The 57,671-nt window shown below is 67.8% G+C and carries 51 protein-coding genes (2 of these 51 running past the window's edge); 30 read left to right on the forward strand and 21 right to left on the reverse strand.

The window, feature by feature from the left end; genetic code table 11:
• From BKA23_RS04440 to pseH, 5 genes are all read right to left on the reverse strand, one after another.
• On the reverse strand, window positions 1–208 hold the 5' end (the start) of the coding sequence (locus BKA23_RS04440; RefSeq protein ID WP_145225851.1) for a hypothetical protein. 638 nt of this gene lie to the left of the window's left edge; only the first 208 of its 846 coding nucleotides appear in the window; the start codon lies at window positions 206–208; its stop codon lies beyond the left edge, outside the window.
• 15 nt (window positions 209–223) lie between these two features.
• Entirely contained in the window at window positions 224–2,569 is a 2,346-nt protein-coding gene (locus BKA23_RS04445) for a glycosyltransferase family 2 protein (protein ID WP_145225853.1), read from the reverse strand.
• Between the two features lie 8 nt (window positions 2,570–2,577).
• Window positions 2,578–3,627 carry a pseudaminic acid synthase gene (pseI, locus tag BKA23_RS04450; RefSeq protein ID WP_145225855.1) on the reverse strand — a complete coding sequence of 350 codons (1,050 nt, stop codon included), beginning with the start codon at window positions 3,625–3,627 and terminating at the stop codon, window positions 2,578–2,580.
• Between the two features lie 382 nt (window positions 3,628–4,009).
• Window positions 4,010–5,506 carry a hypothetical protein gene (locus BKA23_RS04455; RefSeq protein WP_145225857.1) on the reverse strand — a complete coding sequence of 499 codons (1,497 nt, stop codon included), beginning with the start codon at window positions 5,504–5,506 and terminating at the stop codon, window positions 4,010–4,012.
• Window positions 5,507–5,702: 196 nt separating this feature from the next.
• Window positions 5,703–6,203: a UDP-4-amino-4,6-dideoxy-N-acetyl-beta-L-altrosamine N-acetyltransferase gene (gene pseH, locus BKA23_RS04460; protein WP_145225859.1), complete on the reverse strand. Its 501-nt coding sequence runs from the start codon at window positions 6,201–6,203 to the stop codon at window positions 5,703–5,705.
• A gap of 286 nt (window positions 6,204–6,489) precedes the next feature.
• Here pseH and BKA23_RS04465 point away from each other — a divergent pair, with 286 nt between their 5' ends.
• The 4 genes from BKA23_RS04465 (at window position 6,490) to BKA23_RS04480 (ending at window position 9,601) form a co-directional block, all read left to right on the forward strand.
• Window positions 6,490–6,741, forward strand: coding sequence for an acyl carrier protein (locus BKA23_RS04465; protein ID WP_145225861.1), 252 nt, complete (start codon window positions 6,490–6,492; stop codon window positions 6,739–6,741).
• Entirely contained in the window at window positions 6,738–8,030 is a 1,293-nt protein-coding gene (locus BKA23_RS04470) for an AMP-binding protein (protein ID WP_246104448.1), read from the forward strand. Before BKA23_RS04465 ends, BKA23_RS04470 begins: the two co-directional genes overlap by 4 nt.
• Complete coding sequence (locus BKA23_RS04475; protein WP_145225863.1) at window positions 8,023–8,928, forward strand: SDR family NAD(P)-dependent oxidoreductase; 906 nt, start codon at window positions 8,023–8,025, stop codon at window positions 8,926–8,928. Before BKA23_RS04470 ends, BKA23_RS04475 begins: the two co-directional genes overlap by 8 nt.
• A gap of 175 nt (window positions 8,929–9,103) precedes the next feature.
• Window positions 9,104–9,601 carry a hypothetical protein gene (locus BKA23_RS04480; protein WP_145225865.1) on the forward strand — a complete coding sequence of 166 codons (498 nt, stop codon included), beginning with the start codon at window positions 9,104–9,106 and terminating at the stop codon, window positions 9,599–9,601.
• Window positions 9,602–9,875: 274 nt separating this feature from the next.
• Here the strand turns inward: BKA23_RS04480 and BKA23_RS04485 are convergent, their stop codons facing one another.
• Together BKA23_RS04485 and BKA23_RS04490 are read right to left on the reverse strand one after the other, a co-directional pair.
• Window positions 9,876–11,366 carry an HNH endonuclease signature motif containing protein gene (locus BKA23_RS04485; protein WP_170226371.1) on the reverse strand — a complete coding sequence of 497 codons (1,491 nt, stop codon included), beginning with the start codon at window positions 11,364–11,366 and terminating at the stop codon, window positions 9,876–9,878.
• Window positions 11,367–11,453: 87 nt separating this feature from the next.
• Window positions 11,454–11,651 carry a hypothetical protein gene (locus BKA23_RS04490; RefSeq protein ID WP_145225869.1) on the reverse strand — a complete coding sequence of 66 codons (198 nt, stop codon included), beginning with the start codon at window positions 11,649–11,651 and terminating at the stop codon, window positions 11,454–11,456.
• A gap of 589 nt (window positions 11,652–12,240) precedes the next feature.
• Between BKA23_RS04490 and BKA23_RS04495 the strand changes: the two genes are divergently transcribed.
• Entirely contained in the window at window positions 12,241–12,843 is a 603-nt protein-coding gene (locus tag BKA23_RS04495) for a GNAT family N-acetyltransferase (RefSeq protein ID WP_145225872.1), read from the forward strand.
• Window positions 12,844–13,244: 401 nt separating this feature from the next.
• Complete coding sequence (locus tag BKA23_RS04500) at window positions 13,245–13,754, forward strand: GNAT family N-acetyltransferase (protein WP_211841590.1); 510 nt, start codon at window positions 13,245–13,247, stop codon at window positions 13,752–13,754.
• A gap of 7 nt (window positions 13,755–13,761) precedes the next feature.
• Here the strand turns inward: BKA23_RS04500 and BKA23_RS04505 are convergent, their stop codons facing one another.
• Window positions 13,762–14,454 carry an N-acyl homoserine lactonase family protein gene (locus BKA23_RS04505; protein WP_145225876.1) on the reverse strand — a complete coding sequence of 231 codons (693 nt, stop codon included), beginning with the start codon at window positions 14,452–14,454 and terminating at the stop codon, window positions 13,762–13,764.
• Between the two features lie 127 nt (window positions 14,455–14,581).
• Between BKA23_RS04505 and BKA23_RS04510 the strand changes: the two genes are divergently transcribed.
• The 4 genes from BKA23_RS04510 (at window position 14,582) to BKA23_RS04525 (ending at window position 18,286) form a co-directional block, all read left to right on the forward strand.
• On the forward strand, window positions 14,582–15,463 hold the full coding sequence (locus BKA23_RS04510) for a glycosyltransferase family 2 protein (RefSeq protein WP_145225878.1): 882 nt from the start codon (window positions 14,582–14,584) through the stop codon (window positions 15,461–15,463).
• Window positions 15,463–16,416, forward strand: a complete 954-nt coding sequence (locus BKA23_RS04515; RefSeq protein ID WP_145225880.1) for a hypothetical protein — start codon at window positions 15,463–15,465, stop codon at window positions 16,414–16,416. Before BKA23_RS04510 ends, BKA23_RS04515 begins: the two co-directional genes overlap by 1 nt.
• Window positions 16,417–16,425: 9 nt before the next feature.
• Window positions 16,426–17,175, forward strand: coding sequence for a hypothetical protein (locus BKA23_RS04520; protein ID WP_145225882.1), 750 nt, complete (start codon window positions 16,426–16,428; stop codon window positions 17,173–17,175).
• Window positions 17,176–17,323: 148 nt separating this feature from the next.
• On the forward strand, window positions 17,324–18,286 hold the full coding sequence (locus BKA23_RS04525) for a DNA-3-methyladenine glycosylase family protein (RefSeq protein ID WP_211841591.1): 963 nt from the start codon (window positions 17,324–17,326) through the stop codon (window positions 18,284–18,286).
• Here the strand turns inward: BKA23_RS04525 and cofE are convergent.
• Window positions 18,258–19,337, reverse strand: a complete 1,080-nt coding sequence (gene cofE / locus BKA23_RS04530; protein ID WP_145225884.1) for a coenzyme F420-0:L-glutamate ligase — start codon at window positions 19,335–19,337, stop codon at window positions 18,258–18,260. The two genes, BKA23_RS04525 and cofE, sit on opposite strands and share 29 nt — an antisense overlap.
• Window positions 19,334–20,302: a 2-phospho-L-lactate transferase gene (gene cofD, locus BKA23_RS04535; RefSeq protein ID WP_145225885.1), complete on the reverse strand. Its 969-nt coding sequence runs from the start codon at window positions 20,300–20,302 to the stop codon at window positions 19,334–19,336. Before cofD ends, cofE begins: the two co-directional genes overlap by 4 nt.
• Window positions 20,303–20,437: 135 nt before the next feature.
• Between cofD and BKA23_RS04540 the strand changes: the two genes are divergently transcribed.
• The 3 genes from BKA23_RS04540 to BKA23_RS04550 are packed head-to-tail and all read left to right on the forward strand — an operon-like array spanning window position 20,438 to window position 25,376.
• On the forward strand, window positions 20,438–20,707 hold the full coding sequence (locus BKA23_RS04540) for a WhiB family transcriptional regulator (RefSeq protein ID WP_211841592.1): 270 nt from the start codon (window positions 20,438–20,440) through the stop codon (window positions 20,705–20,707).
• 56 nt (window positions 20,708–20,763) lie between these two features.
• Entirely contained in the window at window positions 20,764–23,928 is a 3,165-nt protein-coding gene (locus BKA23_RS04545; protein WP_211841593.1) for a glycosyltransferase, read from the forward strand.
• Between the two features lie 11 nt (window positions 23,929–23,939).
• Window positions 23,940–25,376 (forward strand): DUF5719 family protein, encoded by a 1,437-nt coding sequence (locus tag BKA23_RS04550; RefSeq protein WP_145225889.1) that lies wholly within the window; start codon window positions 23,940–23,942, stop codon window positions 25,374–25,376.
• Here BKA23_RS04550 and BKA23_RS04555 read toward each other — a convergent pair.
• A complete protein-coding gene (locus BKA23_RS04555; protein WP_145225891.1) occupies window positions 25,370–26,206 on the reverse strand; it encodes an SDR family oxidoreductase in 837 nt (278 codons plus the stop codon). The two genes, BKA23_RS04550 and BKA23_RS04555, sit on opposite strands and share 7 nt — an antisense overlap.
• Complete coding sequence (locus tag BKA23_RS04560; RefSeq protein ID WP_246104449.1) at window positions 26,206–26,529, reverse strand: metallopeptidase family protein; 324 nt, start codon at window positions 26,527–26,529, stop codon at window positions 26,206–26,208. Before BKA23_RS04560 ends, BKA23_RS04555 begins: the two co-directional genes overlap by 1 nt.
• A 290-nt stretch (window positions 26,530–26,819) precedes the next feature.
• Between BKA23_RS04560 and BKA23_RS04565 the strand changes: the two genes are divergently transcribed.
• From BKA23_RS04565 to BKA23_RS04590, 6 genes are all read left to right on the forward strand, one after another.
• On the forward strand, window positions 26,820–27,176 hold the full coding sequence (locus tag BKA23_RS04565; protein ID WP_145225895.1) for a DUF3499 domain-containing protein: 357 nt from the start codon (window positions 26,820–26,822) through the stop codon (window positions 27,174–27,176).
• 11 nt (window positions 27,177–27,187) lie between these two features.
• A complete protein-coding gene (locus BKA23_RS04570) occupies window positions 27,188–28,606 on the forward strand; it encodes a phosphomannomutase/phosphoglucomutase (RefSeq protein WP_145225897.1) in 1,419 nt (472 codons plus the stop codon).
• Entirely contained in the window at window positions 28,603–28,806 is a 204-nt protein-coding gene (locus BKA23_RS04575) for a Trm112 family protein (RefSeq protein WP_145225899.1), read from the forward strand. The genes BKA23_RS04570 and BKA23_RS04575 overlap by 4 nt, the downstream gene beginning before the upstream one ends.
• 6 nt (window positions 28,807–28,812) lie before the next feature.
• Window positions 28,813–29,994 carry an SIS domain-containing protein gene (locus tag BKA23_RS04580; protein ID WP_145225901.1) on the forward strand — a complete coding sequence of 394 codons (1,182 nt, stop codon included), beginning with the start codon at window positions 28,813–28,815 and terminating at the stop codon, window positions 29,992–29,994.
• Between the two features lie 78 nt (window positions 29,995–30,072).
• The gene (locus BKA23_RS04585) at window positions 30,073–30,879 is read left to right on the forward strand and encodes a tryptophan 2,3-dioxygenase (RefSeq protein WP_145228203.1); all 807 of its coding nucleotides are present in this window, start codon (window positions 30,073–30,075) and stop codon (window positions 30,877–30,879) included.
• Window positions 30,876–32,111, forward strand: coding sequence for a kynureninase (locus BKA23_RS04590; protein ID WP_145225903.1), 1,236 nt, complete (start codon window positions 30,876–30,878; stop codon window positions 32,109–32,111). The genes BKA23_RS04585 and BKA23_RS04590 overlap by 4 nt, the downstream gene beginning before the upstream one ends.
• Window positions 32,112–32,204: 93 nt before the next feature.
• On the opposite strand, the gene BKA23_RS04595 is transcribed toward BKA23_RS04590, so the two are convergent.
• Window positions 32,205–33,440 (reverse strand): MFS transporter, encoded by a 1,236-nt coding sequence (locus tag BKA23_RS04595; RefSeq protein ID WP_145225905.1) that lies wholly within the window; start codon window positions 33,438–33,440, stop codon window positions 32,205–32,207.
• Window positions 33,441–33,571: 131 nt separating this feature from the next.
• Between BKA23_RS04595 and BKA23_RS04600 the strand changes: the two genes are divergently transcribed.
• A complete protein-coding gene (locus tag BKA23_RS04600) occupies window positions 33,572–34,243 on the forward strand; it encodes a maleylpyruvate isomerase N-terminal domain-containing protein (RefSeq protein WP_246104595.1) in 672 nt (223 codons plus the stop codon).
• 24 nt (window positions 34,244–34,267) lie between these two features.
• On the forward strand, window positions 34,268–35,641 hold the full coding sequence (locus BKA23_RS04605; protein WP_145225909.1) for a mycothione reductase: 1,374 nt from the start codon (window positions 34,268–34,270) through the stop codon (window positions 35,639–35,641).
• A gap of 79 nt (window positions 35,642–35,720) precedes the next feature.
• On the opposite strand, the gene BKA23_RS04610 is transcribed toward BKA23_RS04605, so the two are convergent.
• Window positions 35,721–36,185 carry a phage tail protein gene (locus BKA23_RS04610; protein ID WP_145225911.1) on the reverse strand — a complete coding sequence of 155 codons (465 nt, stop codon included), beginning with the start codon at window positions 36,183–36,185 and terminating at the stop codon, window positions 35,721–35,723.
• Between the two features lie 109 nt (window positions 36,186–36,294).
• On the opposite strand from BKA23_RS04610, the gene BKA23_RS04615 reads away from it, so the two are divergent.
• On the forward strand, window positions 36,295–37,257 hold the full coding sequence (locus tag BKA23_RS04615) for a cation diffusion facilitator family transporter (protein ID WP_145225913.1): 963 nt from the start codon (window positions 36,295–36,297) through the stop codon (window positions 37,255–37,257).
• Window positions 37,258–37,316: 59 nt separating this feature from the next.
• Here the strand turns inward: BKA23_RS04615 and bioD are convergent, their stop codons facing one another.
• Genes bioD through bioB form a run of 4 tightly spaced genes read right to left on the reverse strand, consistent with a single transcriptional unit; the run spans window position 37,317 to window position 41,509 of the window.
• Entirely contained in the window at window positions 37,317–37,985 is a 669-nt protein-coding gene (bioD, locus tag BKA23_RS04620) for a dethiobiotin synthase (protein WP_145225915.1), read from the reverse strand.
• Window positions 37,982–39,106 (reverse strand): 8-amino-7-oxononanoate synthase, encoded by a 1,125-nt coding sequence (locus BKA23_RS04625; protein ID WP_145225917.1) that lies wholly within the window; start codon window positions 39,104–39,106, stop codon window positions 37,982–37,984. The genes bioD and BKA23_RS04625 overlap by 4 nt, the downstream gene beginning before the upstream one ends.
• Window positions 39,103–40,455, reverse strand: coding sequence for an adenosylmethionine--8-amino-7-oxononanoate transaminase (locus BKA23_RS04630; protein WP_145225919.1), 1,353 nt, complete (start codon window positions 40,453–40,455; stop codon window positions 39,103–39,105). The genes BKA23_RS04625 and BKA23_RS04630 overlap by 4 nt, the downstream gene beginning before the upstream one ends.
• Window positions 40,448–41,509 carry a biotin synthase BioB gene (gene bioB / locus BKA23_RS04635; RefSeq protein ID WP_145225921.1) on the reverse strand — a complete coding sequence of 354 codons (1,062 nt, stop codon included), beginning with the start codon at window positions 41,507–41,509 and terminating at the stop codon, window positions 40,448–40,450. Before bioB ends, BKA23_RS04630 begins: the two co-directional genes overlap by 8 nt.
• Window positions 41,510–41,653: 144 nt before the next feature.
• Here bioB and BKA23_RS04640 point away from each other — a divergent pair, with 144 nt between their 5' ends.
• The 7 genes from BKA23_RS04640 to hpf all read left to right on the forward strand — a co-directional run bounded on the left by BKA23_RS04640 (window position 41,654) and on the right by hpf (window position 50,023).
• Entirely contained in the window at window positions 41,654–42,205 is a 552-nt protein-coding gene (locus BKA23_RS04640) for a TetR/AcrR family transcriptional regulator (protein WP_170226374.1), read from the forward strand.
• A gap of 283 nt (window positions 42,206–42,488) precedes the next feature.
• Complete coding sequence (ahcY, locus tag BKA23_RS04645; RefSeq protein WP_145225925.1) at window positions 42,489–43,925, forward strand: adenosylhomocysteinase; 1,437 nt, start codon at window positions 42,489–42,491, stop codon at window positions 43,923–43,925.
• 212 nt (window positions 43,926–44,137) lie between these two features.
• On the forward strand, window positions 44,138–44,815 hold the full coding sequence (gene mtrA / locus BKA23_RS04650; protein WP_145228205.1) for an MtrAB system response regulator MtrA: 678 nt from the start codon (window positions 44,138–44,140) through the stop codon (window positions 44,813–44,815).
• Window positions 44,816–44,838: 23 nt separating this feature from the next.
• On the forward strand, window positions 44,839–46,509 hold the full coding sequence (gene mtrB, locus BKA23_RS04655) for an MtrAB system histidine kinase MtrB (protein ID WP_246104450.1): 1,671 nt from the start codon (window positions 44,839–44,841) through the stop codon (window positions 46,507–46,509).
• Entirely contained in the window at window positions 46,506–48,332 is a 1,827-nt protein-coding gene (locus BKA23_RS04660; RefSeq protein WP_145225930.1) for an LpqB family beta-propeller domain-containing protein, read from the forward strand. Before mtrB ends, BKA23_RS04660 begins: the two co-directional genes overlap by 4 nt.
• 110 nt (window positions 48,333–48,442) lie before the next feature.
• On the forward strand, window positions 48,443–49,162 hold the full coding sequence (locus BKA23_RS04665; protein WP_145225932.1) for a ComF family protein: 720 nt from the start codon (window positions 48,443–48,445) through the stop codon (window positions 49,160–49,162).
• Window positions 49,163–49,381: 219 nt separating this feature from the next.
• Window positions 49,382–50,023: a ribosome hibernation-promoting factor, HPF/YfiA family gene (hpf, locus tag BKA23_RS04670; RefSeq protein WP_145225934.1), complete on the forward strand. Its 642-nt coding sequence runs from the start codon at window positions 49,382–49,384 to the stop codon at window positions 50,021–50,023.
• 85 nt (window positions 50,024–50,108) lie between these two features.
• Here the strand turns inward: hpf and BKA23_RS04675 are convergent, their stop codons facing one another.
• Both BKA23_RS04675 and BKA23_RS04680 read right to left on the reverse strand, forming a co-directional pair.
• Window positions 50,109–52,388: a GNAT family N-acetyltransferase gene (locus tag BKA23_RS04675; RefSeq protein ID WP_145225936.1), complete on the reverse strand. Its 2,280-nt coding sequence runs from the start codon at window positions 52,386–52,388 to the stop codon at window positions 50,109–50,111.
• Window positions 52,385–54,070 (reverse strand): GNAT family N-acetyltransferase, encoded by a 1,686-nt coding sequence (locus BKA23_RS04680; protein WP_145225938.1) that lies wholly within the window; start codon window positions 54,068–54,070, stop codon window positions 52,385–52,387. The genes BKA23_RS04675 and BKA23_RS04680 overlap by 4 nt, the downstream gene beginning before the upstream one ends.
• A 494-nt stretch (window positions 54,071–54,564) precedes the next feature.
• On the opposite strand from BKA23_RS04680, the gene secA reads away from it, so the two are divergent.
• On the forward strand, window positions 54,565–57,300 hold the full coding sequence (gene secA / locus BKA23_RS04685) for a preprotein translocase subunit SecA (RefSeq protein ID WP_145225940.1): 2,736 nt from the start codon (window positions 54,565–54,567) through the stop codon (window positions 57,298–57,300).
• Between the two features lie 149 nt (window positions 57,301–57,449).
• Here the strand turns inward: secA and BKA23_RS04690 are convergent, their stop codons facing one another.
• Window positions 57,450–57,671 carry the final stretch of an Rv3235 family protein gene (locus BKA23_RS04690; RefSeq protein ID WP_145225942.1) on the reverse strand. It continues 333 nt past the right edge of the window, so the window shows 222 of its 555 coding nt (coding positions 334–555); its start codon lies off the right edge, out of view; its stop codon occupies window positions 57,450–57,452.

Genomic DNA, 57,671 nt, shown 5'->3' on the forward strand with positions numbered 1-57,671 from the left:
GGCCAAGCGCGTAGCCGCGTCTCGCGACAGCCGGGCTCCAGACGAAACGCGTTGCGCCGTCGAAGAACTCGTGGGTGGGGTTGTAGCCGTCGCCGACATTCCAGCCGTGCTGCAGGTAACCGCGGATGCGCGGTGGGTTCTCTTCGTCGAGCCCGCAGTACCGCGCCAAGATGTGCGCGTGGCCGTAGTAGTGGTTGTGGTGATGCATCAGTTCACTCTCGGGTCATCGGTCATCGCGGATCTCCAGATGGAGGGTGTCGGCTCTCTGCCGCAGCGTGCCACGGTGGGTGCCCAGATGGGCGATCACCGGCAGGGTGGCGATCAGGAACGGCTCGGGCAGAACAGCAGTGGACAGATTGCGGTCCTCGCTGGAGCAGAACAACGTCCAGTTGGCCAGGCTCGCCAGGGGGTCGATGTCGCTGACCACACCTGGCACGTCGAGCAGGTCGCGCACCGGCGTGCGGACTTCCCATGAGTCCGCGCCGGTCTGTGCAGGCGCGGTCTCCAGGAACTCCTCGGTGCCGGGCAGGTAGCGGCGCCAGGCGAGGGTCCACGAGTCGGTACCGGTCCAGTTGCGCCCGCGCGCCACCAGTTCGGTGCCTTCGCCGTCGCCTTCGAGCACGACCTCGTCGGCGGTCAGTCGCACGGCGGTCTCGCGCAGGAAGGTGAGGTTCTCCGGATCGCGCAGCAGGCGGAACTGGTGTTCACCCACCTGAGTGCCCACCGACCGTGGTGTCCCGGTCCAGGTGAGGTCCTCGTTGACTCCGGCGGCGCGAACGCGCACCGCGCGGGTGGTCATCTGCAGATACGGGTCGTCGTCGTCGGTGTGTGCTTGCACGTCGAGCAGCGGGAGGCGGCCGGTGATGCGGGTCTTGTCACCCTCGATCACGCAGGTCGCGGGATACCGCAGCTCGTCGGCGAACTGGCTGCCGTCGAGGATGAACTGGGCAACCTGCAGTGGCCGCGGAGCCAGCGCCTCGACCACCAGGTCGGTGCCCTCGACGCGCCCGTCGACCAGTTGCCAGGGGTTGGGGCGCCACGACAACTGAAGTTCGGCACCCGTAGACGACTCGGGCTGCAGCCACATCGTCGGACTCACCCAGGCACCGGGTTGCCAGGTGGCGCTGCCTGGCCGCAGACCCTTGACCAGACCCTGCTTGCGTTTGCCGTTGCTGCTGATCTGCAGGTCAAAGCGCACCGCGTCCTCACTGACCGACCAGCGCGCGAGTTGATCGCGGGGGATCCGCAGCTCGAAGCCGACGTCGCTGAGCTGGCCATGAGAGTCGATGTCCTTGAAGCGGCGCACGGGTAGTTCCTCGCGCAACGACTTGGACACGGCGAAAACCTTGATGCGGCTGTTGGCATTCGACCGCAGATGTCGCACCTCGGCGGTGCCCTGGACCCGGAGTTCGTCGTCGACGAAACGCACATCGTTGACCGCGGTGCGCAGCGACAGGTCGGCGGACGGAGAAAGGAAGGTGTCTCGCGGTATGTACGACCGGTCGCGACCGGGGTAGAGGTACTCGTAGCGGCTGAGACTGCGCGGCATCTTCACGGCTCGCGCGCCACCACGCAGGCCACCGTCTTGGCGGAAGAGCGCAAGCTCACGCAACAGATCCACGTCGCGCGCCATCATGGCGTGGTACTGCAACTGGTCGAACCGCGGACGCTGCAGCAGAGCGTCGAGCCCCAATCGCTCGACGAATCCGTGCCCGAGCTCGATGATGCGGTCGACGTCGGCGTCCGGAACGGTGGCGAACGCCTGCACGATGGCCAGGAAGTCGGACTCGGCGAGCATGACGTGCGTCCGCATCCGCACCGCCTTCTGTGCCGACGCCACCAGGTCGATGACCATTCCCGCTGAGCGCACCCGGTCGACCAGGTTGTCGTAGCGGTACACCTGCTGGGTGATGGAGTCGCCGGATTCGCGCTCGCGCCAGTAGTAGACCGGTTCGCTGATGATGTCGACCGTGACTGCGTCAAGGTGGGCCTTGATCGTGACGGGGTAGTCCTCGTAACGGATCGCCGGAAACTCGTAGGCGTACTCATCCCAGAAGCTGCGGCGGTAGACCTTGTTCCACACCATCCGGTCGCGGGCGAGAACTGCGTGTTCGGTGACGTGGGTCGCCGGCCAGTCCATCGCGAACGCGTGCAGATGCGCCCATGACGGCTTGACGCCGGTGCTGTTATTGAACCGGCGGGCGTTGCCTCCGGCGAACGACGAACCGGTCTCGTCCAGGCTGTCCACCATCTGGGCGAAGCCGTGCCGCGTGACCAGGTCGTCGCTGTCGATGAAGGTGAGGTACTCACCGGAGGAGTTGGCCGTCCCGGTGTTGCGTGCCGGACCGAGTCCGGCGTTCTTCTGCGTGACGATGTGAAACCGGCTGTCGCGGTCGGCATACTCCTGGGCCACGGCGCGACTGCCGTCGAGGGATCCGTCGTCGACCATCACGACTTCGATGTCCTGCAGTTGCTGGACCCGGATGGATTCGAGGCAGTCGCCGATGTAGTCCTGTACGCCGTAGAAAGGCACGACCACCGACAGGCGCGGTCTGGTGGAAAGCGACATCGACCGGCTCAGATCAGGTCCCAGGACAAAGCGGTGCCGCGGGGCGTGTCCTGCTGGAAGGTGCGGCCCTCGACCGTGCTGAACAGGTCGGTCGGCAGACCACCGGCGGGACGGATCGAGCGGACGTTGTCTGCGGTGACCTTGTCGCCGGCGCGCACGTCGGCCACGACATACAGCGAGCGGCGGAAGCGCAGGCCCTCGGCTTCCTGGGCGCGCGCGCCGATGCGCGGGCGGCCGAGGCACTGCCAGGCGACCTTGGACTGCGAGACCAGGATGCGCAACTCGTCGGGTTCGCTGGAGAAGGAGGAGTCCACGCCACCGCCCTCACGCGACAGCGTGACGTGCTTCTCGACGACGCAGGCGCCGAGAGCGACCGCGGCGATCGGCGCGCCGACACCGATCGTGTGGTCGGAGTAACCGACCAGGGTGCCGAAGGTGTCGGCCATCACCGGGATGCCACGAAGGTTCGAATCCGCTGGATCCGCGGGGTAGTTCGCGGTGCATGCCAGTACGACGATCTGCTCGTTGCCGGTCGATCGCGCTGCTTCGACGGCCGCGTGGATCTCGCCGACGGACGCCATACCGGTCGAGATGATGATCGGCTTGCCCTTGGACGCGGCGAGACGGATCAGCGGCAGATCGACGATCTCGGAGCTGGCGATCTTGTATGCCGGAGTGTTCAGCGACTCCAGCAGGTCGACCGCCGTCGGGTCGAACGGTGAGGAGAAGCAGACAAGTCCGAGGGATGCGGCGAGTTCGAAGATCGGCGCGTGCCATTCCCAGGGCGTGTGCGCCTCGGTGTAGAGGTCCCAGAGGGTACGGCCGCCCCACAACTCGTGGCCGTCGGACAGCCGGAAATCCGGCGCGTCGGAGTCGATGGTGATCGTCTCGGGCTTGTAGGTCTGGAGCTTCACGGCATGCGCTCCCGCATCGGCGACCATCCGGACGATGTCCAGCGCCTTGTCCAGCGAACCGTCGTGGTTGCCGGACACCTCGGCGATGATGAACGGCTCGTGGGCCGGGCCGATCCGGTGCTTGCCGATCTGGATCTCAGTCATGCGCATGCCTCCTACGGCGGATCGTTGGCGAGATCGTGGTGCGGCGACCCCGCAGGCAGTCGCGTCGGCACGGTGGTAACCGACCGGCGATACAAGAATTCGGCGAGATCTGCGGCCGATTGCGCGGGACCATCACGACCTGCTGCGTATGCAACGGCGGCTGGCGCAGCATCAAGCCTCCGTGAGCGAATCTGGTCGTTGTTGCGGCGCGGGAACTGGCCCGACAGGCGTCAACATTACAACAGCTAGTTTTCAGGTAACGATGCCGCGCCGGGGCACGGGTGCTGTGTCGGCGAGCTTGCCGACACAGTCGCCGCACGCTCGACAAGTGACTCGCCGGCATCCGCGCCGGCCGGGTGTCTGGCGCCGCGCGCATGCGGCCTCATCGGCGGAGCCGCGAACGCGCCGCCTCGACGATCCGCTGGGTCGGTGCGGTCATGAGGAACAACGCCCGCCGCGCCCTCGGGCCGTGCTCGGTGGCGATCGCGTGCTCGAGAGCCCGGACCCGTCGGGTCTGCCGATTGACGGTGTTTCGCAGATCGGTGATCTGGGTGTCACGGTCGCGCAGGGCGTCGGTCAGTTCGGTGATCCGGATCGTGGCATCGCCCTGGCTGTCAGTGCCGCCGGCGTCGCGGCCGCTGGCGGTACCGCCGATGGCGTCACGCCGGACGCGCCGGCCCGGCAGGTCGGTGCGCTCGCGCAGCGCCTCGGCGGCGTGCCACACCGCTTCCGGCAGGTCGATGAGGGCGCCGAGATCGCGCGCGAGGTCGGTGGCCGATCGTTCCGGCGGGAACTGCATGCCACCGCCTTGGTGGTCGACGGCGGCGTGTGCAAGATCAAGGAGACCGTGCGCGACGGCGACATCCGGCTCGCGGACCGGAGGCTGCGCGCCGGCCGATCGGTCGGGCGCGGGTGCGACGAGCCAGAGACCGTCAGCGCCGAGCACCGTATGGCGGGGGACCGCCGCCACCTGGTCATCGGCGGTGAGCGAGGCCACCCATGCGGCATACCTGGTGAGCAGTCGGCGCAACTCGACCTGCTGGCCGCACCGCAGTGCGCTCAGCAGCAGCGCCTCCAGAGACGATCCGGTCGCTTGGCCCGGGGTCAGTTGGTCGGTGCCGCCGATCGCGTCGCTCCGGATCGGGGCGGACGGCGCAAGTGGCGCGCCCAGCACGACCAGCCAGCCGTCGGCGAGGTGTTCCAGCACCTGCGCGTCCAACGCCGTGGTCAGCGCTGGGTAACACGACAGTGTCGTGCTGATGGCGGCACGGCCGGCCAGTGTGCGCACGGTCTCGAGCTCGGCCACGAGGGTCGGGACGCCGACCGCTTCGATGATGAAATGCGTCGGAGGCCATGGCAATTCGCTGAGCACTGGTGGGCGTGTGTCGTATCCGCTGGTGCCGGTCCACCACTTCTCGTTGCCGGCAAGTCGTCGTGAGCCGGTGTCGGCCGCCGACGGGCTCAGCGCGCTCGCGACACGTGCGAGGAGCCGGCCACCGGGTGCCACATGCTGCTGCGCCATCGTCACCACGTCGACGTGCGATGTGCCGGGTGAGTCCGGTGTGAGAACCTCGCCTGGCCCGTCGAGCAGTATGACGGTGTCGGCGACCACGGATTCCGGAAGACGGTCGAGTCCTCCGCAGCAGACGTCGGCGGTGGCCACCTCCGCCTGCACGCGGGCTGCGTCGGTGGTGCCGCGGACCACGACGGTCGCGGCAGGGCACGCCGTGGCCAAGGCAACGGCGCTGGCACCGATCAGCAGGACGGACCCGGAGGCGTCCGCCAGCGTGTCACGCAGGAACGGTTCGAGGACACCGAGTCCGCGCGGCTGGTCGGACCAGTTCGGCATCTCGCCGCCGATCAGGCGAACTTCGGGCATGTGGTCGGCACCGCTCTCTGACACGCGTGGCAGCCTAATCGCCGGTGGTGCGGGTGAGGCCGGTGTCGGCCGAGCCAGCGCGCTGTCGCGTGTCGGTGTCCCCGCTGCAGCGATGGTGCGTCTCAGTCACCCGGCCGACGAACCCGGCGAATGGTGTGCACCACCGTCGGTGTCCCCGCTGCAGCGATGGTGCGTCTCAGTCACCCGGCTGACGAACCCGGCGAATGGTGTGCACCACCGTCGGTGTCCCGTCGATGACGCGCTCCTCGGTGCCGATCTCCTCGAAGCCGTTGCGGGTGTTCATCCGGCGCACCGCCTCGTTGGCGTCGAGCACCTCGCCGTCGAGGGTGTCCAGGCCCAGTTCGCCGAACGCGAACCTCACCGCCTCGCGCTGGATCTTGATCCAGGCGGGCAGCAGTTCGCCGCGGGCTTCGAGACCTGCGTTGTCGAGGTAGTAACCCCACATGGCCGACCGCGACGACTGGTCGATGTCGAAGAACGTCACGACACCAGCGGCCACGCCGGCTCGCTCGAAGATGAATACCTTGCGCGTCGGGTTGTCGCGCAGGGATTGCCAGTACGCCTCGTGCTGCTCGGGGGAGATCTCGTCGCGGGTCAGCGACACCGCCCGGACGGTCGGGTGGTTGCGCCATACGCGCACGTTTTCTTTGTCGGCGTCGGTGGCGGCACGCAGCATGGTCGGCTCCGGTGGTCGTAGCGGTGGCGGGTGGTGGATGCGGTCGGCGAGCGGTTGGTGCGGTCGGCGAGCGGTTGGTGCGGGAAAGCGTCGTGCGGGCTGGGTTCCTGCGGGCTGAGTGCTGGCAATTCGGTGCGAGGCGACGGCCGACAGGCTCGATACAATCGGGGCGCTTCGCGATGCAGGAACGGGTGTCATTCCTCGCCGGTCACCGCGTTCCAGCTTTGCTTGATGAATGCCCTGCCCGAATAATAAGGGCCGCTCGACCAACAACGACGGAGGATTGATGTCCACGCTGAGCCGTGACCAGGTGCGCACGATGATGGGTGAGGTGCTGACTGCGCAGGGCAAGCAGTTGCCCGCCGACGACACCACCCGGTTGGACTCGATCGGATTCCGTTCCCTTGACTTCTCCGAGCTGGCGCTGCGGGTCGAGGACGAACTCGACACCGAGCTCAACTTCGATGCGCCCGAGCTTCGCTCGATCGAGACGGTCAGCGACGTCCTGGATTTCATCGATCAGCTGCAGTCGGCGTGACCTTGCCAGCTGGTGCCGGCAACCGCATCGTCACCGCGACGTATGCCGGGACCTGGGCCGGGCTGATCGTCGATCCGGCGGTGACTGGAGCGGTCGGGTCGGACACGGACGCAACGGGTGCTGCGGCAGCGTCCGATGCAGAAGTCGGCGCGTCGGCACCGAGCCCCGCGGCATACCTGGTGCAGGACAACACCGAAGCCGCGCGCGCCGTCTTGCTCCACGCGACCGCGGGCGATCGCGAGACGTTGGTCGTTGCGGCATCCCGGATCGACGACGAACGCGCCACACAGCTGCGTGCCGACGGCTTTGCCGTGGTGCGCGGTGACGAGGTCGAAGCAGCGACGACGTCGCGGCCTGCCGATCCGGGTCGCATCTGGCTGCTTACGAGCGGTTCGACGGGCCGGCCGAAACAGGTTGCGCACACATTGGATTCGCTGACGACGGTGGGCGGTTCACAACCCAGCCGGGTCTGGCTGTGCCCTTATGCGACCGGTGCGTACGCGTGGTGGCAGGTCGTCACGATGTCGCTGGCGATGCCCGGCCAGGATGTCGTCTTCGTGGAGCCCTCACAGCTGGACTCGTGGCCGGCGCTCGCGCTGAAGCACGGCGTCACGGCGGCGTCCGGCACTCCGACGTTCTGGCGGCAGGCTCTGTGGCGGGCCGGCGATGTCGTCGCGCAGCTGCCGTTGGAGCAGATCACCCTCGGCGGCGAGCCCGTCGACCAGGCGATCCTGGACCGCTTGCGGGAGGTCTTCCCGACCGCGCGCATCTCGTGGATCTACGCCTCGTCCGAGGCCGGTGCGGCCATCGTCGTGCACGACGGGCTCGCAGGATTCCCCGAGGCGTGGCTTGGCCGCGAGACGCCTGGTCGACCCGCGCTGAGCGTCGTCGACGGTGAACTCGTGATCGCCTCGCCGAAGGCCGCCGAAGGTATGGCGGAAGGCATCCGCACCGGCGACCGTGTCGACATCGTCGACGGTCGCGTGCTGATCACCGGGCGACTCGCGTCTGACGAGATCAACGTTGGGGGTTCGAAGGCGTCGGCTGCGAAGGTGCGGGCGGTGCTGCTGGATCACCCTGCCGTCGCGTGGGCGGCGGTGCGCGGGCGGCGTGCGCCGCTCGTCGGCCAGGTGGTGGCCGGTGAGGTGGTCCTTGTGCCAGGCGAGACCACCACAGATGCCGACCTCATCGCCTGGTGCGCTGAGCGGCTGCCGGACTACTCCGTGCCACGCCGGTTGCGTGTGCTGACCGAAATCCCGATCAAGGAGACGTTGAAGAGCGATGTCTGAGTCTGTGACCACACCCGCGGCGGAGGCGTCAGACGGCGCAGCGACGTCGGCGGGCGGCGCCGTCGCGGTCACTGGCGGCGCCGGCAGCGGTGTTGCTGACGGTGCTGCCTCCGGTAGTGCTGCCTCCGGCAGTGCTGCGGATGTCGCCACTGCTGCCGGCCCCGTGGCGATCCCGGCCGCTTCGTGCGTGTTGATCACCGGTGGCTCCCGCGGCCTCGGGCTCGAACTCGTGCGCGACACGCTCCGTCGTGGAGCCAAGATCGCCACGTTCTCGCGGTCCATCACGCCTGAACTGCAGGCGCTCGCCGACGAAAGTGACGGGCGGCTGTTCATCGGCGCTGCCGACATCACCGATGAGGCGGCGGTCAAGGCGTTCATCAAGGCGGCGTCGGCGGAGCTCGGCCCGATCGACTCGCTGGTCAACAATGCTGCCATCGGCCAGGATTCGATGCATCTGCACACGTCGCCGGAGCGCATCGCACAGATCGTCTCGACGAATCTGACCGCGCCGCTCGTGTTGACGCGGGCGTTCCTGCGCCACGCGATGGCCAAGGCCGGGCGCGGACGGATCGTGATGATCACATCTGTGTGCGCGCAGCGTGGCTACTCGGGCCTCGTCGCGTACTCCGCCACCAAGGGCGGTCTGGATTCGGCGATGCGGACTCTCGCGCGCGAGATGCACGGACGCTTCATGGTGAACTCGGTGGCGCCCGGCTTCTTCGCGTCCGAGATGTCGTCGGTGCTCGGCACCGAGCAGTTGTCGACGATTAGCCGGCGCACGCCGTCGGGTCGGCTGGTCACTCCGGAGAACATCGCGCCCGTCGTCGGGTCGCTGCTGTTCGACAACACCAATCTCAACGGCCAGGTCATCACCATCGACGGCGGCGGCTCGATCTGAGTTCGGTATGACGCCAGGGTCGACATCCAGACCTGAGTTCGGTACGACCCGGTGGTCGATATCCGGACCTGAGTTCGGTGTCGCTCACGGGCCGGCACCCGAGCGTGTCGTCGGCGCAACCCGTGGGTTGGCACCGAAGCAATGTGTGCGGCAGGACGCCGAAGCGCAGCCGCCGGTGACCGGGCTCGATGGAGCTCACGCGTGCCTGCAGGACCTGATCTCGACGTATGCCGTTGCCGATTTTCTGTTGGTCGGTGATCGCGACCTCGTGCGCTCGATTCCGGATGCGGTGCGGTCGTACGTCGCTGACGGTCGTGCAGTGGCATGGAATCCGGTTGTGCCGCAAGGTGTTTCGGCGGCAATCGATGCCGAGATCGCGCTACAGCCGGTGTCCCCGGCGTTGGCGCGGCGCCTTCGATGCGACGATCCGGATGAGGTGTGGCCACGCTGGACGCGGTGTGAGGTGGCCGCCAAGCTGCTGAATCTGCCGGTCCTTTCGTGGTTGAACTGGCCGAACCTCGAAGTGCCCGCAGCTTTCGTCAGGCGCGTCGTGATGGCGCAAGTCGTCGTCGGCGACGTGCTCGTGTGTTGCGGTCTGACATGGGACGACGGGGCACTGCCATGCAATGACCGGGCGCCGGGGCAGGGCGAAGGAGAGCCAGCCATGCAATGACCGGGCGCCGGGGCAGGGCGGAGGAGAGCCAGCCATGCAATGACCGGGCGCCGGGGCAGGGTGACGGGGTGCCAGCTGTGCATGATCATGCCGGGGCAGCGCGAGGGGGTGCCAGCTACGCATGACCACGCGCAAGGGCAAGCGACGGGCGTGGGCACGCAAGGACCGGGCGCCCGACCAAGACGATGACGCCAACACGTAACGACAGTCCGTGGTCGCTGACGATGAAATGGCAGATCGCGCCAAGATGTGTTCAGCGACATACATGTCCCGGTCAACTGGCAGCGAGGAACCGGGGCAGAAGCCATGAAACTCCGGTGGGAGTCACTGTCGCCGTGTGCTGCTGGTCATGAACCAGCGTGTGATGTCGCCGGCACAGCAGCGCAGCGTTGTCGAGGTCGGTCGCACCGCCGTCGGCCCAATGCACGACGTGGTGGGCGTCGCACCACATTGCCGGGACGGTGCAGCCCGGATAGGTGCATCCGCGGTCTCGATGCCAGAGCGCGACGCGCTGCGCGCCGCTGAACAGACGGACTGATCGTCCGACGTCGAGAATCTCACCCTCGCCGCCGAGCACCATCGGGATGATCTGGGCATCACATGCCAACCGGCGGACGGCAGCGGGGCTGAGCACCTCGTTGTTCATGGTGACGCCGGCGCCCGCGGTCTTTGCCAGCAGCGATGTCAGCGTCGTCGTCACGACAACCTGTGCTTTGTGCGTGCGAGGTGCTGACCCTCCCGCTGCGACAGCGCGCTGCACGAGGTCGATCAGCGCGTCATACCGACGCCGGGACGGAAGACGTGGATCTGGCTGCCCCTCGGGGCCCTTGACCGGTTGGGAGAGTGCGTCGAGCGCGGCATCCAGAATCGCGGAACCTTCGGCGTCCGCCAGCACGCGGTATTCGATCAGTTTGCCCGGGCCGGGTCCGCGGAAGACACCACAGCCGCGTCGTGCCTCGCGCTCTTCGTCGTGCAGCTGCTTGTCCGGCTTGATCAGGCGGAGTGCGAAACGGATCGCGGCTGCGAGCTCACGGGGGAGCAGACCCCACGAGCTTGGCCTGTTCGCAGATGACTGCTCGGTGTCTGTCAGCTCGCCCGACGCGTCTGTGTCTGATTCATCGCTCGCTTCGCCCGATGGGTCAGCGCCATACGACTCATCGCCGACCTCGCTGGGATCGTCTGCACGGTCCCCGGCACGCTCCTCGGCATGTGCTGGCAACGGATCTTCGTCGTCAACGGGCGTCCGCACTCCCGGCACCGATCCGTCGCCACTGCTCGTCACAAGCGTGTCGATGATGCCGATGAGTTCGTCCTCGTCAGCGACAGGGGCGGCTTCGTCGATGAATTTCAGGATCTGGTCGGTCTTGCGCGCGGACAACTCGCCGGACGCGAAGGCCGACAGCACGCGCTCGCAGACATCGCCTCGGCGGTTCGGGATCTCGGCGAACCGTGCAAGTCTTGCCGCATGCGCTGGCTCGGGTGGCGCCGCGCAGGCACCTTCGTGGGTTCGGATCCAGTCGACCGACGACAGGCCTTCGTCACGTGGCAAACCGCGCCCGATGCCCTCGGCCACCAGCGCGGCCTCCGCCTGCTCCAGTGCGGCGCGTGCCCGACCCACCTGAGTCAGCAGATGGCGCACCTGCCGATCGCCGAGACGAGCGCTCGCGGCTCGTGCAGATGCCAGCGGCGCGGGGGAGGACACCCCGAGCAGATCGACGCCGGCGCTCGCCGCGTCGATCGCCAACTGACCGATCGCTGTGCTCATGAGTCGAACATACATTCGACCACCGACAGCCTCTGCAGAGACGGATCCAGCTGTGGACAACACTTTGTCGGCCTGATCCCACAGTGGCTAGGTGGACTCCACCCGCCACTCTCGGGGCTGCAGCATGAACTCGCGGACCGGGTTGATCAACAGGACCAGTGCAGCGTCGTGACCCACGGCGTACACGATGGCGGCATCCTCGACATACCAGGAGGGCCGTGGCGCGATGGCCATCTCGAGCAGGAATGCGAGGCACATGATGTCGCCGATGATGAATGCCCGCATGAGTTGTCGGCGGCTGCCCGTTCCGCCCGCTGGCCGGGTCGTCCGTGTGCATGATCGGAGTGTCACCACCGGTGCCTGAGTCTGAGAATCGAAGTTGCCCGTCATTTGTTCTGGTTCGGATCACGCTGATCCTGTTGCTGATTCAGGCAGACCGCAGGTAAGGGTGTAAGGATCGAACGACCATGAAATGGCGGTGACGCAGCACGCATCGGAGCAACGCCCCAGCCTGCCCGTGCGGACATCACTTCGGCTGGCACGGTCCATCCGGGTGCCGCGTCTGCAGTTGCACACGCACCCCGGAGGACCTCAGCAAGGGCTCGGTATGACGCGGGCCCGCCTCAGGCGGAGATCGCGACCGAGAGCGGCCGACGGGTGGTTCTGTCCGCGTCGGACCACAGGAGACTGATCCACGCACAACGCGCCCGCTCGGCGTTCGCGGGCGTTGAGTATGGCGCGGACGCATCTTCCGCGAGGCGCCACAGCGGTATCTCCGGCACCTCAGCTAGCGGCAGCTGGCCGCTCGGCGAACCTCTCACCGGATCACAGCTGCGACGCCCTCGACGGTGCAGCCGGATCTAGAGTGTCGACCATGCCCGTCAGTGATGCGGCGCTCCGCACCCGTCTGCTCGACTCCTCGACCTGGGACGATTTCGCAGCCCTTGTAGAGGCGAACAACGGTGTCTGGGGCGGGTGTTGGTGCTTGGGCCGGCACGTCGGACAGTGGGGCGACCATCCCACTCCGGAGCGGAATCGCCTTGCCAAACAGGACTTGGTTTCTCGCGGCGGCGTGCATCAGGTGCTGGTGTATGACGGGGACGTATGCGTCGGCTGGTGTCAGTTCGGCACACCTGCGGAGATTCTCACGAAGAACCCCGCGGCATACCAGCGGGAGCTGCGCGAGCTTCCCGACTGGCGCATCGGCTGCATCTTCACCGGATCGAAGCATCGCGGCCACGGCGTGGCGCGCGCCGCCGTCGCGGGCGCGTTGCGCGAGATCGCGGCGGCGGGCGGCGGCCTCGTGGAGGCTTATCCGGAACAACAGGACGGTCGGCCGCCTCAGCGGGGCGCCTACTTTCACACAGGACCCGAATCGCTGTTCGCCGGGTTCGGTTTCACCAGAGATCGGAAGATCGCCAAATGGCGGTGGGTCATGCGCCTTGAGGTGAAGGCGGCTGCTGAGGGTCATGCGTAGAGCCCATCGGATCCGACCTGCTCTGAGCGCCACCCGACGGCGTGGCGGCGTGGAGAGGTCGCGGGGTTGTGGGAGTGCTTCTGGTCGTTGCTGCGGAGTCAGGATGACGACAGGGCGTGGGAGCGTGTGCTGGCCTCGGGGCAGTTGTTCGCGGCCGACCGCATCGAGCGCTTCCCACACAGCAGGGACCCATACATGTGCAACGCCGAAACTCGTTTTCGACGAATGGTTTTCGCCGCCTGGATGACTCAGTTCCGTGTCCTGGAGGTCCTCCCCGCTCATGCGTCGAGCGTCGAATAAGAGAACACGGCTGCCCGGCATACGTCTGTGATGATCGGCTCATGCCGATGTCCGATGCTGTTCCGCTGTACCGCCCCTAGGTCACCGACGATGCAGATCTGGTGCGTCGGTATGCCGATGCCTCACCCGACCTGTTGCGGCAGCTCCCGGCGCTGGACGAACTGGAAGAACAATTCCTCGGGACTGTCAACGGTGCCGGTGGTCACTGGAAGTTCGCCGTCTGTCTCCGCGACATCCCCGCCGGCAACGTCGCGGTCCGGATGCGCGGGATGCGGGTCGGCTGGTGTTCCTACTGGGTCGCTGCGGAATGCCGCGGTCGCGGGCTTGCCAGCACCGCGCTCTCGTCCTTGGCGGCCTTCGCCTTCGAGGAACTGGACGCCTTCCGCCTCAAGCTCGCCCACCGACTCGACAATCCTGCGTCAGGTGCTGTGGCTCGCGCCGCGGGTTTCGCGCCGGAGGGGATCATGCGAGCCGAGCTCGAGTATGACGGTGTCCGCTACGACACCCGGATGTGGAGCCGGTTGCGGACGGATCCCGCACCGGCCGCAGCGTTTCCGCGCATCCCGTCAGAGGGTCACGACGTCGCCCGGCATACATCTCGGAACGGCTGAACGCCGGTCACGGCACCCACACCGCAGAGTCGTGTGCAAAGACCACCCGTCGTGGGTCGAACCGCAGCAGCCGCTCCATCCATGGGCTCGGCAGTGGCAAGGGATCGTCGTGACCCAGCGAACGTGCCTGTGCCGCAAGCAGATCCGACGACCAACCCGACGCGGTGTCATGCGCCTGGCCCGCCAGCACGACCGACCCGTCCGCGCACTCCAACACCACAGACTGGTGTCCGTCGACGTGCCCGGGCGTCGGTATGACGTGCACCCCGGGCGCGATCTCGGCCTCACCGTCGAGCAGTTCGTACCTCGCCCGAGGAAAGTCGACCAGGTCGGTCGCGGTGTAGTCCGGTGCCTGCGCAGCGTCGAGTTCGACGCGCTGACAGTGGATCGGCACGCCGCCGAAGACGGGGTTCGCGCCAATGTGATCGAAGTGCAGGTGGCAGTTGACGACCACGTCGATGTCCTCGACGCGCAGCCCGACCGAGGCAAGCGCCTCGTCGATGCCGATCCGCACGGGGCGGTACCACTCATCCGTCTCGACGCCCGCGTCTCCGAGACCGGTGTCCAGCAGCAGGATCCCGGCCGGCGTCGAGGCGACGTACCCCAGCACCTCCTCGACCCGCGGAGCACCCGACCCGGTCTCCTCCGCGGGCCGCACGAAGCTGCCGAATCGCACCCTGCGAACGTCGTCGATGCGCATGCGTCGACCCTAAGGCGGTCCGGTGACCGCACGACAGATGTGTGACGCCAGCACCGCGTCGGCGCATTCGGCAAGGGACCGTAGCCTTGACCTCACGTTTTCTCCCGCCCCCGAACCGCCGAGGAGTATGTCGGTGCCATCAGTCGCCCTGCCCAGGGTCGGTGTCGCAATGCTGCACATGGGCGATCGGCCCGTCGAGATCGCCGAAGCCCTACGCACGCTGCACGCCCAAGAGGGCGTCGAACTCGACGTCGTGGTCGTCGGAAACGGTTGGAAACCAACGGGTTTGCCGGACTGGGTCCGCACCGTTCACCTGCCCGAGAACGTCGGCATCCCCGAGGGCCGCAATGTCGCCGCTCGCGAATGTCGCGGCGAGTTCATCTACTTCTACGACGACGACGCACTCCTGCCGACCACCGACGTGCTCGCGCGCCTCGTGGACGTCATACGTTCCGATGACGCGATCGCGGTCGCCCAACCGCGAGGCGCCGACCCGACGGGCAAACCTGCGCCGCGGCGATGGGTGCCGCGTTTCGACGTCCGCGACGGCGGCAAAGCCGGCCCCGCAACGTGGTTCTGGGAGGCCGTCTTCATGATCCGCCGGACCGCGTTCGAGCAGGTCGGCGGCTGGCCGGGTCAGTTCTTCTTCGGGCACGAGGGCATCGACCTCGCCTGGCGTCTGGTCGACGCAGGCTGGCGGATCGAGTACGTCCCGTCCGTCGAGGTGCACCACCCCGCGACGGCGGCTGCGCGCCACGCCATCTACTACCGCACCAACGCGCGCAACCGGGTCTGGGTCGCCCGCCGCAACCTGCCCGCGCCGTTGATCCCGGTCTACCTCGGGAGCTGGACGGCGGTCACCCTGCTACGGGTGCGTGACAAGGCCGCATTGCGCGTCTGGTTCAAGGGATTCGCCGAAGGCGTGCGCACCGACGCGGGGGAGCGCCGTCCGATGTCGTGGCGCACCGTGGCGCGCCTGACCAAAGCCGGCCGTCCGCCGGTGATCTGATGCGCGTCGTCATCACCGGCGTGCGTAGCCGCACCCACCTGATCCACATCGCCGCCTACCTTCGCCATCAGCTGACGGCCGGTGAGTCTTTGCAGGTGAGCTATGTCGGCGGTGCCTCCGGCAGCATCGGCCGGGCGAGCGTGACCGAATCCGACGTGCGCGCTTTCCTGCCGCAGGACGGCGCGCTCGAGCTCGAGATCACCGGCTCCGAGGCGTATGACGCACCCGGCGATCTCACCTATGTCTCGGTGGGAGCCCCTGGCATCAAACCGTGGGTGTCCATGCGGCGCAACGGAATCCGTCGCTCCATCACGACGGTGGTCACCGATGAGGGCATCGGCACGTATGGCGACTGGCGCACTCGGCGCGACGCGTGGCGCAGGCAGGGCGTCCCCGAGCCGTGGCGCAGCGTTCGCGCGGTCGCCGTCGAGACCGCGGCACACACCCTGACCACCACCCGCTGGGCCATGTACGACGAGACCGACGCGTGGTCGCTGCAACCGGACATCGCGGCGGAGTTCCGCCGACACAGCGACGGTGCCACGCCGGACCCAGAAGACGACCGAGTGGTCTACCTGAGCTCACCGTGGATCGAGCTCGGGGTGTTGTCACAGGATGCCTACCTGCAGCACCTCAGAGACGTCGCCGGCGATGTCGCTGCAGTGGGCAAGCGGCTCGTCGTACGTCCGCATCCGGGTGAGGACCCCGCGCGGTATGCCGAGTGGGAGGTCATTGACGGCCCGCTCGCAGCCGAGCTCGATCCACGTGTCATCAGCGCATCAGGGGCAGTCGGCGGGACGAGCACCGCCCTGCTCAACCTCGCTGCGCTGTACAAGATGGCGGCACAGCGCGTGGTGATCCCGGGACTGGAACATCTTGAGACCGGCCTCGGCAGCCGCCAGCGGGCGCTGTTCGATCGCTTTGTCCCGGCGGTTGTCGGCGCCGGAGGTTAGAGTCCAGGGGTGAAGGTCAACGCGGCAGCGGCGCAGAAGATCTCCGGTTCGCCCACGGTCCAGCGGGCCGTCGACAAGGCTCGGCAGGCGGCACGGGAGACGGCTGCCAGGCTGCCGCGGCCCACCGAGCAGACCGTCGCACTGCGCGCCTCCGACTTCGCCGGAGTGCGCACCACGGCCCTGCTCGTCGACGGCGACGAAGCCCGACTGGCCCGCAAGGCGGCTCGTCGACTCGGCCTCCCGCGCACGATCGACGACGCCAGCGCGTGGGCGTCCTTCGGGGCGTTGGCCGCACTGCTGCGGATCGTCGACGACGGTCGACGCCGCTCGGTGATCGTCGACGCCGTCGGTCAGCGGTCGGTCTTCTCCCAGTGGGCGACCAAGATCGGTTTTGCACCGGTGCACAGCGACGTGATGCGCCCGCAGGTCGTCGGCACCGACGTCGACGCCGGATCCGTCGATTTCGTCGTACGACTCCACCCGCACTCCGCCGTCGTCGACACCGTCGACGAAGACCTCGCCTGGGCTGGTTCGGCACTGCGCACCGGTGGCCTGGTGTCGATCACCGTTCGCCTTGATGCTGCCGTCGCAGGGGGGATGAGTATGGCGGATCTGCGCTCGCTCATCGCGCGTGTCGACGAGCAGGGCTTGAGCCTCGTGGGCGATCTGAGTATCGACGATTCGCGCAAACTGCGCGAGCTCGCCGATACAGGTGCCGGCGGAATCGGCTTGGCGTTGCTCACTTTTCGTCGCCGGTGAACGCCCGAGCATGGTGCATTGCCGTCGGCCGCAGAGACCGGGCTTCGAGCGGTGCGACCGGTGCGATCTGTGTCCGTATGGGGTCGCGGGTGACCGACGGCTGCCGCAGCTCTGTGGCGACGACCACGACGCTGCGGGGGAGTCGCGGGTGACTGACGGCGGCGTGAGCGCCGAGTTTGCCCCGGGCCGGCCAGTTCCCCTGCGGGCGATCCTTGGAGCGCTGCGCCGGGGCGCCGGTGACCCCACCTGGCGTCAGGACCCTGCATCTCTCTGGCGCGCCAGCCGGACACCCGACGGCCCGGTCACGATGCGCCTGACCCGGCGGACCGACGTCGAGGGTGAGCGCAGCCGTCCGGGGAGCGCCGACACTACCGGCGACCGCGTCGAAGCGACGGCCTGGGGTCCGGGCGGGGACTGGGCGCTCGCCGGACTCGGGCAACTTCTCGGGGAGGCCGACGACCCGACCGGCTTCGCCATCCAGCACGCGACGTTGCGTGACCCGGCGCGCCGGCACCAGCACTGGCGGGTCGGACGCACCCGCCTGGTGATAGAGGCTCTTGTGCCGGCGATCATCGAGCAGCGCGTGACCGGCAAGCAGGCGTTCGGTGCCTATCGCACGCTGGTGCGCACCTATGGCGAGCCGGCGCCCGGGCCGGGTGCTGCACTCGGGCTGCTGGTTCCGCCGAGCGTGCAGCAGTGGCGACGCGTCCCCTCGTGGCAGTGGCTGCGGGCGGGTGTCGACGCACAGCGATCCGACACGATCCAACGGGCGCTGTCGGTAGCGCCTCGGCTGGCGGAAATCGTCGATCTGCCGCGCGAAACCGCTTGGCAACGCTTGCGATCCATCCCTGGCATCGGCGTCTGGACGGCGGCCGAGACGATGCAACGGGCGCTGGGCGATGCCGACGCGGTCAGCTTCGGCGATTACCACGTCGCGACCGACATCGGGCACGCACTCACCGGCGCCGCTGTCGACGACCTGCAACTCGAAGAACTCCTGCGCCCGTATGCCGGTCACCGCTATCGCGTGCAGTACCTCGTCACCGCGTCACGCCTTGGTCCGGCGCGTCGCGGCGCGCGCATCACGATTCCGACACACCTGCCGCGCTGACGACCAACGTCACCTCGTGGGCTGCGGTGCGTTCGGCACGACACACGAGGCGTTCACCGTGCAGCGCCACCTCCGCGCGCGCCCAGACCCGGCCCAGGATCACCGGATCCTCCGCCTGCAGACGTATGACGCAGTCACCGGCCCCCGCTTCCGCGAAACAGCCACGCTCGCCGGTCGACAGCGACACCGAGATCGCATCGTCGCCCTCGGACACCAGAGCCACGCTCAGTGCACGGGACGCTCGATCTTCGACCGATTCCGGCAGCACCGACTCGATGCCGACCTGCATCGCCAGGTCGCTGCCGGGGAGGACGCCGAGCGCCGCGCGCACGGCTTCGGCCCGACCCAGCCCGAACCAGTCGGTGGGTCCGGTGCGCACCAGCTCGCGGGCGCTCAGTGGCGTCGAGCCGACGAGGTCCGCCAGGCCGCGCACGATGGCCACCGGCACGCGGTTGAGCTTGCCTTTGGCCAGATCCGCAGCAGCGCAGATCTCGTCGGCCAGATTGCGCACCGTGACCGCCAGATCGCGACCGAGCGAGTCGGGGTGACCGCGCAGATCCTCCACCGCCGCCACGCCGGCGATGCCGAGCGCGAAGTCGGTCACACCCGCGCGCCACGGTCGTCCCGAGGTGTCGCTGAGCAGGACACCGACCGAGCACGACCACTCCTTGCACAATGCCGCGCGCAGCGTCTCGGCCTCCGCGTCGGGATCGCGTGGCAGGAGCAGCAGTGCGTCGTCACCGGCGTTCGACGCGTCGATGCCCGCTCCGGCCATCACCGGTCCAGCCAGGCTGGCGACGATGCGGGTGGGAGCGGTCGGCGTCATACGTTCGCTGACGACCGCAGACGACTCCTGTAGCACCAAGTTGGCACGGTCACTCGAATCCGCCTGCAAACCAAGGGCTTTGGAGACAATTTTGCTGGTCACCACGACGATGTCGCCGTCGTCGAGTGCCACACCACCGGCTCGCAGAGATGCGCTGATCAGCCGCGGCAGGTCGGCGCCGGCGGTCACCTCGGGGATTCCGGCGACGGGGACGATCTGGATCATCGGCGAAGTTCGAGCCCGAGTTCGACGGCCGCGCTTGCCATGTCGGCTGTCGCCTCAAGGTCGGACATCAGCAACGGCACCGCGCGGACGGCCAGATCGGAGGCCGTGACCGACGACTCGTCGGCCTTGTCGACCAGCCAGCCGTCGAGGAAGTCGGCATACAGCCCGGCGACGCCGTCCGGGGTCACCGGCACGCCGATCGCGTCGAGGCAGGCGTCCGCATGTCCGCGCACCGGCGCCCCGCCCACCAGTGGGCAGACGCCGATGACGGGCGCAGTCGTGCCGCGTAGCGCCTCGCGTACGCCCGGCACCGACAGGACGATGCCGATCGACACGACCGGATTGCTCGGCGGCAGGATCACCAGGTCCGCCTGACGGATCGCATCCAGAACTCCGGGTGCAGCCGTCGCGTGATTCATGCCGGCGACCACGAAGCGTTGTGCCGGAATCGACGCCTGGTGACGCACCCACCATTCCTGGAAGTGGATCGCACGCTGCTCGCCGTCCTGCTCTACCACGACATGTGTCTCGACGGGGGTGTCGGTCATCGGTAGCAGCGTCACGCCCTGGTCGGGCAGGCCCCAGCGCTGCGCAAGGCGCGCGACGACCTCGCTGAGTGTCTGCCCCTGCCCCAGCCACTGGCTGCGGACGATGTGGGTGCCGAAGTCTTTGTCGCCGAGCCCGAACCACTGAGGGCTCGCACCGTATGCCGCGAGCTCCTTCTGAATCGTGAAACTCTCGTCGACGCGCCCCCAGCCCTGACCCTCGTGAATCCCGCCGCCGAGGGTGTACATCAGGGTGTCCAGATCAGGGCAGATGCGCAGGCCGAAGAGGGTGATGTCGTCGCCCGTGTTGCCGATGATGGTCAGCGTGTGAGGCCCGTCGTCACGCGATCGAAGGTGGTGGAGCAAGCCGCGGATGAAGCGGGCGCCGCCGACGCCACCGGCCAGAGCAGTCAGGTGCATGCGTCCATTATCCGCCTGTCTGAACGTGATTCGGATGCTGGACCGGTTCAGGTACGCCACGCCCGGCGCTTGACGGATCGACGGGGCGACCCCAGAATTGCACCGGTGTCGTTTACAACTGCTGGAGGAGGAGCCGTGCAGGAGTTCACTCTCTTGACCTTGCACGAAGAGGTTGAAGACGACGGTGCGTTGTCGTGGCAGGAACGCGCACTGTGTGCCCAGACCGATCCGGAAGCGTTCTTCCCCGAAAAGGGTGGATCCACGCGCGAAGCCAAAAAGGTCTGCGTCGGCTGCGAGGTCAAGGGCGAGTGCCTTGAATACGCGTTGGCGCACGACGAGCGCTTCGGGATCTGGGGTGGTCTCTCCGAGCGCGAGCGCCGCAAGATCAAGAAGCGGGCGGTCTGACCGCGTCGACAGCCCGGCTTTCCCGGCATGAGGTTGAGGTCGACCGCGCCGGGCGTTTGCTGACGGACGACGAGCCCTCCAGCACGGTGTCCGTCACGGCATTCCTGATCGTGCAGCACGCCGACCATCCCCGTCTGAGCAGCACCATCGAGGCTGTGGTCAACTCGACCCGTCAGCCCGACCGGGTCGTCATCGTCGACGGCACCCCTGAGCGGGACCTGCCTACGCGGCTTCACGAAATCCCCGAATTCGCAGGGCGATTCGCTGACCTGTCCGTCGTCACCGTTCCACCCGGGGCACCTTTCGCCGAGATCGTCGACACTGCTGTGAGCGCTCTGCCGGCACCTGGCGACGACGCTGTGGTGGCGTTGCGTTCGCGCGGCCGCGCCCGCAAGCGCGCCGTGCACCCCACCGACCGTGACCAGTGGTTGTGGCTCCTGCACGAGGACACCGCTCCCGCCGCCGATGCTCTCGAACAACTCGCCCTGGTGGTCGAACGCAGCGACCGCATCGGTATCGCCGGGTGCAAGGTGGTCGACAGTGACGACGAGCGGCACCTGGTCAACGTCGGTCTCGAACTCACCCGTACCGGGCGTTTCCCCGGATTGCGTGCCAATCTCGAACCCGACCAGGGGCAGTACGACGCTCGCCGCGACGTGCTCGGAGTCAGCAGCGCCGGCATGCTCGTACGCCGTGATGCCTGGGCCACGCTCGGCGGATTCGACCCGGCCTTCGACGGCGACGGTGACGGCCTCGATCTGTGCTGGCGTGCCCACCTGACCGGTCGCCAGGTGATCGTCGTGCCGTCGGCACGTGTCCAGCAGCGCAGCAACGACGCCACCGGCGAGCGCGACCAGCCGACACCGGACGCACCGCTGTCGTTGCGGCGCAATCGGCAGGTGGCCCTGGCCCGGTGTTCCCTCGTCGGGCTGCCCTTCATGGCCCTGTGGGTCCTGATCTCCTGCTTGTTCTTCGGTCTCGTCGCACTGCTGATGAAACGGCCGCGACGGGCGCTCGCCGAGTTCGCCCAGGCAACAGCGCCGCTGGGGATCACCCGGATCGTCGGTGCGCGGGCTCGGTTCTTCGGACGCGCGAGCACCCGGCGACGGAATCTGCGCGGTCTGTTCATCCCGTGGCGCTCGGCGTTGCGGGACTCCTGGGATGCGCTGGTGCACGACCTCGGCCGCGCACCCGGCGCCGCGACCGTCGCGCCCTTCACCGACGACGATCCGGCGGACAGACACCGCACTCCGCTGTGGCGCCACCCGGCGCTGTGGTTGACCATCGTGCTGCTCGCCGCGGCGGCAGTGCAGTGGCGTCACCTGCTGACCTCCGGTGCCCTGCGCGGCACCGGAGTCGGGCTCACCGGCGGCCAGTTGCAGCCGTTCGCGACCGATGCCGGTGGCGTATGGCGCATGTGGCGCGAGGCGTGGACCGGGCCGGGGCTGGGTGGCGGCAACCACCCCGCGCCATACCTGGTGGTCCTCGCTCCGCTCGCGTGGGTGGTCCAGCAGGTGCCCGGCGTCAACGGATCAGCCTCCGCCGCCACGGTCGTGGCGTGGCTGCTGCTATTGGCGATGCCGCTGTCGGGCATCGCGGCCTACCGTGCCGGCCGGGTCGCGACCCGTGCTGCCTGGCCTCGTTTCGCGGCGGCGCTGGCCTGGGCATCGCTTCCGACACTCACCACGGCGATCGGTGCCGGTCGACTCGGCCCCGTCGTGGGTCACATTCTGTTCCCCTTGGTGTTCGCAGGCGTTCTGGCGATCGGCCGCCGCCACGCCTCGACCAGCCTCACCGCCGCGACCGCGATCGCAGCTGCGGTGATGGGTGCTTTCGCCCCGGTACTGCTCGTCGTAGCGACGCTGGTTGCGGTCGTCCTGCTGGTGATCGGCCCCGGCTGGGCCCGGATGCGCGGGCTGTCGGTCGCGGTGCTGCCCTGGCTCTTGCTGTGGCCGTGGACCTGGGCTCTCCGCAACGACTGGCGTGCGGTGCTTGCGGGGCCCGGCGGTCTCGACGTCGTGCGTGGCACGCAGCCGTGGCAATTCGCGTTGCTGCACCCCGGTGGGCCTGCGTCATACCTCACGTGGGTGTCGGTGCCGGTGTTGGTCGTCGGTGTCCTCGGACTGGTTCGTCGCGGTTTCGCCAAGGCGTCGTCCGCGCTCGTCGTTCTGGGGCTGGTCGGCCTCGCCGCGGCACTCGGAGCCGGTCATCTGCGCCTGGCCGGTTGGCCCGAGGGCGCTCGCACGCCATGGGCGGGCTACGGCATCGACCTGTTCGCCGCCGCGCTGCTCGGATCGGCCCTGTTGTCGGTGCGCGGCTCGGTCCGCGCCGACCACACCTCGCGGCCCGGTATGCCGAAGAACCTCCTCACCTCTGCGGTGGCCGCCGCGTGCGCCGTCTTCGCGGCGGTGCTGGGGGTGGCCGTGTGGACCGCTGCGCCCACCGGTCTGCGGGCCGCGTCGGCGCCCTATCCGGGTCTGGTCGCCGACCAGGTGAGCGGTCCCGACGCCATGCGCGCGCTACGCCTGACGGTGTCCTCGCGCGACGCCGTCACGTACCAACTCCTTGGTCGCGAAAGCGGGCTGCCCAACCCCGGCCTCACCGCCCCTGCCTCGTCCGGTGGCACTCTCACCGCCATTGCGGTCACCGGACTCCTGCACCCCGGCAGCGGCACCAGCGCGACTGTCAGGCGCCAATTGCTCGACGTCGCAGTCGGATTCGTCGTCGTCGATGGTCCCGGCAGCCACGCCGCCATCAACGCGGCACTGCAGCAACTCGCCGGTCTGACCCAGGTCTCCGCCAACCCCGACCAATCGGTATGGCGCCTCGACCCCTCTGTCGCTGCGGGCGGCGCTGTCCTCGGCGCACCGAGCAGGGTCTTCGTGGAACAGGGCCGCCAGTCGGTGCTCGCTCTGCCGTCGATCGCGGATCATGCCCGGTCGACGACGTCGGTGCCCGCCGGGCCGTCGGGCCGGACGCTCGTGGTGTCCGAAGGCACTGGCTGGCGGCACGACGGCGTTGTGCGTTTCGACGGCGTCGCACTGACGGCCCAGGTGACCGGCGGAGTGCTGACCTATCCGCTGCCACCCCAGGCAGGCATGATCACCGCCGACCCCGGCCTCGCGCACCCGATCGCCGATCTCGCTGACGGTGTACTTGCCGCGCTGCTGATTTTCCTCGCAGTGCCCTTCGGGCGACGTCGCGTGGACGGTGTCGCGTGAAAGGTGTGGGCGTGATCCGCGCCGTGGTGACCGCAGGCGTGGGCTGCGGTCTGGTCTTCGGTGCGACGCAGGTGCACTCGACAGTGTCGGCGACGCGGCACTGGGACGTCTCACCCGTCATCCGTACGGGGTCCGACGGAGTTGTGGCGGCAACCGACCTGACGTGTGCCGGTCCTGACCGCGCCGGGGCACCGGGATCGACCGACACCCAGCAAAAGGTCTCGATGCTGCTGGCTTCGGCTCCGTCGGTGCTGACGTCGCGCGCCACCGGGGCAGGTTCGGTCACCTGGTCCGGCGCATCCGGTCAGGGCGGCCCGGTCACCCTGCAGCGTGGCGGCACCGGCGACGTGACCATCGCCGGGGACAGCAGCGGACAGGCAAAGGCATCAGGGGCCATGGCCGCCGGATTCTCCGCCTCGCAATGGACTCTCGATTCGAGTTCCACGCAGCGCGGTCTCAACCTCCAACAGTGCGGCGTGCCGACCCGGGATGCCTGGCTGTTCGGGGGCGGCACCGACAAGGGCCGGGTGGCGCGACTGGTGCTGGCCAACCCCGGCGCGACCCCGGTGACCGTCGATGCCGCGGTCGTCGGCACCACGGGAGTCGACGCGACCAGTTCCGTTCACGCGCTGGTGATCCCACCTGGAGCACGCAAAACTGTCGTCCTCGGCGCGTTGGCCGCAACCCTGCAGGCACCCGCGGTGCATGTGACATCCGTCGGTGGCGGCGTGGTCGCCGCGCTCACCGACAGCTGGATGTCGGGTGAGACCCCGGTGGGGGAGTCGACGTCCGGTCCGGCGGCCCCTGCCGCCACCTCGCAGGTGCTGCCGGCTGTCACGGTCGGTGCCGTTGCTCCGCAGGTGCGGGTGGCCGTGCCCGGGGCCAGCGAGGCCATCGTTCGGGTCCGAGCGGTCAACGCCTCAGGTGCCGTGCTCGATGATCAGGTGCAGACGATCGCCGCTGGCACCACCGCCGCGATCACACCGACCGGTCTGCAGGCGGGCACCTATGCCGTGCAGGTGACCGCGGACGAGCCGGTCGTCGCCGGTGCATTGACCCGGACGGCTGCTTCCGGGGTGAGTGACATCGCGTGGCTGCCGTCGGCGACAGCCGTCACCGGCCTCGCCGGTCTGGCGCTGCCGCAGTCGGTGCCGGCCGGACAAAGCCAACTGGTGCTCGTCGGATCGGCAGCAGGGTCCGCCGCACGGGTGGTGGTGACCACCGCTGCCGGCACCACCACAAAAGACGTCGCCCTTGCAGCTGGCCGCCCGACGGTGGTGTCGGTCACCGGTGCGCAGTCGGTGTGGGTGAAGACGACCAAGGGAAGCGTTTACGCCGGCCTCGTCATACAGGGCAAGGATTCAAAGGGCGCGCTCATCGCCGAGGTGCCGCTCGCTCCGGCAGTCGAGCCGGACACCGGCCTGAGCGCCACAGCAGCGCGTTACTGACCGGAGTTGCCTTCGGTGGCAAGCCATTCGGCATACGTGCGCCCACCGCGAATCGCTCCGGGCCCAGGCAGATTGGACCCGTCGGCCAGGCCGCGCAACACTCCGCCGATCGTCGGCAGGTGGTACATCCTCGGTGCCCGCTTGCCCCGCACGTGCGCGGTCAGCGCAGACAGATCCCGCACCGACATCACCTCGGGCCCCGCGAACTCCACCGGGTCGGGCGACACGTGCTCGTCGAGAGCGAGGTCGACCAAGCCCTTGGCCAGCCAGCGTGAGTCGCACGACGCGAAGCGCAGATCGCGGACGCCGAGCGCGAGACCGCCCAGGCGAGCGCCGACCAGTCGGGCAACGAACTCGTGCACCTGCGTCGCGCGCGCGATCGTGTGAGGGCGGCCGGAGGTCGTCACAACCGTCTCGGACTCGCATTTGATGCGGTAGTACGGCAAGGGGTTGTCCCAGCAGCCGACGATCGAGACGTGGATCAGCTGCGCTTCGGGGTTGTGCCGGGCGAGCGCGTCGCACAGCAGACGAGTGCCGTCGACGTCGACCTGCTGACCCTGGGCGGGGTTCGTGGCGCAGTGGATCACCGCCTGCACACCCTCGACTGCGCCGGCGAGGCCGAACCCGGCGGCGAGGTCACCCTCGACCTGCTCGCCCGGGCTTCCGGGCCGGGGAAGTCGGGTCAGGACCCGGGCCGGAACCTCGGACTCCAGCAGCTCGGTGACCACCTGTGAGCCGATCGTGCCGGTGCCGCCGGTGACGAGCACCGGCATACGGGTCAATCCGGGCAGTCCGGGGATCAGCGGCGGCGGGTCGGTTGGTCGCGCCATCAGTCCTCCAGGTCATCGGGGTTGATGCCGAGCAGATGAGCCACATGTTCGGCGAGGACGTCCTCGACGAGGTCGCCGAGATCCGCGGCATCCGACGCCCGGCTCTCGACGGGTCGCCGGTAGAGCACCACGCGCGGCGCGCCGTTCTTCGTCGCTGCGAACGACCGGCCCAGGGCCAGCCGTCGCTCCCATGGCGGCGGATCGCTCGACGGCACGTCCTCGACGGCGAACTCGATGTCGGCGAGCGAGCGATGCAGCCGGCGTTCCAGGCTCTCGACGGCGTCCAGCACCAGATCGTCGAATTCCTCCGACCTGCTACGCATCGCCGGCACCGGGGGCCAGGCCAGCGGGCCTCGGTGTCCGCGTCCGTGCCGGTCGTTCATCACAGGGCCGACTGTAACGAGCCGCCCACCCCACCCGGCTGTATGCCGCAGGTTTCGGCGGGTCGCCGGTCGCACACATGGCAGGAGTCCGCCGCGGAACCGCCGCTGCATCGCCCGGGGACCGAGCGAGTGTTCGGTGCATCGTCACCTCGCGGACTGCTGCTACGCGGCGTGCCGATCCGGTCAGCGGGTCACACTGACCTACAGTCGTCTGTTGTGACGAGGTGTGCATGCTGAAACGACAGTGCTCGCGAACCGCCTGCCGCGGTGCGGCCGTGGCGACTCTGACGTATGTGCATGCCGATCGCACCGCTGTGCTCGGTCCGCTCGCGACGTATGCCGAGCCGCACACCTACGACCTGTGCGCCGACCACACCACCCGGATGACCGCCCCTCGCGGCTGGAATGTCGTGCGCCTGGCCATCGATCTCAGCGAACCGGAGCCCACGCCGGACGACCTGCTCGCGTTGGCCGACGCGGTGCGCGCGGCGGGCTCGCCGCAGCGGAGTCGCGCGCCCGAGGCGCCGTCCGGCCGTCCGACGCTGACCGTCGTCCCGGGCCTGCCGGGTCAATCACCCCGCCGGTAGGCTTCGCCCCTGTGACAGTGCACCTGGCCGATTTCGTCAAGGCCTACGACGTTCGCGGCGTCGTGCCCGAACAGCTCAACGATGACAGCGTTCGCGCATTGGGCACCGCGTTCGCCGAGGTGGTCGTCATACCCGAGGGAGCCGACCGGATCGTGGTCGGACGCGACATGCGCCCGAGTTCGCCCGAGTTGGCGCAAGCCTTCGCCGAAGGCGTCGCAACCGCAGGTGTCGCCGTCACGTTGATCGGGCTCTGCTCCACCGACGGTCTGTATTTCGCCAGTGGTTCGCTCGGTGTGCCCGGCGCGATGTTCACCGCCAGCCACAATCCGGCGAAGTACAACGGAATCAAGCTGTGCCGCTCCGGTGCCCGCCCGGTCAGCACCGACACCGGGCTGGCCCGCATCACCCAACTGGCGCAAGCGGCTCTGGACGGCACCCGCACCGCAGACACGGCACCCGTGCCTGGCGCCATCGACGAGAGCGACATCCTCGGCGACTACGCGCGATTCCTGCGTGACCTGGTCGATCTGCGCGGCAACCGCCCGTTGAAGGTCGTCGTCGACGCCGGCAACGGGATGGGCGGCCACACGGTGCCGGCGGTTCTCGGAGAGGGAGCCGGCCTGCCGGCGCTTCCGCTCGAGGTCGTGCCGCTGTATTTCGAGCTCGACGGCACCTTCCCCAACCACGAAGCCAATCCGCTCGATCCGGCCAACCTGCGTGATCTGCAGCGTGCGGTGGTCGACCACGGTGCAGACATCGGCCTGGCCTTCGACGGCGACGCCGACCGGTGTTTCGTCGTAGACGAGCGCGGCGAGCCGGTGAGCCCGTCGGCGGTCACGGCTCTGGTCGCGACCCGCGAGCTGCGCCGCGTCGGTGGCAGCGGCAATGTGGTCTACAACCTCATCTCTTCGCGCGCGGTGCCGCAGATCATCACCGAGCACGGCGGACATCCGATTCGCACCCGCGTCGGGCATTCCTACATCAAGGCCGAAATGGCCTCGCACAACGCGGTTTTCGGTGGTGAACACTCAGCGCACTACTACTTCCGCGACTTCTGGTTCGCTGACACCGGCATGCTCGCGGCGATGCACGTGCTGGCGGCGCTGGGTGAGCAGGACCGGCCGCTGTCCGAGCTGACTGCGGCATACAGCAGGTATGTCGCATCCGGTGAGATCAACTCGACGGTGGCCGACGCTGAAGCCGCCCGTCAGCGGGTTCGCGAATGGATGAAGTCGCGGGGCGGCATCGACGAAGACACCCTCGACGGCATCACCTGGACCCACGAGGGCCCGCCGATGTGGTGGGCCAATGTGCGCGCCAGCAACACCGAGCCGCTGCTGCGGCTGAACGTGGAGGCATCTGATGCCGCGACAATGGAACGTGTCCGGGACGTCGTGCTCGGGCTGATTCGACTGGAGGAAAGTAGATGACGAGCATCGAACCCTGGCTGCGCGAGATCCTGCGCTGCCCGGTGGGGCACCACGAACTCATCGACGCGGTGGGCCCCGACGGCGCCCCGGAGTTGCAGTGCGCGACGGAGTGCGGCGAGCCCGGGTGTCGTCGTGCATACCGCATCGATGGTGGTGTGCCGGTTCTACTTGCTGACGAATCCCGTTCTGTTCCGATGTGATTCGGTATGCCGTTCCTCGACGAGTCCTGGATCGACGACCCGCAGCAACTGGCGTTGCGCGATTCGCGGGAGACATTGCGTGCACTGGCGACCGCGGGGGCTCAGGTCCGCGAAGCGGTGACGCTTGCGGCCGAGGGCGGCGTGCACCGCGTTGCGTATGCCGAGCGACCTCGTGCCGTTGTCGTGGCGGCGTTGGGCGGCAGTTCACTCGTTGCGGACGTGCTGGAGTTCCTGGCTGAGCCCTCGTCGCCCGTGCCGGTGACGGTGCGCCGCGATCTGCCGTTGCCGGGGTGGGTCGGTCCGCTGGATCTGGTGATCGCCGTCTCGCTGTCGGGCACTGCTGGGGGACCGCTCGCGATCGCGCGCGAGGCTGCCCGACGTGGTGCCTCACTGCTCACCGTCGGTGCGGAGGACTCACCGCTGGCGCAGATCAGCCACCGGGCACGCGGCGTGCACATCGGCGTGGGCCGCAGCCGCACATCGTCGCGGACGTCGCTCTGGTCGTTGCTCACTCCCGTGCTGCGCGCCGCGGACGAGCTCGGCCTGGCCGACATACCGGAACACGTCTTCGGCCAGCTCGCCGATCGACTGGACGAGCAGGCCGACACCTGCCGCCCGTCATCGGAGTCCTTCGTCAATCCGGCCAAACTGATGGCGGTGCAACTGGCCGAAACGGTGCCGGTGGTGCTCGGTGACGGAGCGCTCACCGGCGTCGCCGCGCGGCGTGCGTCTGCCATGCTCGCGCGGACCGCGCGCATCCCGGCGACCTGCGGCGAGTTGCCCGATGCGGCCTCGCAGGTCGTGGCGTGCTTCGACGGCCCGTTCACCGCAGGCGGCGGTGCCGGGGCTCCGGCGGCACGCGGGGACGACGTTTTCGCCGATCCGTTCCTCGATGCTCCGGCGCAGCCGAAGCTGGGCCTGCTGATGCTGCGAGATGCGCTCCCGTCCCGTCCCACCCAAGAAACCGACACGGCCCTGGCACTGACCGACGCACTGCTGCAGACTGCTCGTGCGGCAGGGGTGAAGGTCATCGAATCCACAGCATCCGCAGGGCATCCCGTCGTGCGGTTGGGGGAGCTGGTCGCGCTGACAGACTTCGCTGCGACCTACCTCGCCATTGGTCTGGGCGTCGACCCGGCCGTGTCCCCGCACATCGCGGATCTGCGTGACCGCACCACCGGTTTTTGATCGTGCGCGCCGTCCGCGCGCGGAGTCGATCGGCTCGTCGGTAGGTTGCTTGTCGTGACCAGCGCAACCCCGCATGACATGTCGTATGCCGATTACCTCGACCTCGAGACGCTGCTGTCGGCCCAGCATCCGCTCGCGCAGCCGCCACAGCACGACGAACTGCTGTTCATCATCCAGCACCAGACCAGTGAGCTGTGGTTCAAACTGGTGTTGCACGAGCTGCGTTCGGCACGAGACCTGATCGGCGCGGACGAGTTGCCCGCCGCGTTGAAGCGGCTGGCCCGTGTCAAGCACGTCCAGGCGACCCTCACCGGGCAGTGGTCGGTGCTGGCGACGCTCACCCCGAGTGAGTACGCCAAGTTCCGCGACTTCCTCGCGACGTCATCTGGCTTCCAGTCGGTGCAATATCGCGCGGTCGAGTTTCTGCTCGGCAACAAGAACCCCGACATGGTGCGGGTCTTCGACAGCGAGCCGCAGTGGCGGGACCTGCTGACCGAGATGCTGCACGAGCCGAGTCTGTACGACGTCTTCCTGCAACTGCTCGCCCGGCGCGGGTTCAGCCTTCCTGCGGAGGTCACCGACCGCGACTGGACACAGCCGTATGTCGCCAGCGACGCGGTGCTGCAGGTCGCGAGAGAGGTCTACAGCGACCCCGAGACGCACTGGGACATCTACGAGACGTGCGAAGAGCTGGTCGACCTTGAGGACAACTTTCAGCAGTGGCGTTTTCGGCACCTGAAGACCGTGGAGCGGATCATCGGCTCCGCCCGCGGCACCGGAGGCAGCTCGGGTGTTCCCTTCCTGCGACGGGCCCTGGAGCTGACCTTCTTCCCCGAGTTGTATGCCGTTCGCGGCGACATTGCGAACGGAGTCTCCCACCGATGAACGACGAATTCGTCCAGCGCGCAGCACAATTGGACGCAGAGGATGACCTTGCGGCATACGTCGGCGAGTTCATGCCGGTCGAGCAGCCCGGCTTCGTCGCCTACCTCGACGGCAATTCGCTGGGCCGTCCGGTGCGCGCCGTCGGGCCGGCGTTGCAACGGTTGGTCACCGGTCAATGGGGCACCGACCTGATCCGCAGCTGGACCGACGGCGACGACCCGTGGATGCAGTGGCCCGAACGGGTCGGTGACGAACTCGCGGCGGCCTGCCTGGGCGCCGCCGCCGGGCAGACGGTGGTCGCCGACTCGACGACGGTGATGCTCTACAAACTCGCACGCGCAGCGGTGGCTGCTCGGCCGGGTCGCGACGAGGTCGTCATCGACACCGACAACTTCCCGACCGATCGCTATGTGCTCGAAGGGATCGCCGCGGAGCGCGGACTGCGGCTGCGGTGGATCGAGACCGACCCGGCCGAGGGGCTGTATGCCGAGCAGGTCGCGCAGGTCGTCGGCGAACGCACCGCACTGGTCGTGCTGAGCCAGATCGCCTATCGCTCCGGATGGATCGCCGACCTGCCCGCGATCACGGCCGTCGCCCATGACGCCGGTGCGCTCGTGCTGGCCGACCTGTGCCATTCGGTGGGTGTCCTGCCGATAGAGCTCGATGCGTGGGGCGTCGATCTGGCCGTCGGGTGCACCTACAAGTTCATCGGCGGTGGGCCGGGTGCACCCGCCTTCGGCTATCTCCGCCGCGAGCTGCAAGGCGATGTGCGGCAGCCGATCCAGGGGTGGATGGGCCGGGCCGATCCCTTCACGATGGGTCCAGGCTACGTGCCTGCTGCAGGGATCAGGTCGCTGGTGAGCGGCACTCCGCCGATTCTGGGGATGGTTCCGGTGCGCGCAGGTGTCGAGCTCATCGGCCGGGCAGGCGTCGCGGCGATCCGCGAGAAGTCGCTGGCCCTCACCACCCTGGCCATCGAGATCGTCGACAGCTGGCCGGACAGCGCCGATGTGCGGGTGAGTTCACCGCGCGATCCGCAGCGTCGTGGTGGACACGTGACGATCAGCCGCGGCGACTTCCGTGACGTCAACGCGCAGTTGTGGGGGCAGGGTGTGATCCCTGACTTTCGCGCGCCCGACGGGATCCGGCTGGGCCTCGCGCCGCTGTCGTCCACGTTCGGCGACCTCGTCCGTGCGCTTGCGGTCATGCAGGAGATCGTCGTCGGCGGTTGATGTTGCGTCGGCGCGTCAGGTCGGTCGAATGAGGGCCGCGGGTGACTGTGCTGGTGTCTTCGGCGCCGGACGAGCTGGGTTTCCGGCCTGGCCCTATAACGGATTGCGTTGCGCGGAAAAGAGATTGACCACTCCGACGGCGAGCAGGATCGCCCCCGTGGCGACGAAGACACTGCGCAGTCCGAATCGTGCACCGACGGCCGCTCCGATGAGTGGCCCGCTGACCTGGCCGACATACTGCGCGGACACCGACCAGCCCAGCAGGCGGCCGACGACATCGCTCGGCGCGCGGTGGCGGATCGCTGCGGTGATGGCCGGCAGCAGTCCGCCCAGGGCGGCACCCATGAGCAGCCGCAGGACGGCCAGGGCAGGCACGTTCGGAGCTGCAGCCTGGGCGAGGAGGCAGACTCCGGCGACCAGCAGACAGCCGATGATGACGCGGCCGTGACCGACACGATCGGCCAACCTGCCCAGGCGCGGCGCCGACACGATGCTGCCGAGAGCGCCGAGCGACATCACGATGCCGGCCCCCATCGACGCGTGCCGGGCGGTGCCGGCGAGCTGTTCGACGAACAGCGTGATGGTGGGTTCGACGGACATCGTCGCGAACATCAGCAGGCTCGCAGTGCCGAGCAGCAGGCCGACCTGGCCGGGGTTGTCCAGCCGTGACCAGAGCCGGTCTTTCCGAGACTGGCTCCCCTGCAACGGCTTCCGGTCTTCCTTGAGCAGAAACGTCGTGGCGAGAAATGCGACGAAGATGAGGGCGCCGGCGAGCAGGAAGGTCGTGCGCACGCCGACCAGCTCCGGCGCAAAGCCGCCGATCAGCGGTCCGGCGATGTTGCCGGCGAGTACGCCGGCGGACAACGTGCCGAGCGCCCAGGCGCTGCGATCGCGGGGTGTCTGGGCGGCGACCAGGATGGTGGAGCCGGAGGAGTAGCCGCCGAGCAGGCCGACCAGCAGTCGCATGCCCAGCAACTGCCAGACGTTCTGCACGAGACCGATGCACGACATAGCGATCGCCATACCGAAGCTGGCCCGGATCAGCATCGACTTGCGGCCGTACCGGTCACCGAGTGTCCCCCACAGCGGAGCCGTCAGGGCGGCGGTCAGGAAGGTCGCACTGTATGCCGCACCGGACCACGCGAGCACTCCGTCGCGGTCGTGAACCCCCAATTCCTGCACGAAGATCGGCAGGAACGGCACCAGCATCGTCATCGCCACGATCGTGGTGAACGAACCGCACAGGCAGACCACGAGATTGCGCTTCCAGTGCACGTTGCCGTCGTCGTCCACGCGCTCGGGCGTCGTGGAGGAGGTGGATGCAGGCACGAATGCCAGGTTGCTACCGCTGGATCGTCAGAACATCACCTATCCGACATATGAGACAAATGTCCGACATGCGGACGACGATCGATGGGGTCCGTCCGATGGCGAAGCGGTACCGTGCCGCTGTGCGAGCGATGAACGTGACCCTGGAGCGCTCACGCACGGCTCTGCTCGCCGAGATCGGGGAGTGGCGCCGGGCGCTGGCGACCGTGAACGACACGGGCCTGCTCGAACCCAGCGGATGTCCTGGCTGGGCTCGGCTTGAGGTCGTGGTCCACGTGCGCGCGGGTCTGCAGGAGCTGCTCGCGTGCTTCACAGCCGGGACCGCCCTGGCGCCGGATCGCGATGCGGCGACGTACTGGCTGGAATTCGCCCCCGGTGGTGGAGGCGGAACTGTTGAAGGAACGATGTGGTTGCGGCGCACCTCCTCGGCGTATGCGCGACCCAGCGGTGCGGTGCGTCACCTCGCAGATGTGCTCGACCAGACCGAGCACGCGCTCGGTGGATTGCAGGACGCCACGGTGCGCTTTCAGGGCCACGTCCTGAGCACCGGCGACCTGATCGCCACGTGGGCGGTGGAGTTGCATCTGCACCGCCTGGATCTTCTTGTGCCGTATGCCGAAGCGTCGGACGCCGCGATGCTCGCCCGGGAGACGATCGAGGTCCTCGCCGACGGATCTGCGCCCGCCGCGAATCTCGTTGCGGCAGAGCGCTTTCTGCTCATCGGCAGTGGGCGGGTCGAGCCGACTGCCGATGAGCGGCAGGCGTTAGGGGGGATCGCTGCACGGTTGCCTGTCTTCGGCTGAGCGGCACCGTCATACGCTGGGCGGGTGACGCACTTCGACCTGGCCATCATCGGCACCGGCTCCGGCAACTCGCTCGTGACACCCGACTTCGACGACAAGCGGGTCGCCGTCATCGAGGAAGGCATCTTCGGAGGAACCTGCCTGAACGTCGGGTGCATCCCGACCAAGATGTTCGTGTATGCCGCCGACGTCGCCGACCAGGTGCGCGGTGCCGAGAGGTATGGCGTCGACGCGCATGTTGACGGCGTGCGCTGGCGCGACATCCGCGATCGGGTGTTCGGCCGGATCGACCCGATTGCCGCCGGTGGTAAGGACTATCGCGTCAACGGGCCCAATACGACGGCATACCTCGGGCATGCGCGCTTCGTGGGACCGAAAGCGCTCGAGGTCGATGTCGACGGCCGCACCGAGCACGTCACCGCCGACCAGATCGTGATCGCCACAGGGGCGCACCCGGTGATCCCGGACGTGATCGCCGAGTCGGGGGTGGCCTTCCACACCAGTGACACGATCATGCGCATCGATGAGTTGCCCGCCTCGATGGTCATCGTCGGTGGCGGTTTCATCGCGGCCGAGTTCGCGCACGTGTTCTCCGCATTGGGTGTCAAGGTCAAGATCGTCACGCGCGGACCCGGCCTGCTGCGCGCCGAGGACGACGAGATCTCCGCAGCCTTCACGCAGATCGCGGCGCAGCAGTGGGAGGTGCACCTCGATGCGGTCGTCACGGGCGCCGAAGCCACCGGCAGCGGGGTCGCCGTGCAGCTGCACGGTGCCGATCCGGTCGAGGGGGAGCTGTTGCTCGTGGCGACCGGTCGTCAGCCGAACACTGCTCGCCTCGGTCTCGAATCCGCAGGCGTGGAGCGACATTCCGACGGTCGTGTGCAGGTCGATGCGCATGGGCGCACCAGCGTCGACGGCGTGTGGTCGCTGGGTGACGCCAGTTCGGACTATCAGCTCAAACATGTCGCCAACCACGAGGCACGGGTCGTTGCGCACAACCTGGCGCACCCGGACGACCTGCACTCGTTCGACCACCGGTTCGTGCCTGCTGCGGTGTTCACGCACCCGCAGATCGCGTCGGTAGGACTCACCGAGAAGCAGGCGCGCGCGGCCGGTCATGACGTCACGGTCAAGGTGCAGAAGTTCGGCGACACGGCATACGGCTGGGCCATGGAGGACACCACCAGCATCTTCAAGGTGGTGGCCGACCGGCGTTCTCGCCAGTTGCTCGGCGCCAGCGTCATGGGGCCCGAGGCCAGCATGCTGATCCAGCCGGTCGTGCAGGCGTTGAGCTTCGGCCTGAGCGCTCCGGAGATGGCCCGTGGGCAGTACTGGATCCACCCCGCGCTCACCGAGGTCATCGAAAACGCGCTGTTGGGCCTGGATTTCGAGGACTGATCTGGCGCGGACCGGCACACGCCTGCCGGCCGGCCACGGTCGTTGAGCAGCACAACTCCGCGCTACCGAACGGGTCAGCTCAGTAGTCGCCCTTGATGACGAAGTACGACCCGCGGATCGTGCCGGCCAGTTTTGACTTCTGCCGCGCGAACTTGAACCTCTCGGCGAGTTCCGCAGGCACCTCCATACCCTCGGACAGCTTGAAGCCCACCGCGCGCTTGCCGCCGCCGTCGAGGGTCCACAGCACATTGACGGCGAGTCCGCTCTGGTAGAACACGTGCACCCAGCGGATGTTCTCGACCCGGAAGTCGCTCGCCTGCAGCGGTGGTGAGGCGAATTCGATGTCGCGTTCTTCCGTGAGGATGCGGTCAACCCACTCGATGGTGGGTTGCGCGTCCGCCGCTGCTTCGACGGCGAAATCGTGGTCGTACTTGTTCTTGAAGTAACGAGCCTCGTTGGCGCGCAGGCCAGCGAGGGCTGCTGCCACCGGCGACGACTCCAAACCGTCGGTCGACACCTGTTTGAAATCCACGATCTGGGCCATCGGCCTCTCCCTACGACTCGTGCCGGACGCCGGCTCTGCAACTGACGATCCTATCGCCGGCGGTGACACGAGGTCCTGAGACTGGGTACATCCTGAATACACTCGCGCCATGTCCCACGAAGGCAGCAACAAGGCGATCCTGGCCGCGCTCGGAGCCAACCTCGGCATTGCGATATCCAAGTTTCTCGCATTCCTGCTGACGGGAATGAGTTCGATGCTGGCCGAATCCATTCACAGCGCGGCGGATTCCGGCAATCAGCTCCTGCTGCTGGTCGGTGGCAAGAAGGCGCAGCGCAAGGCCACCTCCGAGCACCCGTTCGGCTTCGGTCGCGAACGCTATGTCTACGGGTTCATCGTGTCCGTGGTGCTGTTCAGCGTCGGCGGTCTGTTCGCGCTCTACGAGGCGTACCACAAGTGGCACGAGGCTCACCTGGGTCACGGTGAGAAGCCGGGCGTTCACCAGCAGTGGTGGTGGGTGCCGATCGTGATCCTGCTCGTCGCGATCGCACTCGAGGGCATGTCCTTCCGCACCGCGGTCAATGAGTCGAATGTCCTTCGGGGAGAGTCCGGTTGGCGCGAATTCATCCGCGGCGCGAAGGCACCTGAGCTTCCGGTGATCCTGCTCGAGGACTTCGCCGCCCTGATCGGTCTGGTGTTCGCGCTCTTCGGCGTCGGGCTGGCGGTCATCACTGAGAATGCCGTGTGGGATGCCATCGGCACCGGTCTGATCGGCGTGTTGCTGGTCACGGTCGCAGTCGTTCTGGCGATCGAGATGAAGTCGCTGCTCATCGGCGAGGCGGCGGCGCCTGCCAAGGTGACCGCGGTGCGTGAGGCACTGGAAGCTGCCGACGAGGTCGATCGCGTGATCCACCTCAAGACCCTTCACCTCGGCCCGGAAGAACTGCTGGTGGCGGCGAAAATCGCTGTCGGAACCGCAGATTCGGGCAGGGTCATCGCTGCCGCGATCAACGATGCTGAGGCTCGCGCGCGAGCGGCCGTGCCTGACCTGAAGCTGGTGATCTTCCTCGAGCCCGATATCGACGCGGCCGCGAAAGACGCGTCGACCACCTGATGTCCGCGAAGCGTGCCCGACGGATCAGTCGCGCGCAGTCAGTCGCTTCGTGACGTTTCTCAGGCGAAGAAGGGCAGCGCAGAGACTGCCGCGCGTTTGAATGCGTCCGGTGGCAGTTGCGGCATACCCGTCGGCAGCACTCCGAGCAGGGGAGCGTCCTGCAGGTAGGCGCGATTGTCGATCTCGATCTCGTCGGGACTTGTCGGCCACGATCCGATGATCACACCGAGCGATCGAATCCCTCGGCGCTGCAATGCCTCTCGCGTCAGTGCAACATGATTGAGCGTACCCAGCCCGCTGCGCGCGACGAGCACGATGCCGCAGTGCGGCACCGCCACGGCGAGGTCGGCCAGCGTCTGGGCTCCGTCGGTGAGTTCGACGAGCAGGCCCCCCGCCCCCTCGACCAGCACGTGGTCGTATGCCGACGTGAGCCGCCGCACCTCGGCCAGATGTGCTTCTAGATCGGGCAGTGCGACGGCCTCACGAGCGGCGGCCGCGCGCGGAGCCATGGGCGCGATCAGTCGGGTGCCCTCCGACGTCGGCACCCCGGTCAGGCGGGCCACGACGTCCATGTCGCCGGGGTCGGCGCCGGTCACGCCGGTCTGCGTCGGTTTGTATGCCGCAACCGACCGCCCAGCGTGCTGCAGACACGCGGCAATGGCAGCAGTGGCAACGGTTTTGCCGACATCGGTGTCTGTTCCGGTGACGACGATGACCGCAGGGATCACAGCAGCACCGCTGTCTGAGCGGCAACACTACGTATGGCGCGTGCGACCTCGCCCAGCGGCAGATCCGCGCGAGCGGTGATCCGCAGACGGGATACCCCGTCCGGCACACTCGGCGGCCGGAAGCAGCCCACCAGAACGCCCTGCGCCGCGAGCGCGTCGCGCGCCGCGACCGCAGCGGCCGGACTGCTGATCGGCACCGACTGCACTGCTCCCGCAGACGGTTCGATGTGCAGCGCGTCGGCGATGAGCGCGGCACGCAGACCGATGCCGGCGACCCGGTCGGGCTCGTCCACCACGATGTCGATCGCTGCGATCGCGGCTGCGGCAGCGGCCGGCGCGAGGCCGGTGTCGAAGATGAAGGTGCGGGCGGCGTTGACCAGGTGCGTGCGCAACTGCGGCGAGCCGAGCACCGCACCGCCCTGTGCGCCAAGGGATTTCGACAATGTCGCGGTCACCAGGAGGTGGTCTCCACCGGCCAGTCCGGCGGCGTGCACGCTGCCGCGACCCGCGCCTGTGACGCCGATGCCGTGCGCTTCGTCGACGAGCAGCAACGCGCCGTGTCGTCGGCAGACGTCGGCCAACTCGATCAGCGGAGCGGCGTCGCCCAGCACGGAGTAGACCGACTCCACCGCGACCAGCACGCGCACCCCGGACAACTCCGCGAGACGGGCGTCGAGCGCGGCGACATCGTTGTGCGCGAAGAGTTCGTACGGCGAGCGGCACATGCGGGCGGCGTCATGCAGGGACGCGTGAGCGTGGGCGTCGAGCAGCAGATGGGCGCCGCGGCCGGTGAGGGCCGTCACCGCAGCGATATTGGCGGTGTACCCGCTGGAGAACACGAGCGCCGCCGCGTTTCCGGTCAACTGGCACAACGCCGCCTCGAGGTCGTGATGCACCGGGAGGGTGCCGGTCACCAGTCGGGATGCGCCGGCAGATGCGCCATACGTGCGCAGCGCCTGCACGCCCGCAGCAACCACCCGTGGGTCAGATGCCAGACCGAGGTAGTCGTTGGATGCAAGATCGATCGAATGCTTCTGCCGCAGAATGGCGTCGGTGCGTTCCGTGCCACGCGCGTGACGCAACGTGGCGCGTTCGTCGAACCATGCGTTCCAGCCACTCATCCGTGCACCTCACGCACGGCACCGACCAGGCCGTTGCAGATGGTCGCCACATCGTCGCTGGTGCTGACGTACGGCGGCATGGTGTAGACCAGATCGCGGAACGGGCGCACCCACACCCGGCGTTCGATGGCGGCGCGAGTGACCGCAGTGACATCGACCGGTCCGTGCAGTTGGATCACGCCGACGGCTCCGATGGTTCGCACGTCGCTGACCGAGGCGAGGGCACGTGCCGGCTGCAAGCCGTCGTCGAGTGCGGAGGCAACTCTGGAAACGTCGTGCTGCCAGCGTTTTTCGAGTAGGGCGAGGGACGCATTCGCGATACTGCAGGCCAGTGGGTTGGCCATGAAGGTCGGGCCGTGCAGCAATGCCCGGAAGTCCGACGCCGTGATCACGGCACCGACGTCGGCGGTGGTCAGGACTGCGGCCAGACTGAGATATCCGCCGGTCAGCGCCTTGCCGACGCAGATGATGTCCGGGCGCGTGTCCGCCCACTCAGCGGCGAACAGTCGCCCGGTGCGGCCGAATCCGGTGGCGATCTCGTCGAGGATCAGCAACAGGTCGAATTCGTCTGCGATCTCACGCAACGCCCGCAGACACTCCGGTGGATAGACATGCATGCCACCAGCACCCTGCAACACCGGCTCCACGATGACAGCGGCGAGTTCGTCGCGCTGCAATCGCGCTGTCTCCCAGACGGCATCCCGCCAGACGGCCAGCTCGACTTCGTCGTATTCCCAGTGTTGTTCGCCGTCATGCACGACCAGTCGAGCTGATGGCGGCCGCGGCGCGAAACTGTGGCGAGCCAGCACGCCTGGGAACGCCGAGTGCATCCCGTCGACGGGATCGCAGACGCTCATCGCCGCGAACGTGTCGCCGTGATAGCCGCCGCGCACCGTCAGGAAGCGTTGGCGTGCCGGTCGCCCGGCTGCGGACTGGAACTGCAGCGCCAGTTTGAGAGCGACCTCGACCGACACCGAACCCGAGTCGGCGAAGAAGACGTGAGCCATGGGTCCAGGCGCCATCGCGACCAGCCGCTCGGCGAGGTCGACGGCCGGGTCGTGCGTGAGACCGCCGAACATCACATGGCTGAACCTGTCGATCTGGGCGTGCGCTGCAGCGTCAAGGGTCGGGTGGCGGTAACCGTGCACCGCGCACCACCACGACGCCATCGCATCGACGACCTCGTGAATGGTGCCGCGCTCGTCCTCCAGGGTGAGCCGTACCCCGGAGGCGGCACGCACGGCGTATGGCGCGGGCCCGTCGAGAGGCGCGTAGGGATGCCAGACCAGGCCCTGATCTCGCGTGATCGTGCGGGACAGGGACGCAGGCGTCTCGACTCGCTCAGGCATTGGGCACGGCGGCGGTGCCGGCACCGCGACGACGGATCGCGGGGTCGTGGGACTCGGCATGCGGCCCGACCTGCTCCGGTGACCCGAGCACGACGAAGCCGTTGTCCCGGATCAGCGCCAAGTCGGCCTCGGCCGCCTGTCCTTCGGAGGTGAGGTAGTCGCCGAGGAAGATCGAATTGGCCAGGTGCAGAGCCTGTGCCTGCAGCGAACGCAGGTGCATCTCACGACCACCGGCGATCCGGATCTCCTTGTCCGGACAGACGATTCGCGCCATCGCGAGGATCTTGAGACAGCGCAGGGGAGTGAGTTCCCAGGTGTGCTCGAACGGAGTGCCGTCGAAGGGCATCAGGAAGTTCACCGGGATCGAGTCCGAGTCCAGGTCTTTCAATGCGAACAATGCCTCGACCAGTTGCGTATCGCTCTCGCCCAGACCCGCGATCAGACCCGAGCACGGCGACAGCCCGGCTGCCTTGGCCTTGGTCACCGTGTCGACGCGATCGGCATACGTGTGCGTCGTGACGATCGAGTCGTGATGAGACTCAGCGGTGTTGATGTTGTGGTTGTAGGCATCGACTCCGGCGTCCCGGAGCCGCTCCGCCTGTCCGTCCTTGAGCAGCCCCAGGCAGGCGCACACCTCGACGTCCGGGTGCTCGTCCTTCAACGCACCCACCATCGACGCCACCCGCTCGACGTCACGGTTGGTCGGCCCGCGGCCACTGCTGACGAGGCACACCCGGGTGGCGCCGCCGCGCAGACCTGCAGCTGCCTGCTCGATCGCTTCGTCGGTCTGCAGCCACTTGTATTTCAGGATGTCCGCCTGCGATCCGAGCGACTGCGAGCAGTAGTGGCAATCCTCCGGGCACAGACCGGATTTGAGGTTGACCAGGTAATTGACCTTGACGGTGTTGGAGAAGAACTTCCTGCGCAGCCGGGCGACTGCCGCGACTAGGTCGAGCACGTCCTCGTCCGGTGCCCGCAGCACCGCGAGCGCGTCCTGCTGCGTGGCGGTGTCTCCCGCCAGGATGTCGTCGACGCGGTTGCTGATGGTCGGCATGATGCTCCTTGTGATCCGTCGGTCAGCTGTCGACCCGCACTGCCGGGCGACATACCTGAACGGTGTTCAATGTCCTCTATTGAACACCGTTCAAGTATGTCGGGAGCCACCGGCTGGCCGGCGCGTCACAGAAGGGCGAGCGGTATGCCGTTGACGACCGACCGGGTGATCGAGACTGCTGCCGCGATCCTGCGGCGGCACGGCTTGGCGGATCTGTCGATGCGGCGTCTGGCGACCGAACTGGGAGTGCAGCCGGGGGCGCTGTACTGGCACGTCGAGAACAAACAGACTCTGCTGGTGCGGGTTGCCGACCGGATGCTCTCGGACGTCGATCTGCCGGACGCAGGCCCGGGTCGGACATCGGACACAGTCGCCGCCGCTGCAGCCATCGAGACGCTGGCAGCAGGGGTGCGGGCCGCGGTGTTGCCGGTGCCCGACGGTGCCGAAGTCGTCGCGCTCGGGTACGCCCTCGACCCCGCCTCGGTGCAGGCCTTCGTCCGATTGCGGGGGCTGGTCGGTGGTCTCGGCATCGCCGGCCGCGAGCGGGCTGCCGTCACCGATCTGATCGTGCATCATCTGCTGGGATGCGTCGGCGCAGAACAAAACCGGCGTCTCGCCGGTCTGTCGACGCGCGGCGCGGGTGCGTCATACGAGCGTGGCCTGCGGCTGATCCTCCGTGGACTCGCCACACGGTGACCACCCACGGAGGATCGGGTGCGACTCAGCCCGCCAGTGCCATGTGGTGACATGTGGTGGCCGAGAGGCTCTCATCCGGCCGCTAAACTGGTGCGCGGCCGGCGTGGGTGATGACCCTTGCCTTCGCAGCCCAGAGGGGCGCGCCGGGTTCTTGAACCGCGAAATCACGATCGAGCGGGCGCGATGCAAGCAGGGTCGGCGCTCCTCGGGCTGATGCCCGATCGACCACCGCTGGTATGCCCGCCGACATCGTTGATGCAACCCATGAGGAGTTCGGACGAACATGTCCTTCGATTACAAGGTTAAAGACCTGAGCCTCGCCGAGGCCGGCCGCCACCAGTTGCGGCTCGCCGAGCACGAGATGCCCGGCCTGATGTCCCTGCGGCACGAGTACGGCGCGAGCCAGCCGCTCAAGGGCGCGAAGATCGCCGGCTCGCTGCACATGACCGTGCAGACGGCCGTTCTCATCGAGACGCTGGTCGCGCTCGGTGCCGAGGTCCGCTGGGCCTCCTGCAACATCTACTCGACCCAGGATGAGGCCGCGGCCGCCGTGGTCGTCGGCCCTGACGGCACCGTCGACAACCCGCAGGGTGTGCCGGTCTTCGCCTGGAAGGGCGAGACGCTTCCGGAGTACTGGGACTGCACGAACGAGATCCTGACCTGGCCCGGCGGCGACGGTCCCAACATGATCCTGGACGACGGCGGCGACGCCACGATGCTCGTGCACAAGGGCAAGGAGTGGGAGGCTGCCGGTCAGGTGCCGCCCACGACCGACGCCGACGCCGAGGAGTTCCAGGTCTTCAAGGCGCTGGTGCGCCGCACTCTCGAGCAGGACCCGCAGAAGTGGACCCGGATCGCCGCACAGATCAAGGGCGTCACCGAAGAAACCACCACCGGTGTGCACCGTCTGTACGAGCTCGCCAAGACCGGTGACCTGCTGTTCCCGGCGATCAACGTCAACGACTCGGTCACCAAGTCCAAGTTCGACAACAAGTACGGCTGCCGTCACTCGGTGCTCGATGGTCTCAACCGTGCCACCGACGTGCTCGTCGGTGGCAAGGTCGCCGTCGTCGCAGGTTTTGGCGACGTGGGCAAGGGTTGCGCCGCAGCGCTGGCCGGTCAGGGCGCCCGCGTCATCGTCACCGAGATCGACCCGATCTGCGCGCTGCAGGCCGCTATGGAGGGCTACCAGGTCTCGCGTCTGGAGGACGTCGTCGGTATCGCCGACATCTTTGTGACCACCACCGGCAACTTCAACATCATCACCGCCGAGCACATGGCCTCGATGAAGAACAAGGCGATCGTCTCCAACATCGGGCACTTCGACAACGAGATCGACATGGCCGGTCTGGCGCGCATCCCCGGCATCGTCAAGACCGAGATCAAGCCGCAGGTGCACGAGTGGACTTTCCCGAACGGCAACTCGATCATCGTGTTGTCCGAGGGCCGGTTGATGAACCTCGGCAACGCGACGGGCCACCCGAGCTTCGTCATGTCGAACTCGTTCGCGAACCAGACGATCGCGCAGATCGAGCTGTTCACCAAGCCCGGTGAGTACGACAACCAGGTCTACGTGCTGCCCAAGCACCTCGACGAGAAGGTCGCCCGTCTGCACCTGGCCGCTCTCGGCGTCGAGCTGACGGAGCTGACCAAGGAACAGGCGGAGTACATCGGCGTCGATGTCGCCGGTCCGTACAAGCCGGACCACTACCGGTACTGATCCGGTGCGGGTGCGCGGCGGCATACGTCGCGAATCCGGGACCACCTGATCGCACCAAGCGGGTCGCGCGGGCATTGCCTGCGCGGCCCGCCCTCGCATGTGCCGTTGCCTCGCCCCAGGAGGCGAAGCGCGAGGCATGTCCCGCGGCATACGGTGCGGTGTGTGTGAAGATTGACAACGGGGCAGTGGACAACCGAAAGGGCAATAACCAGATGGACGGGCGTGTACTGGTCGTCGACGACGATCCTTCGTTGGCGGAGATGCTCGGCATCATCCTGCGCAACGAGGGCCTCGACGTGAGCCACTGCGCCGACGGCGGCCAGGCGATGTACGCCTTCCGGGAGCACAAACCGGATGTCGTGCTCCTGGACGTCATGCTGCCCGGGATGGACGGTATCGAGGTGTGCCGGCGCATCCGCGCGGAGTCCACCGTCCCGATCGTGATGCTGACGGCCCGCACCGACACCATCGACGTGGTCGGCGGTCTCGAGAGCGGAGCCGACGACTACATCACCAAGCCCTTCAAGCCACAGGAACTCGTGGCGAGGGTACGCGCACGGTTGCGGCGCGGCGACGAACCCGACTCGGAGTTGATGGAGCTGGGCGACCTGACCATCGACGTGACCGGCCACTCGGTGAAGCGTCACGGCGTGCCCATCTCGTTGACGCCACTGGAGTTCGACCTGCTGGTGGCACTGGGGCGCAAACCCTGGCAGGTCTTCAGCCGCGAATCGCTGCTGGAGCAGGTCTGGGGTTACCGGCATGCCGGTGACACCCGGTTGGTCAATGTCCATGTCCAGCGCCTCCGCTCGAAGGTCGAGCGCGATCCGGAGAACCCCGAGATCGTGCTGACCGTGCGCGGAGTGGGTTACAAGGCCGGACCGGCCTGACCCGCGCCGCAGATGCTGTCGTCGTGAGAGGCCGACTCGGCCGGTCCCTGGTCCGTGCCGGCCGGGCCGTCGTGCATGCCTGGCTGCGGTCGCTGCACTTCCGTGTCGTCGCTGCGACGGTGCTGCTCGGAACCCTCGTGGCTCTCGGCCTCGGCACCTACATGTACCACCGCATCGCCGACGGCCTCGTCAGCCGGGCAACCAGCCTGACCCAGCAGGAGGCCCTCACTCAGCGAGACAATGCACAGGGGCAGTTCAACAACGCGACACAGACCGATCTGACCTCGCTACGGCTGCTCGCCCAGCAGATCGCCGGTTCGGTAGGCCCGCGCGTGGGTGACCAGTCCGTCGGCGTCATCATCGAGCGGCCCGCGGACAACACCTTCCCTCCTATGGGAACCGTGAGTTCGGCCGGGATCAGCCCCTCGATCGTGCCGGCCAAGATCAAGGCGGCCGTCTACCACGATCCGACGCACCTGCAGATCCAGATCATCTCGATGTCGGTCGATGGCAAGCGGGTTCCGGCCGTCTTGGTCGGTTCCAGGGTCAACATCCCCAACGCCGGCGAATACGACTACTACCTCGTCTCCCCGATGATCGCCGAGTCGCAGATGCTCGGCATCGTCAAGACCGCCTTTGGGCTCGGTGGACTTGCCTTGGTGCTGTTGCTCGCCGGCATCGCGTATGTCGTCACCCGCATGGTGGTGACGCCGGTCCGCTCGGCGGCGCATGTCGCCGAGCGGTTGAGTGCGGGCGCCTTGAACGAGCGCATGCAGGTGTCGGGGGAGGACGACCTTGCCCGCCTGGCGATGTCGTTCAACGCGATGGCCGACAGCCTGCAGCGACAGATCCGTCAGCTGGAGGATCTGTCGAAATTGCAGCAACGCTTCACCTCCGATGTCTCTCACGAGTTGCGCACGCCCTTGACGACGATCCGTATGGCGGTGGACATGATCTACGCCAGCAGGGAGGATTTCGCGGCTCCGGTGGCCCGCTCCGCCGAACTCCTCAGCCGCGAGCTCGACCGGTTCGAGTCGCTGCTGACCGACCTGCTCGAAATCAGCCGCTTCGACGCCGGCGCCACCGCTCTGAAGACCGAGCCCGAGGACCTGCGTGAGGTGGTCACGCGGGTCATGGACGCCACGCAGACCCTCGCTGCTGCGAACAACGTGCGTTTGCGGCTGCATGCCCGCAAACCCGCTGTCGCGCCGATGGATTCACGTCGCATCGAACGCATCGTCCGAAATCTCATCGTCAACGCGGTCGAGCACGCGGAGGGTCACCCCGTCGACATCACGGTCTCGGCGAATGCCACGGCCGTCGCGGTCGCCGTTCGCGATTACGGCGTCGGTCTGCGCCCGGGGGATCCGTCGATGGTCTTCAACCGGTTCTGGCGCGCCGACCCGGCGCGCGCCCGCACCACTGGTGGGACCGGCCTCGGCCTGTCCATCTCGCTGGAGGATGCCGCTCTGCATGACGGATGGCTGCAGGCATGGGGTGAGCCGGGCAAGGGGGCCTGCTTCCGCCTGACGCTGCCGGTCCGCGCAGGTGTTCCGATCCGGCGATCACCGGTGACGTTGTCGCCGGACGATTCCGAGGCCGGTGTGGCGATGCCGACCGGCAACAGCCTGACCATCGGCACCTCTGCCGCTGGGCGCATCGATCTGATCGATCCCACCAGGGGCATGCGATGAGACGGGCAACTCGGTGGCTGCTGCTCATGCTCGCCGTGCTGACCCTCGCCGGCTGCGCGGGTCTGCCCAGCAGAAGTGGAGTTCGCGCCGGTGTCCCGGTCGACAACACGCCGGCCCCGACCCAGGTGGAGGTCAACTATCCAGGTCCACAACCCGGCGCCCGCCCGCAGGACATCGTCAGCGGCTTCCTGGCCGCCAACGCCGGCCTCGATCAGGACTACCAGAAGGCGCGCGAGTTCCTCACCACCTCGGCCAGCAAGGAATGGGATCCCACCACCGTCTCGATCTATTCAGGGTCGCGCCCTATCACGGTGACGCCGACCGGGTCGTCGACGGTGGTTGCAACCATCCGACGCACTGCCACCCTCGATGCGACGGGACACCTGACCCAGGAAGCGGGCGCCGAGCCGTACTCAGCGCAGTTCGGGCTGACCAAGGTCGGCGGACAGTGGCGGATCTCAAGCATTCCCAGCGGTTTCGGCACTTTCATCAATGCCACCGACTTCACCGGACGGCTCTATCAACCCGAGACCGTCTTCTATGCCGCGGCCACCGGACACACGCTCGTGCCCGACACCCAGTGGTTCCCCACGACGGGCCTGGTCACAGCACTCGCGACCGCGATCCTGCGAGGGCCACCATCCTGGATGTCCGGTATGACGATGGCACCGTTGCCGTCCGGCACCCGCCTGCAGGTGGCCTCGGTGCCGATCGACAACAACGGGGTCGCAACCGTCGACCTGACCGAGGATGCGCTACGGGCGAGCAACACCCAACGCAGTGGCCTCTGGGCGAGCATGATCGCGACCCTCGCCCAGGTGACATCGGTGCAGCGGGTCAACGTCGTCGTCGACGGAGTCCGGCTCGCAGCGAGCGGGCTGCCGCAAACGCCGTTGGAGCCCAGTGACGTCGGCTACCAGATCGATCCGGGCGGCGCGACGACCGTGATCGCCCGCACCAGCGAGACCGCCCTGCAGTGGGTCGACCCGGTGACCGGGTCGGCGGGGTCTCTCAATGAGCACGTGACGCCCAACGCCGGTCTGCCGGCGCTACCCGTCGTTTCGCAGAATTGGTATCACTTCGCGGCGATCTTCGGGGGCACCCAGCTCGCCGCAGTTTCCGGTAGCAATTCGCAACTCGGCCGCTGGATCAACGGCAAGCTGACGATCCTGCCGAGCTTCGGCTCCAACCTGGTCAAGCCCAGCTTCGGCACGATCCAGACCAGTGACTCCGGTTCGTTGACCGAGCTGTGGGTGGCCGGCATCACCGACGCCGGCCCCGCACCACACCGCGCTCCGGATGGCACCGCTGCCGTGTGGGTCATCAACACCTCGCAGCCCGTGGCCAATGCCCAGCCGCAGCGGGTGAGTGTCCCCTGGCTCGACGGCGGCACCATCCTGGCGCTGAAGGTCGCCCCCGACGGAACACGAGTCGCCATGGTCGTCCGCGACCGCAACGGCGTCAGTCACACTTACGTCAGCGCGATCGCTCGCAATCCCAAGTCCGACAGCGCGCAGTCGCTGGGCACGCCCCTGACGGTGGCCACCGACATCACCGGCGTCGTCGACGTCACCTGGGTCAATGGCACGACTCTCGCGGTGCTCGGGGCCGATCCGACGAGCGGGATCGTCGAGCCGGAGCAGATCCAGATCGGCCAGTTCAGCAGCTCGCTCAACGTCGCTCGCGGGGCAACCTCGATCATGGCCACCGGTGGTGATGGGGCGTTCTACGTTACGACGAACCAGAACACCGTGCTGACGCGGGTGGGTGCCCAGTGGCAGCCGTTCGGTGAGGCCCGTGACGTCATCGTTCCGGGCACCTGAGATAACCCGCCGCCGAGGCGGGCACACAGCAACGCGCCGCTGCCCGGGTTGTCCACAGTCCAGGTCGCCGTACCGCACCTGCACTGCCGCGGTGAGCGAGCATCGGCGCAGTGCGACCTCTCGCTGCCCTCGACGCGCTCGCCGAGTTGGCCCTGCCGCGCACCTGCGCCGGTTGCGGCCGCTCGGGCGTCTCGCTGTGCCGCACCTGCGACATCGCGCTCGATCGGCCGCTGCTGCAGGACGCCGCGGCGGTGCGTCCGCTCCCATGCCCCGTGGGTATGCCACCGACGTGGTCCCAGGTGCCGTATGCCGGGGCGCCGGCACGCGCGCTGCGGGTCCACAAGGATGCCGGGCGATCCGATCTTGCGCCGAGGCTGGCACGGCTGCTGCGAGCGGCGGTCGCCGGTGCCGTCGAGCACGACCCACTGGTCGGCGATGCCGTGATGGCGGGGGCGCCGGTGCTCGTCATACCGATGCCGACACGGGGCACGTCGGTGCGTGCTCGCGGCGGCGACCCGATGCTCACCCTGACGCGACTGGCCTGCGCGGGTGCTGTCCCGCTGAGACTGGTGTCCGCACTACGTGTGTCGGGTCGTGGGCGTGATCAGGCCGGCCTGTCGGCGCTGGAGCGCGCTGTCAATGTCCGTAACTCGATGGCGGTGCGCGGTCGCTGGGCGAGTGTCGTCGAGGGCGCGACCTGTGTGATCGCCGACGACATCGTGACCACCGGATCCTCACTGACCGAAGCGGCGCGAGCCCTGCGGCAGGCAGGAGCCGGTCACGTGGCGGCAGCGACGGTGGCGTCCACCGTGCGACATACCGGACGATGAAAGTTCCACGATGGTGCAGGTATTCGCGCGCCGGACATTTCCCTGTGGCCCTCCGTTTACGTGGGTCAGGCCGGTGGACTACCGTCAGGTCATGGAGCACCCGCTGCCGTCGTCGCAGCGCACGAGCGTGCTCTTTCCCGCCCTTGGTCGGGGGTGGTGTCGCGGCTGACCGGAGTGCCGCCCCATCCACGAACGTGTGTCAATGCCAAGGAGTGCACCATGGAAATCACCGTTACCGGTCGCCACGTCGACGTGCCCGAGCGCTTTCGCCGCCACATCGAGGAGAAGCTGAGCAAGGTCCCCCAGGTGGACCCGCGGGTCTCCCGTTGCGACGTCGTCGTCACGCACGAGACCAACCCTCGGCAGGCAAAGGAAGCGGAACGGATAGAGATCACCTGCCATGCCAAGCGCTCCATCATCCGTGCGGAGGCCAGTGCGGACGAGGAGTATGCCGCCCTCGATCTGGCGATGACCCGACTGGGCGAACGCCTCCGCAGAGTCAACGACAAGCGCCGGGTGCACCGAGGTCGTCGGCACCCGGTGTCAGTACACGACGCCACTGCTTCGCTTCCCGGGCCCGATGCTCCGACGGGGCAGGAGACAGCACAGGAGTTGCCCACCCATATCGCCAAGGTCGGCGGCGACGAGGACTGCCCCATCCAGCTACGCGAGAAGGTGCACACCAGCGAGCCGATGGGCGTCGACCAGGCGCTCAACGAGATGGAGCTTGTGGGACACGACTTCTACCTCTATCAGGACGCCGATTCCGGCAGGCCGTGCGTGGTCTACCGCAGGCGCGGCTGGTCATACGGGTTGATCCAGCTCGACGTCGTTCGCGAGTCCGTGGGCGCCTCAATCTGAATCTCACTGGCAGATAACAACTTTCGCAACGGCGGCCGCGCACCGAGTGTGCGGCCGCCGTGCTGTGCCTCAGCCCCGCGAGGCGTCAGTCGCTGACCGGCAGCCGCTCGAACAACAACAGGTCGACCACCGACCCGTCGCCGAGTCGTTCGGCGTTGTGCGCACGACCGATGGTGCTGAACCCGCACCGCTGCGCGATGCGAAGCGATGCGGCGTTGCCGTCGGCCACGTGCAGCACGAGGCGGTCCAGGCCGAGTCCACCGCGTGCGCGCGGCATCAGTCCATAGGTCGCGGCAGCCTCGGCTGCAGCCGACGCAAGGCCACGTCGGCGCGCCTCCGGATGCAGCCAGTAGCCGAGTTCTCCTGTGCTGGGCCCGGATCCGGTGAAGTTCTGCAAACCGACGGCCCCGGCGAAGTCAGCGGAGCCAGGCAGGCAGATGGCCCACCACACGCCGTGAGTCGGCACGTCGACGTACCGCTTGCGCCCGATGTATGCCGCAGCTTCCTGTTGCGTCGGGTGCGCAGGAAGGTCGAGCCAGTGCTTGCTGATCGGATCGGCCCACGTCTGCCGGATCCGCTCGGCATCAGTGGCCCGCAACGGTCGCAACCGAATGTCGGGGAAGTCCAGCACCGGTGGAAGCACCGCGCGCTGCGCCTCGCGGTCGTCATCATCGAGCACTTCGAAGTAGGCGCCGTCGCTGAACTCACCGGAACTGGTGGTGTACGCCCGGCGATCCGTTCCCCAGCGGATGAAACCCGCGCGCCGCAGGATCGCCTGCGAGGCGAGATTGTCCAGATCGGTGGCGGCATGCAGTCGCGTCAACCCGGCGCCACCGTGCGATGCGGGCGAAAACGCATAGTTGACAGCGACTTCCAGCGCTTCCTGCAGTCGGCCCGCGTGGCGCGCCGAGGGATACAGCCAGTAGCCGATCTCGGCGGACGTCGCGGTTCCCTGACCGATACCGAACAGCGCGATGTTGCCGAGCGCCCGGTCGTCGTCGCGGTCTGCGATGCACCATGAGATCGCCGAGCCGGAATCCCGTCGGTCGGCTTGCCGCGTGAGCCAGGCCCCGAAGGTCTGCGGTGAGGGCATGGCGCCCGCTGGCATGAAGCGCTCAGCGGCCTCGTCCGGCCGGTCCTCGTCGCCTGGCAGATCACTCTCACGCCATGGGCGCAGGCGCAGTCGGTCCGTTTCGAGCACCGGGACCACGGCCGGTGAAACTCGTTGCTCTGCAGCGTCGTCCGTGGCCAGCAGCTCCCACGTTCGGCCGCCGGTAGGCGCCCGGTCGCCATACGTGAGCACGCCCTGTTCTTCGCCGGCCAGCCGGAAGCCTGCCCGGCGCAGGACGCGCGCCGAGGCGCGGTTGGCGACGTCGGTGCCGGCCTGCAGCCGATGCAGACCGACGCCGGTCGAGCCGCTGTTGTCGGATCGGTCGGCGAACGCATGCGGCCGTAGCAGTTCGATCGCCTCTCCGACGACGCCGCGCCCGCGCGCCGACGGATACAACCAGTAGCCGAGCAACCCGCTGCCACGGGTGAGCATCGCATCCAGGTGCAGCAGCTGTATGCAACCGAGGGCTTGGTCGCTGGTGCTGTCGGCGATGCACCAGAAGACCGCCGATCCCGCCGCCATACGTTCACGGCGCTGCAGCAGCCAGTCGGCGTAGGTCTCCGGCGCCGGCTGCATCTCCTCGACGAAGTGCTGGGCCACGTCGTCGGTCGCCTGGAGTGTCTCGTCGTCGCGCCACGCTCGCAGCCGAATACTGTTGCTCTCCAGCGTCGTCGGCTCCCACCACGGGTGCGCTGGCACACCGCGCGGTGCGCTCGCGTCGAGATGCCCGATCCACAGATCCTCGGTGTTGCCCGACCCGTCCGTCGACTGCGCCGGCCACACACCGTCGACGGTGAAACCGGCCGCCCACGCGACCCTGCGCGAAGCCCAGTTGCCGCGACCGGCACGCCACGTCACCGTCGACAGGTGCCGGACATCGAAGGCGTATGCCGTAACCAGCCGTGCTGCCGCGGTCATCACCCCTCGCCCACGCACCGACGGGTGGCCGTTGTAGCCGAGTTCACCGGCGGCAGGGGAGCGGTGATGCAGGTTGATCGTGCCGGCGTACTCGCCGTCGACGTCGAGCGCCCAGAACTGCTGTTTCCCCGAGCACCAGTGCTGCCGGATCGTGGCGAGAAACTCCCGGGCGCAGGTTTCGTCGTACGGTCGGGGTAACGACAGCCAAGCCAAGGTGCGGGGATCGTTGCAATTGCTGACAATTCGCGGAATGTCGCTGTCGCGATGGGCGCGCAGGGTGACAGTGCCGTCGGTCAGCACCGGGACGTCGTCGGGGTAAGCGAACTCCCGTGTCACTCGGCGACCTCGGCGCGCAGCAGTTCGAAATACGCCCCGTCGCAGATCGTGCCGTCGAGCGCCACGAACGACCGGTGGTCCTGACCCCAGAGCCGGAAACCAGCCGAGGCGAGAGTCAGCATCGAGGCGTGGTTGGTGTCGACCGTCACGGCGTCGAGGCGCTCAAGGTCAAGGCCTTCCGGCGAGAACGCATAGTCCACAACGGCTTTCAACGCTTCGCCAGCGCGACCGTGGCCGCGCGCCGGCTCTTCCAGGGTGTAGCCGATCGTCCCCGATCGCAGCCGTAGGTCGATCCGGCGCACCACGATCGATCCGATGGCGTTGTCCGTCGAGGCGTCGGCGATGCACCAGCCGACCGATCGTCCGTTGAGTGCGCGGCTGCGGTGACGAGCGAGCCAGGTGCTCCATCCCGAGCGCGTCGGGCGCAGATCCACGCCCATATTCGCGGCGAGCACCGGATCGGGCGCCGGATCGGAGACGGGCCGGTCGGTGTCGCGCCATTCACGCAGCACGAGTCGATCCGTGCGCAGCATCGGCACCGGCAGCGCGTGCGCGCGCTGCGCCGGGCGGTCGTCGTCGCGCAGCAGCTCGAAGGTGAGTTGTGCCGTCGGCGGATCATCGGCATACGTGAGCGACTGCTGCTCGACACCACTGCGGCGGAAACCCGCCGCCCACAGCGCCCGCTGCGAGGCGAGATTGTCGGCGTCGACATTCGCCGCGAGCCGGTGCAGACCCATGCCGCCGGCGCGCGGGTTTCCGAACGCGTGCGGCAGGAGCGCATCGAAGGCAGCACGAAGCACGCCACGCCCGCGCGCATCCGGCGTGAGCCAGTACGCCACCATCGCGCTGCCCGCGTGCACGGGCGAGTTCATCCGGAACAGCTGGATGCCGCCCAGAGCCCGATCGCTCGTCGGATCGGCGATGCACCAGAAGGCGCCTTCACCCTCTGCCTGCCGCTCCTGTCGAACCGTCAGCCACTGCTGAAATCCGTTCGGGGTCGGTGCCGAGCCCATCATGTAGCGGCTCAGTGCGGGGTCCGGAGGATCGACAGGTATGTCGTCCGCGCGCCACGCGCGCAACCGGATCCCGTCACCGGACAGCGCGGTCGGCACGAACCACGGATGCTGCGGCGTGCGCGGGGCGGTGGCCAGCAGGTGCGCGTGCCAGGTGTCGGTGAGAGTGCCGTCCGGCGCGGTGCGACTGGCCGGAAGCGTTGCGTCATACGTGAAGCCCACCGACCAGGCGACTCGACGTGAGGCCCAGTTGCCACGTGCAGCCCGCCAGAGCAGCACCTGCAGACCCGGGTCGGCGAAGGCGTGATCGACGATGAGCCGGGCGGCCCGCTTCATCACGCCTCGCCCCCTGACGTCCGGGTGGGCGCCGAAGCCGACCTCGGCGGTGCCGATCGCCCGTGCTGTCAGTCCGATCGACCCTGCCCACCGGCCGCCCGTCTCGATGGCCCAGGTGTGTGGTCGCTCCGGCTGCTGCCAGTTGGAGCGCACCTGCGCGATGAACTGCCGTGCTTCGTCCGGGCCGTATGGCGCCGGCAACGACTGGACAAATTCACGTGATGCGGGGTCATTCGCGAACTCGACGATGCGGTCGGTGTCGCTGTCGCGAGTTTCACGCAGGGTCACGACTCCGTCGGTCAGGACGGGCGCTTGGTGAAGGTGGACCGGCATACGCACAGACAATCAGATCTGTCGAGTGATCTGGCCGCAGCGCCGGGAGGTCCGCCGGAGTTTCGCAGCGGCATGGACGTGCCGACCGGTCGGCGCGTCGCCGCGCTCGCGGCGGGGCGACGTCATGCGCGCGCAGTCGTCGAGGGTCCGTCAGTGGCGCTGCTTGCGGCTGCCGCCGGAGCCGACCACGACGGTGAGCGCAATGACGATGAGCCACATGGCGATGACGACCAACCAGAACCAAGTCACGCCCGCAAGATAGGCACGCTGGCTGAGCGGAACCTGGGCATCCAGCGTCCGTGTCGCTGTATCCGACGGCAGGCCGCGGCCATGGCCCGTTCACTTCTCGCGCCCGAATCACGCCGGACCGCTCGGAGCGGGTGTGACGGCAGCCGCACGGTCGGGCCCGTGAGCGGCGACCGGTGGATTAAGCTTGTCGGGTCTGTCCACCGGGAGGGACGTACCACCTGCCCGTCCGTTGATAGGGAGCATTCGTGCCCAAGGTTGTCGAGAAGGTCCTGCGCGCCGGCGAAGGCCGCACCCTCAAGAGGTTGCAGGCACTGGCCGCGCAGGTGAACATCCTCGAGGAGGACTTCGAAGGTCTGACCGACGCGGAGCTGCGCGAGGAGACCGACAAGTTCCGCAAGCGCTTGGCGGACGGCGAGACGCTGGACGATCTGCTGCCGGAGGCTTTCGCCGCCGTGCGCGAGGCCAGCAAGCGCACGATCGGCAAGCGCCACTTCGACGTGCAGCTCGCCGGTGGGGCGGCGCTGCACCTGGGTAATGTCGCCGAGATGCGCACCGGCGAGGGCAAGACCCTCGTCGCGACGCTCCCGTCATACCTGAACGCACTCTCCGGCAAGGGTGTGCACGTCGTCACCACCAACGACTACCTTGCCGAGTCGCAGTCGGAGATGATGGGCCGGGTCCACCGGGCGCTGGGCCTGGAGACCGGGTGCATCCTGTCGTCGATGACGCCTGAGCAACGTCGCATCGAATACGCCAAGGACATCACCTACGGCACCAACAACGAGTTCGGCTTCGACTATCTGCGCGACAACATGGCCTGGTCGCACGAGGAGCTCGTGCAGCGCGGACACAACTTCGCGATCGTCGACGAGGTCGACTCGATCCTGATCGACGAGGCACGCACGCCGTTGATCATCAGTGGCCCGGCTGATGAGGCCACCCGCTGGTATGTCGAGTTCGCCAAGATCGTCGAGCACCTCAAGCGCTCGCCGAAGAAGGAGAACTCGCTGCCCGGCGACGGCGACTACGAGGTCGACGAGAAGAAGAAGACCGTCGGTCTGCTGGAGTCCGGCATCGAGAAGGTCGAAGACCTCCTCGGCATCGAGAACCTCTACGAGGCGCAGAACACCCCGCTGATCGGCTACCTCAACAACGCGATCAAGGCCAAGGAGCTGTTCAAGAACGACAAGGACTACGTCGTCATCGACGGCGAGATTCTCATCGTCGACGAGCACACCGGTCGTATGCTCGCCGGCCGCCGCTACAACGAGGGCATGCACCAGGCCATCGAGGCCAAGGAAGCCGTCGAGATCCAGAACGAGAACCAAACCCTCGCCACTGTCACCCTGCAGAACTACTTCCGGATGTACGACAAGCTCGCCGGCATGACGGGCACGGCCCAGACCGAGGCCGCGGAACTCTACGAGATCTACAAGCTCGGCGTCGTCACGATCCCGACGAACAAACCGATGATCCGCAAGGACCAGTCGGACCTGATCTACCGCACCGAGGCGGCCAAGTTCAAAGCGGTCGTCGAGGACATCGTCGCCAAGCACAAGTTGGGGCAGCCGGTGCTGGTCGGCACAACGAGTGTCGACAAGAGCGAATATCTTTCAGAACAATTGCGCCGCAAGGGAATTCCGCACGAGGTGCTGAACGCCAAGCACCACGAGAGTGAAGCGGCGATCGTCGCGCAGGCGGGCCGCAAGGGCGCTGTCACCGTGTCGACCAACATGGCCGGCCGCGGCACCGACATCATGCTCGGTGGCAACCCCGAATTCATCGCCATCGCCGCGCTGAAGCGCAAGGGTCTGGACCCCCACGAGACCCCGGAGGATTACGAAGCCGCCTGGGACGAAGCGCTCGCCAAGGCCGAGAAGGCCGTCAAGGCCCAGCACGAGGAGGTCGTCGAGTTGGGCGGTCTGTATGTGCTCGGCACCGAGCGTCACGAGTCGCGCCGCATCGACAATCAGCTGCGTGGTCGTGCCGGCCGTCAGGGTGACCCGGGGGAGAGCCGTTTCTACCTGTCGCTGCAGGACGACCTGATGCGATTGTTCAACGCCGCGATCGTCGACCGGTTCATGCAGACGGCCAAGATCGAGGACGACGTCCCGATCGAGTCCAAGGTCGTCAGCCGCTCCATCCAGAGCGCGCAGGGCCAGGTCGAAAGCCAGAACTTCGAGATCCGCAAGAACGTCCTCAAGTACGACGACGTGCTCAATCGCCAGCGTGAAGTCATCTACTCAGAGCGTCACAAGGTGCTTGACGGAGCGGATCTTGAGGAGCAGGTGCGTCACTTCATCAACGACACCGTCGACGCGTATGTCGAAGGCGCCACCCAGACGGGCTTCTCCGACGACTGGGATCTGGAGACCCTGTGGAAGGCGCTGAAGGACCTCTACCCGGTGTCGATCACCGAGAAGGAGATCGAGGACGAGGTGGGCGGTCGGGCCGGGCTGCAACCGGAGATCCTGGCCGAGGAACTTCGCTCGGACGCTCAGCACTGCTATGACAAGCGCGAGGCCGAGCTCGGCGACCGGGTGGCCCGCGAGGTGGAGCGCCGGGTCGTGCTCACCGTCCTCGACCGCAAGTGGCGCGAGCACCTCTACGAGATGGATTACCTCAAGGAGGGCATCCACCTGCGTCAGTACGCACAGCGCGACCCGTTGGTGGAGTACCAGCGCGAGGGTTATGCGCTTTTCGGCGCGATGAACGACGCCATCAAAGAAGAGTCTGTCCAGCACCTGTTCCACGTCCAGGTCGATTCAGCCGAGGTCGAGGCGGCGCTGCCGGCACCCAAGGAGAAGATGAGCTTCATCTCGCCCGGTGAGGACGGCAAGGCCGAGGCCCACGCGATCGACGACGACGGCCGCCTGGTCGACGACGACGCGGCGCTGCCGCGTGCGCAGCGTCGCGCCAAGAAGCGCAAGGACAAGCAGCCCGCTGCCAAGGCCAAGGCGTCCGGCAAGAGCACCACCTGAGGTGTAATGACGCGTGCTGTATGACGCGCGCCGGAAATGACCAAGGCCCCGCCGATCGGCGGGGCCTTGGTCATTTCCGGCGCACCCGGAACCGCGAATCGGTCTGTTCGATGCACGGTCACCTTCGATGGGCACTCTCAGGCAACCGGTCAGCCGAGTTCGAGAGCGGTCACCATCCAGCGGCCGTCCATTCCGATCATCCGCACGGCCATCGCCCGGATCCGGCCTTCGTACTGCACCACGACGGAAGCTTCGACGATGCCGTCGTCGGGTTCACAGATGTGCACGCGGCGGATGACTGCGCATCGGACCGGCGTGACGCCGCGCCGGCGGGCGATGACATTGAGCCGGCAGATGCGGTCGTGCAGGCG

This window comes from Rudaeicoccus suwonensis (assembly GCF_007829035.1).
Taxonomy (GTDB): Bacteria; Actinomycetota; Actinomycetes; order Actinomycetales; family Dermatophilaceae; genus Rudaeicoccus; species Rudaeicoccus suwonensis.

What these genes read in the sequence shown, in the direction of transcription:
- BKA23_RS04445 (WP_145225853.1), bottom strand. Translation starts at nt 2,569, where the DNA reads ATGTCGCTTTCCACCAGACCGCGCCTGTCGGTGGTCGTGCCTTTCTAC.
- pseI (WP_145225855.1), bottom strand. Translation starts at nt 3,627, where the DNA reads ATGACTGAGATCCAGATCGGCAAGCACCGGATCGGCCCGGCCCACGAG.
- BKA23_RS04455 (WP_145225857.1), bottom strand. Translation starts at nt 5,506, where the DNA reads ATGCCCGAAGTTCGCCTGATCGGCGGCGAGATGCCGAACTGGTCCGAC.
- pseH (WP_145225859.1), bottom strand. Translation starts at nt 6,203, where the DNA reads ATGCTGCGTGCCGCCACCGACGCCGACAAAGAAAACGTGCGCGTATGG.
- BKA23_RS04465 (WP_145225861.1), top strand. Translation starts at nt 6,490, where the DNA reads ATGTCCACGCTGAGCCGTGACCAGGTGCGCACGATGATGGGTGAGGTG.
- BKA23_RS04475 (WP_145225863.1), top strand. Translation starts at nt 8,023, where the DNA reads ATGTCTGAGTCTGTGACCACACCCGCGGCGGAGGCGTCAGACGGCGCA.
- BKA23_RS04485 (WP_170226371.1), bottom strand. Translation starts at nt 11,366, where the DNA reads ATGAGCACAGCGATCGGTCAGTTGGCGATCGACGCGGCGAGCGCCGGC.
- BKA23_RS04490 (WP_145225869.1), bottom strand. Translation starts at nt 11,651, where the DNA reads ATGCGGGCATTCATCATCGGCGACATCATGTGCCTCGCATTCCTGCTC.
- BKA23_RS04495 (WP_145225872.1), top strand. Translation starts at nt 12,241, where the DNA reads ATGCCCGTCAGTGATGCGGCGCTCCGCACCCGTCTGCTCGACTCCTCG.
- BKA23_RS04505 (WP_145225876.1), bottom strand. Translation starts at nt 14,454, where the DNA reads ATGCGCATCGACGACGTTCGCAGGGTGCGATTCGGCAGCTTCGTGCGG.
- BKA23_RS04510 (WP_145225878.1), top strand. Translation starts at nt 14,582, where the DNA reads ATGTCGGTGCCATCAGTCGCCCTGCCCAGGGTCGGTGTCGCAATGCTG.
- BKA23_RS04515 (WP_145225880.1), top strand. Translation starts at nt 15,463, where the DNA reads ATGCGCGTCGTCATCACCGGCGTGCGTAGCCGCACCCACCTGATCCAC.
- cofE (WP_145225884.1), bottom strand. Translation starts at nt 19,337, where the DNA reads ATGATCCAGATCGTCCCCGTCGCCGGAATCCCCGAGGTGACCGCCGGC.
- cofD (WP_145225885.1), bottom strand. Translation starts at nt 20,302, where the DNA reads ATGCACCTGACTGCTCTGGCCGGTGGCGTCGGCGGCGCCCGCTTCATC.
- BKA23_RS04555 (WP_145225891.1), bottom strand. Translation starts at nt 26,206, where the DNA reads ATGGCGCGACCAACCGACCCGCCGCCGCTGATCCCCGGACTGCCCGGA.
- BKA23_RS04560 (WP_246104449.1), bottom strand. Translation starts at nt 26,529, where the DNA reads ATGCGTAGCAGGTCGGAGGAATTCGACGATCTGGTGCTGGACGCCGTC.
- BKA23_RS04565 (WP_145225895.1), top strand. Translation starts at nt 26,820, where the DNA reads ATGCTGAAACGACAGTGCTCGCGAACCGCCTGCCGCGGTGCGGCCGTG.
- BKA23_RS04575 (WP_145225899.1), top strand. Translation starts at nt 28,603, where the DNA reads ATGACGAGCATCGAACCCTGGCTGCGCGAGATCCTGCGCTGCCCGGTG.
- BKA23_RS04580 (WP_145225901.1), top strand. Translation starts at nt 28,813, where the DNA reads ATGCCGTTCCTCGACGAGTCCTGGATCGACGACCCGCAGCAACTGGCG.
- BKA23_RS04585 (WP_145228203.1), top strand. Translation starts at nt 30,073, where the DNA reads ATGTCGTATGCCGATTACCTCGACCTCGAGACGCTGCTGTCGGCCCAG.
- BKA23_RS04590 (WP_145225903.1), top strand. Translation starts at nt 30,876, where the DNA reads ATGAACGACGAATTCGTCCAGCGCGCAGCACAATTGGACGCAGAGGAT.
- BKA23_RS04600 (WP_246104595.1), top strand. Translation starts at nt 33,572, where the DNA reads ATGAACGTGACCCTGGAGCGCTCACGCACGGCTCTGCTCGCCGAGATC.
- BKA23_RS04610 (WP_145225911.1), bottom strand. Translation starts at nt 36,185, where the DNA reads ATGGCCCAGATCGTGGATTTCAAACAGGTGTCGACCGACGGTTTGGAG.
- BKA23_RS04615 (WP_145225913.1), top strand. Translation starts at nt 36,295, where the DNA reads ATGTCCCACGAAGGCAGCAACAAGGCGATCCTGGCCGCGCTCGGAGCC.
- BKA23_RS04625 (WP_145225917.1), bottom strand. Translation starts at nt 39,106, where the DNA reads ATGAGTGGCTGGAACGCATGGTTCGACGAACGCGCCACGTTGCGTCAC.
- BKA23_RS04630 (WP_145225919.1), bottom strand. Translation starts at nt 40,455, where the DNA reads ATGCCTGAGCGAGTCGAGACGCCTGCGTCCCTGTCCCGCACGATCACG.
- bioB (WP_145225921.1), bottom strand. Translation starts at nt 41,509, where the DNA reads ATGCCGACCATCAGCAACCGCGTCGACGACATCCTGGCGGGAGACACC.
- BKA23_RS04640 (WP_170226374.1), top strand. Translation starts at nt 41,654, where the DNA reads ATGCCGTTGACGACCGACCGGGTGATCGAGACTGCTGCCGCGATCCTG.
- ahcY (WP_145225925.1), top strand. Translation starts at nt 42,489, where the DNA reads ATGTCCTTCGATTACAAGGTTAAAGACCTGAGCCTCGCCGAGGCCGGC.
- mtrA (WP_145228205.1), top strand. Translation starts at nt 44,138, where the DNA reads ATGGACGGGCGTGTACTGGTCGTCGACGACGATCCTTCGTTGGCGGAG.
- BKA23_RS04660 (WP_145225930.1), top strand. Translation starts at nt 46,506, where the DNA reads ATGAGACGGGCAACTCGGTGGCTGCTGCTCATGCTCGCCGTGCTGACC.
- hpf (WP_145225934.1), top strand. Translation starts at nt 49,382, where the DNA reads ATGGAAATCACCGTTACCGGTCGCCACGTCGACGTGCCCGAGCGCTTT.
- BKA23_RS04680 (WP_145225938.1), bottom strand. Translation starts at nt 54,070, where the DNA reads ATGCCGGTCCACCTTCACCAAGCGCCCGTCCTGACCGACGGAGTCGTG.